The sequence below is a fragment of the Thioalkalivibrio sp. ALE25 genome, from assembly GCF_000377285.1.
In the GTDB taxonomy this organism is placed as follows: Bacteria; Pseudomonadota; Gammaproteobacteria; order Ectothiorhodospirales; family Ectothiorhodospiraceae; genus Thioalkalivibrio.
On sequence record NZ_KB897926.1, the window covers coordinates 1 to 45431 of the forward strand.

45 protein-coding genes are annotated in these 45431 nt (G+C 68.7%); 25 read left to right on the top strand and 20 right to left on the bottom strand.

What is annotated here, in order from left to right:
- Positions 1-735: 735 nt before the first annotated feature.
- Positions 736-3513, top strand: a complete 2778-nt coding sequence (locus tag C996_RS0101675; protein WP_018865741.1) for a valine--tRNA ligase — start codon at positions 736-738, stop codon at positions 3511-3513.
- Between the two features lie 244 nt (positions 3514-3757).
- Here C996_RS0101675 and C996_RS0101680 read toward each other — a convergent pair whose 3' ends face one another.
- Together C996_RS0101680 and C996_RS0101685 are read right to left on the bottom strand one after the other, a co-directional pair.
- Positions 3758-4429: a YdcF family protein gene (locus tag C996_RS0101680; RefSeq protein ID WP_018865742.1), complete on the bottom strand. Its 672-nt coding sequence runs from the start codon at positions 4427-4429 to the stop codon at positions 3758-3760.
- Positions 4430-4439: 10 nt separating this feature from the next.
- Positions 4440-5798, bottom strand: coding sequence for an NAD(P)/FAD-dependent oxidoreductase (locus C996_RS0101685; protein WP_018865743.1), 1359 nt, complete (start codon positions 5796-5798; stop codon positions 4440-4442).
- A gap of 173 nt (positions 5799-5971) precedes the next feature.
- Between C996_RS0101685 and C996_RS0101690 the strand changes: the two genes are divergently transcribed.
- From C996_RS0101690 to C996_RS0101750, 13 genes are all read left to right on the top strand, one after another.
- Positions 5972-6244, top strand: a complete 273-nt coding sequence (locus tag C996_RS0101690; RefSeq protein ID WP_026279160.1) for a phosphopantetheine-binding protein — start codon at positions 5972-5974, stop codon at positions 6242-6244.
- Positions 6241-6855 carry a hypothetical protein gene (locus C996_RS0101695; protein ID WP_018865745.1) on the top strand — a complete coding sequence of 205 codons (615 nt, stop codon included), beginning with the start codon at positions 6241-6243 and terminating at the stop codon, positions 6853-6855. The genes C996_RS0101690 and C996_RS0101695 overlap by 4 nt, the downstream gene beginning before the upstream one ends.
- Before the next feature lie 17 nt (positions 6856-6872).
- Positions 6873-8201, top strand: coding sequence for an AMP-binding protein (locus C996_RS0101700; RefSeq protein ID WP_018865746.1), 1329 nt, complete (start codon positions 6873-6875; stop codon positions 8199-8201).
- A gap of 14 nt (positions 8202-8215) precedes the next feature.
- A complete protein-coding gene (locus tag C996_RS0101705) occupies positions 8216-8551 on the top strand; it encodes a hypothetical protein (RefSeq protein WP_026279161.1) in 336 nt (111 codons plus the stop codon).
- On the top strand, positions 8548-9447 hold the full coding sequence (locus C996_RS0101710; RefSeq protein ID WP_018865748.1) for a lipid A biosynthesis acyltransferase: 900 nt from the start codon (positions 8548-8550) through the stop codon (positions 9445-9447). Before C996_RS0101705 ends, C996_RS0101710 begins: the two co-directional genes overlap by 4 nt.
- A gap of 58 nt (positions 9448-9505) precedes the next feature.
- Positions 9506-10051 (top strand): LolA-related protein, encoded by a 546-nt coding sequence (locus C996_RS0101715; RefSeq protein WP_038035555.1) that lies wholly within the window; start codon positions 9506-9508, stop codon positions 10049-10051.
- Between the two features lie 14 nt (positions 10052-10065).
- Positions 10066-12450, top strand: coding sequence for an MMPL family transporter (locus C996_RS0101720; protein WP_018865750.1), 2385 nt, complete (start codon positions 10066-10068; stop codon positions 12448-12450).
- 69 nt (positions 12451-12519) lie between these two features.
- Positions 12520-13707, top strand: coding sequence for a beta-ketoacyl-ACP synthase (locus C996_RS0101725; protein ID WP_018865751.1), 1188 nt, complete (start codon positions 12520-12522; stop codon positions 13705-13707).
- Positions 13704-14483, top strand: coding sequence for a beta-ketoacyl synthase chain length factor (locus tag C996_RS0101730; RefSeq protein WP_018865752.1), 780 nt, complete (start codon positions 13704-13706; stop codon positions 14481-14483). The genes C996_RS0101725 and C996_RS0101730 overlap by 4 nt, the downstream gene beginning before the upstream one ends.
- Positions 14484-14514: 31 nt before the next feature.
- Complete coding sequence (locus tag C996_RS0101735) at positions 14515-14976, top strand: hypothetical protein (protein ID WP_018865753.1); 462 nt, start codon at positions 14515-14517, stop codon at positions 14974-14976.
- A complete protein-coding gene (gene fabG / locus C996_RS0101740) occupies positions 14973-15695 on the top strand; it encodes a 3-oxoacyl-ACP reductase FabG (RefSeq protein ID WP_018865754.1) in 723 nt (240 codons plus the stop codon). Before C996_RS0101735 ends, fabG begins: the two co-directional genes overlap by 4 nt.
- A gap of 7 nt (positions 15696-15702) precedes the next feature.
- Positions 15703-16431: a glycosyltransferase family 2 protein gene (locus C996_RS0101745; RefSeq protein WP_018865755.1), complete on the top strand. Its 729-nt coding sequence runs from the start codon at positions 15703-15705 to the stop codon at positions 16429-16431.
- A gap of 79 nt (positions 16432-16510) precedes the next feature.
- The gene (locus C996_RS0101750) at positions 16511-16906 is read left to right on the top strand and encodes a hypothetical protein (protein WP_018865756.1); all 396 of its coding nucleotides are present in this window, start codon (positions 16511-16513) and stop codon (positions 16904-16906) included.
- Positions 16907-17180: 274 nt separating this feature from the next.
- On the opposite strand, the gene C996_RS0101755 is transcribed toward C996_RS0101750, so the two are convergent.
- The gene (locus C996_RS0101755) at positions 17181-17654 is read right to left on the bottom strand and encodes a YhcB family protein (protein WP_026279162.1); all 474 of its coding nucleotides are present in this window, start codon (positions 17652-17654) and stop codon (positions 17181-17183) included.
- Between the two features lie 106 nt (positions 17655-17760).
- Here C996_RS0101755 and C996_RS0101760 point away from each other — a divergent pair, with 106 nt between their 5' ends.
- Both C996_RS0101760 and C996_RS0101765 read left to right on the top strand, forming a co-directional pair.
- Positions 17761-18312 (top strand): hypothetical protein, encoded by a 552-nt coding sequence (locus tag C996_RS0101760; RefSeq protein WP_018865758.1) that lies wholly within the window; start codon positions 17761-17763, stop codon positions 18310-18312.
- A 6-nt stretch (positions 18313-18318) separates the two neighbouring features.
- The gene (locus tag C996_RS0101765) at positions 18319-18948 is read left to right on the top strand and encodes a hypothetical protein (protein ID WP_018865759.1); all 630 of its coding nucleotides are present in this window, start codon (positions 18319-18321) and stop codon (positions 18946-18948) included.
- A 223-nt stretch (positions 18949-19171) separates the two neighbouring features.
- On the opposite strand, the gene dacB is transcribed toward C996_RS0101765, so the two are convergent.
- The 3 genes from dacB to efp form a co-directional block, all read right to left on the bottom strand.
- Positions 19172-20581: a D-alanyl-D-alanine carboxypeptidase/D-alanyl-D-alanine-endopeptidase gene (gene dacB / locus C996_RS0101770; protein WP_018865760.1), complete on the bottom strand. Its 1410-nt coding sequence runs from the start codon at positions 20579-20581 to the stop codon at positions 19172-19174.
- 156 nt (positions 20582-20737) lie between these two features.
- Positions 20738-21703 (bottom strand): EF-P lysine aminoacylase EpmA, encoded by a 966-nt coding sequence (gene epmA / locus C996_RS0101775; RefSeq protein WP_018865761.1) that lies wholly within the window; start codon positions 21701-21703, stop codon positions 20738-20740.
- A gap of 24 nt (positions 21704-21727) precedes the next feature.
- On the bottom strand, positions 21728-22291 hold the full coding sequence (efp, locus tag C996_RS0101780; protein WP_026279163.1) for an elongation factor P: 564 nt from the start codon (positions 22289-22291) through the stop codon (positions 21728-21730).
- A 77-nt stretch (positions 22292-22368) separates the two neighbouring features.
- Here efp and epmB point away from each other — a divergent pair, with 77 nt between their 5' ends.
- The 3 genes from epmB to C996_RS0101795 all read left to right on the top strand — a co-directional run bounded on the left by epmB (position 22369) and on the right by C996_RS0101795 (position 27493).
- The gene (gene epmB / locus C996_RS0101785; protein WP_018865763.1) at positions 22369-23397 is read left to right on the top strand and encodes an EF-P beta-lysylation protein EpmB; all 1029 of its coding nucleotides are present in this window, start codon (positions 22369-22371) and stop codon (positions 23395-23397) included.
- 134 nt (positions 23398-23531) lie between these two features.
- Positions 23532-25424, top strand: a complete 1893-nt coding sequence (locus tag C996_RS0101790; protein ID WP_018865764.1) for a hypothetical protein — start codon at positions 23532-23534, stop codon at positions 25422-25424.
- A complete protein-coding gene (locus C996_RS0101795) occupies positions 25421-27493 on the top strand; it encodes an EAL domain-containing protein (protein WP_018865765.1) in 2073 nt (690 codons plus the stop codon). Before C996_RS0101790 ends, C996_RS0101795 begins: the two co-directional genes overlap by 4 nt.
- Before the next feature lie 296 nt (positions 27494-27789).
- Here C996_RS0101795 and dnaJ read toward each other — a convergent pair whose 3' ends face one another.
- The 4 genes from dnaJ to hrcA all read right to left on the bottom strand — a co-directional run bounded on the left by dnaJ (position 27790) and on the right by hrcA (position 32892).
- Entirely contained in the window at positions 27790-28938 is a 1149-nt protein-coding gene (gene dnaJ / locus C996_RS0101800; RefSeq protein ID WP_018876097.1) for a molecular chaperone DnaJ, read from the bottom strand.
- A 121-nt stretch (positions 28939-29059) separates the two neighbouring features.
- Positions 29060-30991, bottom strand: a complete 1932-nt coding sequence (dnaK, locus tag C996_RS0101805; RefSeq protein WP_018865767.1) for a molecular chaperone DnaK — start codon at positions 30989-30991, stop codon at positions 29060-29062.
- Positions 30992-31128: 137 nt separating this feature from the next.
- Positions 31129-31713, bottom strand: coding sequence for a nucleotide exchange factor GrpE (gene grpE, locus C996_RS0101810; protein ID WP_018865768.1), 585 nt, complete (start codon positions 31711-31713; stop codon positions 31129-31131).
- Positions 31714-31833: 120 nt separating this feature from the next.
- Entirely contained in the window at positions 31834-32892 is a 1059-nt protein-coding gene (gene hrcA / locus C996_RS0101815; protein WP_018865769.1) for a heat-inducible transcriptional repressor HrcA, read from the bottom strand.
- Between the two features lie 115 nt (positions 32893-33007).
- Between hrcA and C996_RS0101820 the strand changes: the two genes are divergently transcribed.
- Both C996_RS0101820 and recN read left to right on the top strand, forming a co-directional pair.
- Positions 33008-33886, top strand: coding sequence for an NAD(+) kinase (locus tag C996_RS0101820; RefSeq protein ID WP_018865770.1), 879 nt, complete (start codon positions 33008-33010; stop codon positions 33884-33886).
- Positions 33887-33893: 7 nt separating this feature from the next.
- Positions 33894-35555 (top strand): DNA repair protein RecN, encoded by a 1662-nt coding sequence (gene recN, locus C996_RS0101825; protein WP_018865771.1) that lies wholly within the window; start codon positions 33894-33896, stop codon positions 35553-35555.
- A 98-nt stretch (positions 35556-35653) separates the two neighbouring features.
- Here the strand turns inward: recN and C996_RS0101830 are convergent, their stop codons facing one another.
- Genes C996_RS0101830 through C996_RS0101840 form a run of 3 tightly spaced genes read right to left on the bottom strand, consistent with a single transcriptional unit; the run spans position 35654 to position 37351 of the window.
- On the bottom strand, positions 35654-36136 hold the full coding sequence (locus C996_RS0101830; RefSeq protein ID WP_018865772.1) for a gamma-glutamylcyclotransferase: 483 nt from the start codon (positions 36134-36136) through the stop codon (positions 35654-35656).
- Between the two features lie 8 nt (positions 36137-36144).
- Positions 36145-36657, bottom strand: coding sequence for a YcgN family cysteine cluster protein (locus C996_RS0101835; RefSeq protein WP_018865773.1), 513 nt, complete (start codon positions 36655-36657; stop codon positions 36145-36147).
- A complete protein-coding gene (locus C996_RS0101840; protein ID WP_018865774.1) occupies positions 36650-37351 on the bottom strand; it encodes a hypothetical protein in 702 nt (233 codons plus the stop codon). Before C996_RS0101840 ends, C996_RS0101835 begins: the two co-directional genes overlap by 8 nt.
- A gap of 100 nt (positions 37352-37451) precedes the next feature.
- Here C996_RS0101840 and C996_RS0101845 point away from each other — a divergent pair, with 100 nt between their 5' ends.
- The 3 genes from C996_RS0101845 (at position 37452) to C996_RS0101855 (ending at position 39382) form a co-directional block, all read left to right on the top strand.
- Positions 37452-38585, top strand: coding sequence for a hypothetical protein (locus tag C996_RS0101845; protein ID WP_018865775.1), 1134 nt, complete (start codon positions 37452-37454; stop codon positions 38583-38585).
- A 90-nt stretch (positions 38586-38675) separates the two neighbouring features.
- Positions 38676-38891, top strand: coding sequence for a hypothetical protein (locus C996_RS0101850; RefSeq protein ID WP_018865776.1), 216 nt, complete (start codon positions 38676-38678; stop codon positions 38889-38891).
- Between the two features lie 53 nt (positions 38892-38944).
- On the top strand, positions 38945-39382 hold the full coding sequence (locus C996_RS0101855; RefSeq protein WP_018865777.1) for a hypothetical protein: 438 nt from the start codon (positions 38945-38947) through the stop codon (positions 39380-39382).
- 258 nt (positions 39383-39640) lie between these two features.
- Here the strand turns inward: C996_RS0101855 and C996_RS0101860 are convergent, their stop codons facing one another.
- On the bottom strand, positions 39641-40318 hold the full coding sequence (locus tag C996_RS0101860) for a tetratricopeptide repeat protein (RefSeq protein WP_018865778.1): 678 nt from the start codon (positions 40316-40318) through the stop codon (positions 39641-39643).
- A 206-nt stretch (positions 40319-40524) separates the two neighbouring features.
- Here C996_RS0101860 and C996_RS0101865 point away from each other — a divergent pair, with 206 nt between their 5' ends.
- On the top strand, positions 40525-40779 hold the full coding sequence (locus tag C996_RS0101865; RefSeq protein ID WP_018865779.1) for a hypothetical protein: 255 nt from the start codon (positions 40525-40527) through the stop codon (positions 40777-40779).
- Positions 40780-40875: 96 nt separating this feature from the next.
- On the opposite strand, the gene C996_RS0101870 is transcribed toward C996_RS0101865, so the two are convergent.
- From C996_RS0101870 to C996_RS13700, 6 genes are all read right to left on the bottom strand, one after another.
- A complete protein-coding gene (locus C996_RS0101870) occupies positions 40876-41064 on the bottom strand; it encodes a hypothetical protein (protein ID WP_018865780.1) in 189 nt (62 codons plus the stop codon).
- Between the two features lie 229 nt (positions 41065-41293).
- A complete protein-coding gene (locus C996_RS0101875) occupies positions 41294-43432 on the bottom strand; it encodes a TonB-dependent receptor domain-containing protein (RefSeq protein WP_018865781.1) in 2139 nt (712 codons plus the stop codon).
- 233 nt (positions 43433-43665) lie between these two features.
- On the bottom strand, positions 43666-43839 hold the full coding sequence (gene hemP / locus C996_RS13915; protein WP_018865782.1) for a hemin uptake protein HemP: 174 nt from the start codon (positions 43837-43839) through the stop codon (positions 43666-43668).
- Complete coding sequence (locus tag C996_RS0101885; RefSeq protein ID WP_018865783.1) at positions 43836-44252, bottom strand: biopolymer transporter ExbD; 417 nt, start codon at positions 44250-44252, stop codon at positions 43836-43838. The genes hemP and C996_RS0101885 overlap by 4 nt, the downstream gene beginning before the upstream one ends.
- Before the next feature lie 3 nt (positions 44253-44255).
- Positions 44256-45005 (bottom strand): MotA/TolQ/ExbB proton channel family protein, encoded by a 750-nt coding sequence (locus C996_RS0101890; RefSeq protein WP_018865784.1) that lies wholly within the window; start codon positions 45003-45005, stop codon positions 44256-44258.
- A 42-nt stretch (positions 45006-45047) separates the two neighbouring features.
- On the bottom strand, positions 45048-45299 hold the full coding sequence (locus C996_RS13700) for an energy transducer TonB (RefSeq protein WP_051076889.1): 252 nt from the start codon (positions 45297-45299) through the stop codon (positions 45048-45050).
- Between the last annotated feature and the right edge of the window lie 132 nt (positions 45300-45431).

Sequence of the window (45431 nt, forward strand, 5' to 3'; positions counted from 1 at the left end):
GCGGGCCGGGGTTTCCCTCGCTCCGAGGCTTTTCGCGGGCGGCGCTGAACTCGCTACGCTGCGCTTCGCTCAGACATCCAGCGCCTCTGATCCCGCGAAAACCCTCTCCACTCGGCGCGACGACAACGGGGAGGCAGGTCAAAACAACGGCGGTCCCGACGGTCTAGCCAGTGGATAAAGGCTGGGTCTTCGCACATCTTGGGCACGCTCGGCCTTCGGCCATAGCGTGCCGCGCCCGCATGCGGGCGCCGGGGGGCTGTCGGACGGCTAGGCCGTTGTTGTGTCGTGGGGTCGGAGTGCCTTCTGTCTTGACCTTCCTCCCCCGTATGGAGCCCCTCGCGGAGGGCGTGATGGGCCGGCCCGTTTTCCATAAATTCGGGGCGCTGGATGTCTGAGCGAAGCCGAAGGCGCAGCGAGTTCAGCGCCGCCGGCCCGAGGGCCCTGGAGCAAGGTTCCCAGGCGGAATCCGGGTGCCCTTCTTTGGGTACTTTCTTCGGCAAGCAAGAAAGCCAGTTGTTGATCAAAAACGGGCGCGGCGCGCTGGCGAGTCAGCGCACGGCAGTACGTGGACCGAAGCCACCGTAAACACCAGAGGACGAACCAGGGCCAGCCACTACTAGGCAGGCGGCCAGACATAACCAACGTAAACACGAGAGCCGGCGGCGGGCGGCGCGCGCGCGGCGCCGTTATAATGCGCGGCTTTCCCCACATTCCGACCCGAGCGCGCCCGCGATCATGGACAAGAGCTTCGACCCCAAGAGCATCGAGCAGACCCAGTACGAACGCTGGGAGGCCGCGAACATCTTCGCGCCGCCGGAGTCGGGCGAGGCCGGCTACTGCATCCTGCTGCCGCCGCCGAACGTGACCGGCACGCTGCACATGGGGCACGCGTTCCAGCACACGCTGATGGACACCCTGATCCGCTACCGGCGCATGCACGGCGACCGCACCCTGTGGCAGGGCGGCACCGACCACGCCGGGATCGCCACCCAGATGGTGGTCGAGCGCCAGCTCGCCGCCGACGGCAAGAGCCGTCACGACCTCGGGCGCGAGCAGTTCCTCGAGGCCGTCTGGGACTGGAAGGGCCAGTCCGGCGGCACCATCACCCGCCAGATGCGCCGGCTGGGCGACTCGGTGGACTGGTCGCGCGAGCGCTTCACCATGGACGACGGGCTCTCCGCGGCGGTGCGCGAGGTCTTCGTGCGCCTGCATGAAGAGGGCCTGATCTACCGCGGCAAGCGCCTGGTCAACTGGGACCCGGTGCTACACACCGCGCTGTCCGACCTGGAGGTGCTGTCGGAGGAGGAAAGCGGCCACCTGTGGCACTTCCGCTACCCGCTGGCGGACGGCTCGGGGCACCTGACCGTCGCGACCACGCGCCCCGAGACCATGCTGGGCGATACCGCCGTCGCGGTACACCCGGATGACGAGCGCTACCGCGACCTGATCGGCCAGACGATCAAGCTGCCACTGGTCGGGCGCGAGATCCCGATCATCGCCGATGACTACGTCGAGGCCGAGTTCGGCTCCGGCTGCGTGAAGATCACCCCGGCGCACGACTTCAACGACTACGCGATGGGGCAGCGCCACGATCTGCCGGTGATCAACATCCTGACCATCGACGCCTGCCTGAACGAAAACGTGCCGGAGGCCTACCAGGGCCTCGACCGCTATGAGGCCCGCAAGCGGGTGGTCGCGGATCTCGAAGCCGAAGGCCTGCTGGAGAAGATCGACGACCACAAGCTGATGGTCCCGCGCGGCGACCGCTCCGGCACCGTGGTCGAGCCCTACCTGACCGACCAGTGGTATGTGAAGGCCGGCCCGCTGGCCGAACCGGCGATCAAGGCGGTGGAGGACGGTCGCATCCGCTTCGTGCCGGAGAACTGGTCGAAGACCTACTTCGAGTGGATGCGCAACATTGAGGACTGGTGCATCTCGCGCCAGATCTGGTGGGGCCACCGCATCCCGGCCTGGTACGACGGCGATGGCAACGTGTACGTCGGGCGTTCCGAGGACGAGGTGCGCGAGAAGCACGGCCTGGGCGCCGAAGTGGCGCTGGAACAGGACGAGGACGTGCTGGACACCTGGTTCAGCTCGGCGCTGTGGCCGTTCTCCACCCTCGGCTGGCCGCAGGAGACGCAGGAGCTGAAGGATTTCTACCCGACCAGCGTGCTGGTCACCGGCTTCGACATCATCTTCTTCTGGGTCGCCCGCATGATCATGATGGGCGAGCACTTCATGGGGGATGTACCCTTCCGCGAGGTCTACGTCACCGGCCTGATCCGCGACTCGGAAGGCCAGAAGATGTCCAAGTCCAAGGGCAATGTGATCGACCCGATTGACCTGATCGACGGCATCAGCGCCGACGACCTGGTGGCCAAGCGCACCCAGGGCCTGATGCAGCCGCAGATGGCGAAAAAGATCGAAAAGACCACGCGCAAGGCCTTCCCCGACGGCTTCCCCGCCTTTGGCACCGATGCCCTGCGCTTCACCCTCGCCGCACTCGCCACCACCGGGCGCGACATCAAGTTCGACCTCGGCCGCATCGAAGGCTACCGCAACTTCTGCAACAAGCTGTGGAACGCCTCGCGCTTCGTGCTGATGAACATCGAGGGCCACGACTGCTCGGCGGCTACCGACACGGTCGAACACCGCACCCTGGCCGATCGCTGGATCCTCGACCGCCTGGCCGCCACCGCCGCGACCGCCACGCAGCAGCTCGATGCCTACCGCTTCGACCTCGCCGCGCAGACGCTCTACGAATTCACCTGGCACGACTACTGCGACTGGTACCTGGAGCTGACCAAGCCGGTACTGAACGACGAGGCCACGCCCGATGCGGTCAAGCGCGCCACGCGCCATACGCTCGTCACCGTGCTCGAGGCCCTGCTGCGCCTGCTGCACCCGGTGATCCCGTTCATCACCGAGGCGATCTGGACCAATGCGAAGCCGCACGCCGGGATCGGCGACGACGTCGAGTTCCTGGTGCAGCGCCCCTGGCCCGCGCAGGACGGCTTCCCGCGCGATGCCTCCGCCACCGCCGAACTCGACTGGGTCAAGGACTTCATCACCGGGCTGCGCCGCATCCGCGCGGAGATGGACATCGCTCCGGGCAAGCCGCTGCCCGTGCTGGTGAAGAACTGGACCGACGCCGACCAGGAACGCTACACCCGCCACCGCGGCCTTCTGGAATTCCTGGCCAAGCCGGAAAGCGTCACCTGGCTGGATGCCGCCGACGAGGCCCCGGAATCGGCTATGGCCCTGGTCGACGACATGCAGCTGCTGATTCCGCTGGCCGGCCTGATCGACAAGGACGCCGAGCTGGCACGCCTGGACAAGGAAATCGGCAAGCTCGACAAGAACCTCGAGCAGAGCGAAAAGCGCCTTGCCAACGCGAGCTTCGTCGACCGCGCCCCGGCCGACGTGGTGCAAAAAGAACGCGACCGCGTCGCCGAGATGCACGCCACCCGCGACCAGCTCGCCGCCCAGCGCGAACGCATCCGCGCGATGTAAGGGCCTGTATTCACCACGAAGCACACGAAGGCACGAAGAAGGTCAGGGGCGAAGGGCGTTTAACAGGAAGTCGGGAAGACCGGAAGAACGAACAGGGACTAAAGGCGCTGTCCAGATGCCACCGCCTTGGGCGCAGCCCGCTGCACAGCTAGGCCAACCACCGTAAACCCTTCCCGTCTTCCCATCTTCCTGTAGATGTTTTTCCGGTTTTCTTCGTGCCTTCGTGCGCTTCGTGGTGAACAACTCAGCTAATGCGTTCGAGCATGCCGCGGTGGCGGATGAGGCGGGCAAAGCCGCGGCCCACGTGGTACCAGTGCAGCATCCAGGCCTCCCGTGCCAGCCGGGCCGCGGACACCCGCGAGCCCAGCTCGGCCGGACAGGGGCAGATGCGCAACCCCATGCCACGCGCCATCGCCGCCGACCGGGCAAGATGGAAGCGGCTGGTAATCAGCACCAGCGGCGCGTCGTCATGCGGCTCCCGCGCCAGCAGGTCACGCGCGTTGCGCAGGTTCTCCAGGGTGTGCCGGGAGGCATCCTCCGTCTGGATACGCTCGGCCGCAATGCCGTGGCGGCGCAGAAATGCGGCGCCAGCGGCGGCCTCGGTCGGGCCCTGCGGGGACGTCTGCCCGCCCAGCACGAGGATCCGGGCCTCGGGGTTACGCCGCGCCAGCCGCACCGCGCGCAACAGGCGCAGACGGTACCCCGGACCTGGCGCCCCGGCCTCCAGTTGCTGCCCCAGCACGAGGATGCACCGGCCCCTTCCGGGGCAGCGAAGCTGTCGTGACCAGCGCAGGGCATGGGTCCACAGCAGCAGCCAGGACAGCCCGCCGGTTGCCAGGATGATCAGGTTCGACAGCGCGAAGGTCGCCAGGCCATCCGCGCCGATGCGCCCCAGTCCGACCCGTGCCGCACCCACGCGAGTCCGCTCAGGCCTCGTCTTCGGGGGTCGTGCCGCCGGTGAAACGCAGCCGCGCGTTGCGCCGGCGCCGCGCCCAGAAGTGCAGGGCCCGTGGCAGATTCAGCGCCATCTGGGTGTAGTACACGGCCTTGAAGGCGCGCAGCGACCACTGCACGCGGGTGTTGCGGTAGACATCGCCGGCCAGCAGGGAGATCACCGCCTGTTCCATGCCCAGGGTGTTGCGCGGCCCCATGAACAGCTTGCGCATCACCGGGCTGTTGAAGCGGTAGATCAGCCAGGAGAAGCGGCGCACGCCCCGGCGAACGTCGCGCTCGAACGCCCGCAGGTAGCGTCCGGCGCGCGCCGGACGCGCGAGGCAGCGGTCCACCGCGTCCGCGGCGCGGAAGCCCCCCGACATCGCGATATAGACCCCGCTGGAGAACACCGGGTCGACAAAGGTAAAGGCATCGCCCACCAGCAGGTAGCCCGGCCCGTGGGCCTGACGCGAGCGGTAGGAGAAATTGCCGGTCGCATTCACCGGACCGGCCAGTTCCGCGCCCTGCATGCGCTCGAACGCCGGGGGACACAGCTTCAGCGTCTCCCACAGGAACGCCTCCGGCTTGGTCCTGCGCGTCTTCAGGTATTCCGGAAAGCACACCGCGCCCACGCTCATCGCACCGTCACGCAGCGGGATCATCCAGATCCAGCCATGCTGGAACCAGTAGATACTGATGTTGCCGGCATCCCGCCCGGGACGCCGCGGCACATTATTGAAGTGGCCGAAGATGGCTGCGCTGTTGTGCTCCGCGTTGCGCGTCTTCAGATCGAGGCGGCGCGCCAGGAAGGTATCGCGCCCGGAGGCATCGACCACGAAGTCGGCCTCGAACTCCAGCGTGTTCCCGGCCGCGTCGCGCGCGGTCACCTGCTGGGTCCCGCCGTTCGCCGGGTCGGCCAGGGCCACATCCGAGACCGTCACCTCCTCCAGCACCCGGACCCCCAGGCGCGCGCTGTTCTCCAACAGCAGGTGATCGAACTCCGAACGCCGCACCTCGTAAGCCGAAGCGGGGGTATCGTCGTTCAGGGCACGTTCGAAGTAGTAGGTGCGCGGCGCATCGGGCGCCTCGGGGATGGTGAACTCGGCCCCATGCTTGGGGATGCCGAGGGTCGCGACCGCGTCGGCAATCCCCAGCTCCTCGAACAGCGGCATGTTCATCGGCAGCAGGGATTCGCCGATGTGGAAACGCGGATGCCGGGCCTTCTCCAGCAGCACCACGTCACGACCCTTCTGCGCCAGCCGGGAGGCAACGGTGGAACCGGCCGGACCGCCGCCAATGACCAGTACCTGACAGCGACCGTCCGTTCCCGCGTTCTCTACCGCTTGTTTCAAATGCTGTCTCCACTGGCCATCCGGGCGCCCAAAACGGCGACCCGAACCGGTCGCGAGGGTACCACGACCCCCAAGGTGTGGGTATCATCGGCGCCCAGCAGGGTGACCGCCACGCGAAGTGGAAGTTCGCGGGCGGTCACAAAACCGCACATCACGACACCCCGGGGGAACACGTGGCATCGCAAACAGCGTTCGAACAGGAAGTCGCCCAACTGATCGTCGACAGTCTCAATCTGGAGGACGTGACGGCGGGGGAGATCGAGCCGGAAGACGCCCTGTTCCGCGACGGGCTGGGTCTGGACTCCATCGACGCCCTGGAACTGGCCCTGGCGATCTCGCGCGCCTACGGCGTCCAGATCCGTTCCGACGACGAGAACAACCGCCAGATCTTTGCATCCCTGCGCGCCCTGAGCGCCCACATCGAGGCGAACCGAGCCGCGTCGTGAACACCCCGCTCGCCGCCAGCGTGGCCCTGTGCTATCCGGTCGCGGTCGTGCTCGGCGTGGCCTTCGAGGTCCCCTTGCTGCCGCTGGCGATCCTGGCCGTCCTGATCCTGGTGGCGAGCTGGGGGGCCCTGGGGCCCGCCGGGCGGGCCGCGCTGGTCCTGGCGCAGGCCGCCGCCGTCGCCCTGTTACTGACCCTTGGCGCCGGAACCTGGCTGCTGTACACCATCCCGGTCCTGATCATGGGGCTGCTGGCGTGGCTGTTCGCGCGCTCGCTGCGCCCCGGCTCCACGCCGCTGATCACCCGCTACGCCCTGGCCATGGGCGCCTCCGACACCCCCGCGGTGCATCGCTACACGCGCAATCTGACCATTGCCTGGGCGCTGCTGTGCGGTGTCCTCGCCCTGGTCTCCGCCTGGCTGGCATTGTTCGCCTCCGCAACGACCTGGGCGCTGTTCGCCAACGGAATTAACTACCTGCTGCTGGCCAGCCTGTTCCTGCTGGAGTACCCGCTGCGCCTCTGGCTGCTGCGCGACGAGCCGCGCAGCGGTTTCCTGGCCTACCTGATCGAGCTCGCGCGGGTCGATCACCACCGGATGCTGAGGCACCCGTGACGGACCCGACAACGGACATGCGGCCGCTGATTGCCGAAGCCCCGGAACCGCTGGCCCGGATCGGGGATCGCCGGGTCTCGCGCGCGGCGTTCCTCGCCGACGTGCAGGCGCTGGCCGCGCAACTGCCGCCGGCCCGCGCGGCCTTCAATCTGTGCCAGGACCGCTACCACTTCGCGGTCGCCTTTGCCGCGATCCTGCTGCGGGGTCAGACCAACCTGCTGCCGCCCAACCGCGGCCGCACGACCCTGGCCGAGATCGCCGGCCAGTATCCGGATGCCATCGCCCTGGTGGACGGCCCGGACGCCGAGATCGCCATCCCGGTCCTGCGCGTCGCCGCCCGCGGCGAGGCGGGCGAGGCCATGGGCCCCGTGCCCGCGATCCCTGGCGAGCAGACCGCCGTCCTGGCGTTCTCCTCCGGCAGTACTGGCACGCCCACGGCGCACGCCCGCAGCTGGACGGCCCTGCATGCGGTCACCGCCCAGGCCCTGGAGGCCCTCGACCTGGCGGGCCACCCCGGCCCCACCCTGGTCGGCACGGTACCGCCACAGCATATGTACGGCCTGGAATCGACCGTGCTGTATGCCCTGCTGGGGCACACCACGCTGCTGGCCGGACGCCCGTTCTACCCCGAGGACGTGCGCACGGCGCTGGCCGACAGCGCCCCGGCGGTGCTGGTGACCACGCCCTTCCACCTGAAGGCCTGCCTGCGCGCCGGCCTCGAGTGGCCGTCACCGACCCGCATCCTCTGCGCCACTGCGCCGCTGTCCCCGGATACCGCCGCCCGGGCCGAGCGGGTCTTCGGCTGCCCCCTCGACGAGATCTACGGCTGCACCGAGGCGGGGGCCATCGCCACGCGCCGCACGACCCGCGAGTCCGCCTGGACCACCTATCCCGGGGTAGAGATCCACCCCGGAGACACCGGGCGCGCGTGGGTCCGGGGCCCGCAACACCCCGAGCCGGTGCCGCTTCCGGACCATATCGAGGTGCAGGACACGCGCCTTTTCCGCATGGAGGGCCGTCTCGCCGATCAACTGAATATTGCCGGCAAGCGCGCCTCGCTGGCCGATTTGAACCGGCGCCTGAATGCCATCCCCGGGGTGCTCGACGGCGTCTTCATCCCTCCGGATCCCGAATCGGACACGCACGGCGTCACCCGCCTGGCGGCCCTGGTGGTCGCCCCGAAACGCAGCGAGGCCGAGATCCAGGCGGCACTGGCCGACTGCATGGACCCGCTGTTCCTGCCGCGCCCACTGGTGCGGGTTGACCACCTGCCGCGCTCGGCCACCGGCAAGCTGCCGCGTCAGGTCCTGCTGGACCTGCTCGCCCACCACGGCCAGTGCGCCTGACGGCGCGCCGCCCCATGCAACCGCCGGCCGTCCAGTCCACCATCCGCCGCATCGGGGCCGAGCACCCGTCCCTGCCCGGGCATTTTCCCGGCCACCCGGTGGTCCCCGGCGTGGTAATCCTCGATCAGGTGGCAGCGGTCGCGCGGGCCCACGGTCTCGGACCGGTCGCGGCCCTCCCGCAGGTCAAGTTCCTCGCGCCGCTGACACCGGAGGCCGCGTTTCGCATCGAGATCGACCCGCCCGGTCGTGGCGGGCGGCAGGGGTTTCGCGTCGTGGCCGCCGAGGGCGATCCGCCGGTCACCTTCTGTTCCGGCCAGCTGGTCACGCTCCACGACACCCCGGATCCATGAGCCGCGCCTGGTTCCAGCAGGCGGAACGGGGCTCGCCGCTGGCCCTGCGCATCATCCTGTGGGTGGCCCTCAATCTCGGGCGCCGGGCCAGCCGCGCGCTGCTGTACCCGATCACCGCGTATTTCCTGCTGTTCGCGCCGCAGTCGCGGCGGCACAGTCGCAATTACCTGCGCCGGGCGCTGCAGCGCGAGCCGCGGCTGGCGGACCTGGCGCGCCACCTGCACAGCTTCGCCGCGGTGATCCTCGACCGGGTCTTCCTGCTCGCCGGGCAGGATGCCTGCCTCGATATCCGGGTCCACAACCGCGAGACCTTCCTCGAACACGTGGACAGCGGCCGCGGCGCGATCCTGCTGGGCGCGCACCTCGGCAGCTTCGAGGCCCTGCGCGCCCTGGCGGTGGGCAAGTACGACTTCCCGGTGCGGGTCCTTATGTACAGCGACCACAATCAGAGCATCACCCAGGTCCTGGAGGCGCTGAATCCCGAGGTGGCCGCGTCGGTGATCCCGCTGGGGCGCACCGAGACCCTGATCCAGGCCCGCGAATGCCTGGATCGCGGGGAACTGATCGCCACCCTGGGCGACCGCGTCGCCGAGAGCGACAAGATGGTCGCCTGCGACTTCCTCGGCGACACCGCGCTGTTCCCGCAGGGACCGCTTCTGCTGGCCGCGGTACTCAAGGTCCCGGTGATCCTGTGCTTCGGGCTCTATCGCGGCGGCAACCGCTACGATATCGTCTTCGAACCCTTCGCCGAGACCCTCGACGCCCCGCGCGGGCAGCGTGACGAGATCCTGGCCCAGTGGGTACAGCGCTATGCCGACCGCCTCGCGGCGCGGGTACGCGAGGCCCCCTACAACTGGTTCAATTTCTATGACTTCTGGGACGATGCATCCAAATAGGCGAGGCCACGGCCTTGGCCCGCGTATCCGCCAGTCCGGCATCACGCTGATCCTGGCCTTGGGTCTTCTCGCCCCTGTATCGGCCTTGGCCAACGACACCCTCGGCGCATTGCTGGAAGCCCTGACCACCGAGCGGGAAGCGACCCTCGCGTTCGAGGAGCGCCGCGACGATCCGATGCTGGAATTCCCGGAGACACGTTCGGGCTCGCTTGCCTTCGAGCCCCCCGATACCCTTACCCGCCAGGTCGACGGCCCGCGGGGCGAGACCGTGCACATCGAGGGCGACACCCTCACCCTGGAACGGCGTGGCTCCAGCCGCGAGATCGACCTGAACGAACAGCCCGCCCTGGCCACCCTGACCGGCCTGTTCCGCGCCCTGCTGAACGGCGACCGCGAGCAACTGGGGGCCAATTTCGAGATCGAGCTGACGGGCGACATGGAGGCCTGGACCCTGGAGCTCGTCCCACGGGACCGCGCCCTGCGCCGCATGGTCCCCGAACTGACCCTGACCGGCGCCGGCGACGAACTACGCGAACTGATCACGGTCGAGGCCGGCGGACACCAAAGCCACATGCGCTTCGAGCCGCCACAGTACGCGGACTAGGGAAACACTGATTGATGTGCCCGTCCCGCATCGCCCTGGGCCTGTGGCTGGCCGCGCTCACGCTGGCCACGCTCACGCTGGCCCTGCGCGGCGAACTGGTTACCGACCTGCAGGGCTTTGCCCCGGACCCGGTCAGCGCCGACGGCATCGTGCTGGATCCCGGGGCCGGCCCGGCCGGACGTATGTTGCTGCTGGCGATCGCCGGGGGCGAGGCGCGCGATCGGGCCGCGGCCAGCGATTCCCTGGTCGCCGCTCTGGAGGATGTCCCGGACGTGGCGGGCGTCCACAACGGCCGCCTGGACCCCGACGACCCGGCCCTGGAATTCCTGATCGAACATCGCTACCTGCTGAGCCCGCGAATCCATGCCGATGCCTTCAGCCAGGATGCCCTGCGCGAACACCTGCAGGCGCGCCGCGATGACCTCTCCAGCGCCGTCCCGGAGCTGCCCCGGGAACTGATCCCGCGCGACCCCACCGCCGAGACCCGGGTCGTTCTGGAGCAGCTCGCCACCACCGGCGGCCGGGCAACGACCGGGCCGGACGGGGTCTGGGTGACCCCCGATCGTGAACGGGCGCTGCTGGTGCTGCGCAGCACCGCCGACGGCATGGACCTGGACGCCCAGGCGGCCCTGATCGAACGCACGCGCACCGCCTTCGCCGACCTCGACCCGCCGGAACTGCGCCTGCAGATCGCCGGCCCGGCGGTCATCGCGGTGGAATCGCGGGCCACCATCCGTGGCGAGGTCACCTGGATCACCACCGGCGCCAGTATCGCCCTGGCCCTCCTGCTGCTGGCGGTGTTCCGCCACCCGCATCCGGTCTGGCTGGCGGCCGTACCGCTGGCGAGCGGCATCCTGATCGCGGCGGCCGTGGTCACTACGGTCTTCGGGCACCTGCACGGGATCGCGCTGGCCTTCGGCATCACCGTGCTGGGGATCGCCCTGGACTACCCCTTGCACCTGTTCGCCCATGCGCAGCGGCGCGACAGCCCGCACCTCGGGGACGCACGCCTGGCGCAGGCCGCGCGCGAACTGGGGCCCGTGATCGCCCTGGGCGCTGGCAGCACCGTGCTGGTGTTTGCCCTGATGGCCCTCACCGGCTTCTCCGGCATGGCGCAGCTGGGACTCTTCGTGCTGACCGGAGTGGCCGTGGCCGCCGTGACCACCCGCTGGGTCCTGCCGGTCCTGGTTCCCGCCCGGTTGCAGCGCGAGGGCCTGCCGGCTCCGAGGCTGCCGGTCCCGGTCGCGCTCGCGCACCCCCCGGCGCTGGCCCGCTGGGGCGGCGCCCTGCTGGCCCTGGCCGCGGTCGCCGTGGTGGCGAGCGCCGATCCCTTTCCGTGGGAAGACCGCCTGTCCGCGCTGCACCCAGTGCCGGAGGAGCAGGTCACGCTGGACCAGGAGCTGCGGGGCGCACTGGGGTTACCGGACGTCCGCCACGCCCTGCTGATCACTGCCGACTCCGCGGAACGAGCCCTGCGCGCCAGCGAGGCCCTGGTCCCGGAGCTGGAAGCCCTGCGCGCATCCGGGCTCGTGGACGGCTTCGGCCACCCCGCCGAGGTACTGCCAAGCCGGCAGCGCCAGCAACAACGCCAGGCCGCGCTGCCGCACCCCGATGACCTGCGCGAACGCCTGGCAGCGGCGAGCGCGGATCTCGGGTTCCGCGAGGGGGCCTTCGCACCCTTTGTGGAGGACATCTCGGCGGCTCGCGAGCAGGCACTTCTGGCCCCGGAGACCCTGCCGGACGGCCCCCTGCGCAACGCGCTCGACCCCCTGCTTCAGCCACACGAGGAGGGCCAGGGCTGGACCGCCTGGGTCCGCCTGCAAGGGGTCCGGGATGACGAGGCCCTGGCGCGCTGGGCCGCAGACATCCCGCGGGCCGACCTGTCGGAACGGGAGGGGACCGGCGCAGGCGTGCACCACATCGATTTCTTCCGGGCCTCCGAGGAACTGGTCATCGGCTTCCGCGACGAGGCCCTGCAGCGCCTGGCGCTGGGTCTTGTGGCCGTCGCGCTCCTGCTGCTGGTCGCCACTCGGGCCCCGGGGCGCAGCCTGCGCATCCTGACGGCCGTCGGCACCGGCTTGCTGCTGACCCTGGCCGCGCTGATCCTGCTGGGCGTCCGGCTGTCGCTGTTCCACCTGATCGCGCTGCTGCTGATCGCCGGGCTGTGTCTGGACTACGCGGTGTTCTTCAGCCGCCCCCTGCGGGATGCCGCGGCGCGCCTGCGCAACCTGCGCTCGGTCGGCGTCTGCGCGCTGTCGACCCTGGTGGTGTTCGGGCTGCTGGCCCTTTCCAGCCTTCCGGTCCTGCAGGCCTTGGGCCTCACCGTGGTGCTGGGCGTGGTATTTTCCTTCCTCGCGGCGGCCCTGCTGGCGCCCGAGGTCAACCCAGGAAAACACTGATCCAGGCGATGCCGCCTGACACCCATCCACCCGGAATCGCCTCCGGCCACTATCCACAGAACACGCCCCATGGACCCACTGGTCATCACCGCCCACACCCTGACAAGCGCTGCCGGAACCGGGATCGCCGCCAACGCCGAGTCCCTGCGCAACGGGGTCAGCGGGCTGCGCCCCTGCGATCTGGAAAGCGTGAGTCTGGACACCCACATCGGCCGCGTGCCCGGCGTGGAGGCCATCACCCTGGAAGGCGAGCTCGCCCCGTTTCAGTGCCGCAACAACCAGCTCGCCGAACTGGGCCTGCGCCAGGATGGCTTCGCCGACGCGGTGGCGGCCGCCGTTGCGCGCTACGGCGCCGACCGGGTGGCCGTGCTGCTGGGCACCAGCACCTCGGGCATCGCCGCCACCGAGGCCGCCTACCACCGGCGCGACCCGCAGACCAGGGCCCTGCCCCCGGATTACGACTACCAGCACACCCAGAACATGTTCTCGCTGGCCGATTTCGTCGCCACCCGCTTCGGCCTGTCGGGGCCGGCCCTGGTGGTCTCCACCGCCTGCTCGTCCAGCGCCAAGGTCTTCGCCGATGCCCGTCGCTACATGGCCGCGGGGCTTTGCGACGCGGCCGTGGTCGGCGGTGTCGACAGCCTGTGCGGCATGACGCTGTATGGCTTCAATGCCCTGCAACTGGTGGCCGCGCAGCCCTGCACCCCGCTGGACCGCGACCGCGCCGGGATCTCGATTGGCGAGGCCGCCGGCTTCTTCCTGCTGGAACGCCCCTCGCCGGATACCACGGGACCACGGCTGACCGGTCACGGCGAATCCAGCGACGCCCACCACATGTCCGCCCCGCACCCCGAGGGCCTGGGGGCCGCGACCGCCTTGCAACAGGCGCTGGAGCGCGGCGGACGGCGGGGCGACGAGATCGACTACGTGCTGATGCATGCCACCGCAACCCCGGCCAACGATGGCGCCGAGGCCCGCGCCCTGGTGCGCAGCCTGGGGCCGCGCCCGCGCGCCGTGGGCACCAAGGGTCTGACCGGACACACCCTGGGCGCCGCCGGGGCGGTGGGCGTGGCCCAGGCCCTGGCCAGTCTGGACGGCGGCTTTGTGCCACCCACGGCCGGCCTGAAGATGCTGGATCCGCAACTGGACCTCGAGGCCCGCGGCGAGGCGGAACCGCGCCCGGTACAACGGGTACTGGTGAATGCCTTCGGCTTTGGCGGCAACAACTGCAGCCTGCTGCTGGAGGCCGCGCCATGAAGGCCATTGGACTCCATGCCGTGGGGCTGCTGGGCCCGGGACTGGACGACTTCGACAGTGCCCGCCCCGTGCTGGCCGGCGAGACCCCACTGGCGAGCCGCGAGGTCCACGTCCCTCCGCCCGGGCTGCTTCCGGCCAACGAGCGCCGACGCACCACCGCCACCATCCGCCTCGCCCTGAAGGTCGCGGAAGAGGCCACCGAAGGGGCCGATCGCAGCCGGCTGCGCAGCGTGTTCGCGTCATCCTCCGGCGACATGGACATCATAGACCGCATCTGCGATGCCCTGACCCAGCCGGAGCCGGTAGTGTCGCCGGTGCAGTTTCACAACTCGGTGCACAATGCCCCGGCCGGCAACTGGTCGATCGCGACCCGCAACCCGGCGCCGGCCACGGCGCTGTCCGGCTACAACGCCAGCCTGGCCGCGGGGCTGCTGGAGGCCGCGACACTGCAGCTGGACGAGGGCGGCGACGTGCTGCTGGCCTGCTACGACGTGCCGTCCATGGACAGCTTCATCCACGTGCGGCCCATCCATCACCCCTTTGCCGTGGCCCTGCGCCTGGGCCCGGTGGACGGCGCACCCTGGCAGCTGCAGCTCGACCTCGGAGGGCCGGCCGCGGCCGACCCCTGCCACAGTGATGACCTGGAGGCGCTGCGCGGGAGCAATCCGGCCGCGCGCGCCCTGCCCCTGCTGGAACGGCTGGTCCGGGGCACGCCCGGAAATGTTACGCTTGAGGCGCCGCTGGGCCGGTCCCTGAACATCCGGGTCGGGCCCTGAACCATCCGCCCGGATCAGGAAGATCCCGCGCATGTCATCCCGACCCGAGACCCTGGATCACGAGGCCATCTGCCGGCTGCTGCCGCATGCCGGCGCGATGTGTCTGCTGGATACGGTGGAGGCCTGGTCCGACACCACCATCCATTGCCGTGCCGAAAGCCACCGCGACCCGGCCAACCCGCTGCGCGGCGAGGCCGGGCTGCATGCCCTGGCGGCGCTGGAATACGGCGCCCAGGGCATGGCCGTGCACGGCGCCCTGCTGGCCGATGCCGGGCCGGCGCGCGCCGGCTATCTGGCGGCGGTGCGGGATCTGCAGCTGCAGACCCGTCGCCTCGACAGCCTGGGAGCGGCACTGGAGATCCACGCGGACTGCATCCTGTCGGACCGCAACAGCTCCATCTACGACCTGCGCGTAAGCGCGGGCGCACAGCCGGTGCTGAGCGCCCGCGCGACCGTCATCCTGCAACCCGCCGACGACGAGGACAGCCCGTGACTGCACGCGCCCTGATTACCGGCGGCAGTGGCGCCATCGGCGCCGCCATCGGCCACGCCCTGGCCATGGCCGGCCACGAGGTCATCCTGCATGCCCATCGCAACGCCGCCGCGGCCGAGGCGACCGCCGATGCCATCCGGGCCGATGGCGGCCAGGCCCGGGTGCTGGTATTCGACATCACCGACGAGGGGGCCTGCCGCGAGACGCTGGACCCCCTCGCGGCCGAGCAGCCGGTACAGATCCTCGTCCACAACGCCGGCATCCACGACGACGCGCCACTGGCCGGGATGCGCCGCGAACAATGGGACCGCCCGATCGATGTCGGCCTCAACGGCTTCTACAACGTGACCCAGCCGCTGCTGCTGCCGATGATCACCACCCGCTGGGGCCGGGTGATCGCGATCTCCTCGGTAGCCGGGCAGATCGGCAATCGCGGCCAGACCAATTACGCGGCGGCCAAGGCCGGCCTGCACGGCGCCATTCGCTCGCTGGCCCAGGAGGTCGCCTCGCGCGGCATTACCGCCAACGCGGTCGCCCCCGGCATCATCGAGAGCCCCATGAGCGAGGGCAGCTTTGATGCCGAACATATCCGCAATCTGGTGCCGATGCGCCGCGCCGGCCGGCCCGAGGAGGTCGCGGGCGTGGTCGGCTTCCTGGCCAGCGACGCGGCCAGTTACGTCTCCGGCCAGGTGATCGGTGTCAACGGCGCCCTCGCCTGATGCGCCCATGAGCACGGTCGTCGCGCTGATCCCCGCCCACAACGAGGCGGCCACCATCGAAGCGGTGGTGGCCGGCGCCCGCGCGCAGGTGGACCGGGTGATCGTGGTGGACGACGGCTCCGAGGACGCCACCGCCCGCCTGATCGAGGATCAGGCCGAAGTCCTGCGCATGGACGAGAACAGTGGCAAGGCCAGCGCCCTGTGGGCCGGGATGCAGCATGCCCTGGCCACCGGCGCCGAGGCGGTGGTGACCCTGGATGCCGACGGCCAGCACGACACTACCGAGATCCCCGCGCTGGTCGCCGCGTGGCACGAGACGCCGAACCGGCTGGTCCTGGGCGCACGCCTCAAGGGCCGCGAGCACACCCCGCCGCTGCGCCTGTTCGGCAACCGCATGGCCGACTTCTGGATTGCCTGGGCCTCCGGGCAGCCGCTGCGGGACTCCCAATCCGGCTTCCGCCTCTACCCGGCCGCCCTGCTGCGGCGCCTGGACCTGGCCCACCACCGGGCCCGCGGCTTCGTGTTCGAGAGCGAGGCCCTGATCGTCGCCGAACGGCTGGGATTCCCGGCACGGGTGGTCCCGGTACGCTGCATCTACCCGGAAAACCACCGCCCCAGCCACTACCGGCCGACCGCGGATACCCTGCGGATCATCGCCATGGTTGCCGGCCACCTGCTGCGCCGTGGAATGCGCCCGCTGGGGCTGCTGCGTTCGCTGGGCGTGATCCGCCGTTAGGGAGACGCACGCCCCGGTGCCCTTGGAAACGACGCTTCCGCAGGTCTACACTCCCCGCGCATCCATTAAGGGAAACACTATGAATACCAAGACGTTGCTGGTGATCATCTTCGCCGCCCTGATCGCGCTGGCGGGCTGCCGCGGCACGGTTCCCGTGCAGGACATCAGCGATACCACGGTCACGAATGTCGACGGCGACCGTCCGAGCGCCGAGCAGATGGAACGCGCGATCCGCACCGCCGGGGCTTCGCTGGGCTGGCGCATGGAAGAGGCCGAGCCCGGGCTGCTGGAAGGCCGGCTCAGCCTGCGCGACCACGTCGCCGTGGTGGAGATCCCGTTCGCTGCGGGCGAATACAGCATCCGCTACAAGGACAGCGCCAACCTGAACTACGAAGACGGCAACATCCACCCGAACTACAACAACTGGATCCAGAACCTGGACAACCAGATCCGCGCCCAGATCTCCGCCCTCTGATCCCGCCCCGCGTCGGGCACACCCCGGCGCGGAGGGCTCCAAGGGCAAGGGCCTTTGTTCACCACGAAGCCCACGAAGGCACGAAGAACACCCGCTCTGAAGAACCGCTACAGGAAGGGGAGAAGGTCGGAAGGACTGCGAGGGCACGCAACCCATGTGTACGTTGCCTTGCGAGCCACCTTCCCGTCTTCGCGTCTTCCTGTGAGCGCTACTCGGCTTTTCTTCGTGCCTTCGTGGGCTTCGTGGTGATAACAGGTTTTTTCAGTAGCGGCGGTCAGTCGGGGCGCGGGCGGTCGTCCGGCTTGCGGGGCTCTTCCCCCGAACCCTTGGCGGCGGGCTCGTCGTCCTGGGCGTCCGATTCGTTGGCGCCGCCGGCGGCCTCGCCCGGGCCGGTCCCGTAGTCGCGGCGCGTCATGTGCGACAGCAGCTGTCCGGCGCGGTCCTCGAGGCGATCCCGGGTCGGCTTGTCCGCCAGCTCCTCGGCGCTCTGGGCCAGGTGGTGATAGAGGTCGCGGTAGGACCCGGCCATGGTCGCGAACAACGTGGCCGTGCGGTCGAAGTGGTCGTTGACCTGGCTGCGGTAGCGCGTCAGTTCCTGCATGCGCCGATCCAGTTCCTCTTCCAGCTCGCGGATCAGCTTGCGTTCGTCACTGGTCACGCGGCCCACCCAGAAACCCACCAGGGCGGCGATCACGATGGCCAGGATCCCGAGGGCCACCCACAGCCCCACTGCTGTCTGCTCTTCCACCACGACATCCTCTGCAAATGGAGGGGCCATTGTGCCGCAGGCCCCGGTCGAACGCACTTCCGGGCATGCTAACCTCGCCACACAGCCAGGAACCCGGAAGACCCGCATGATCGATCCACAACACGCGCAACAGATCCGCCAGGCCCAGGCCGGCCTGATCAACCTGGTGGTCCAGGCCACCCAGAACCCGGAAACCCGCCGCGAGCTGGAGCCGGTCCTGAACCAGGCCCACGAGGCCGGCTGGGGCGAACTGATCCAGCGCATCCGCCGGGTACTCGACGGCGAGCGCGACGCGGCCCTGCTGCAGGGTCTGGACGACGAGGACACGGTGATCCTGACGGCCATCCTGAACGGGCTGCAGGACCCCTCCACCCTGCCCGACCCGGAGCAAAGCGGCGACCCGGCCCAGGCGGCCCCGGGACTGGCGCAGATGATCCACGGGGCCGCCCGCGGCGATGCCCAGTCGCTGCACTGGCTGTCCCAGATGGCCGAACAGATGAGCCGCGCCGGGGGCGACATGGCCCGCCTCGGCGGCATTACCAAGCGCCTGGTGGACGGCGAGCGCGACCCCGACGTGCTGTGTCGCGGCATGGGCTCGCAAGGCGAATCGCTGGTGCTGTCCATCCTGTCGGAACTGGGCAAGCTCGAACGCCACTGACCCGACATGCGCCGTCGCAGCGACAACGCGGCCCCGCTACGGCGCCGCTTCCGTCTTCCGCCCTGGCTCCTTGCGGTACTCAGTCTGTGGCTGCTGCAGGGCTGCGCGGCCGTGACGCTGCAACCACCGGACGACCCGGAAGGCCCGGTTACCGTGGCCCTGCTGGACCATGGACGACACTCCAGCCTGATCCTGCCAGCCGGGAAACCGGGGGCCTGGCTGCGCTACTCCTACGGCGACTGGGTCTTCTATGTCGAACGCCGGACCGGGCCGCTCCAGGGGATCTCCGGGTTGCTCGTACCGACCCGCGCCGCGCTCGGACGCCAGGTACTGACCGGCCACGAGCTCGGGCCATCCACGCTGGGGCAACTTCGGGTACCACTGGCGGACTTTTACCTGCTGACGGTTCCGGGGGCACGGGTCGAGGTCCTGCGCGACGAGCTGGAAGGCATCTGGCAAGCGGGATACGAGGAACGCAAGACCTCGCCGGAATGGGACATGGCCTTCGTCGAGCATCCGGAGGCCTACACCCTGCGCAACAACTCCAACCGCATGGTCGCGCGCTGGCTGACGGCGCTGGACGTCGAAGTCTCCCGCGCGCCGATCCTGTCCAACTGGAAGACCGAGTCCCCCTGAGTCCGCGAGGCACTTTTCACCACGAAGCACACGAAGGCACGAAGAAAATTCAGAAAGCGCCAACAGGAAGACGCGAAGATCGGAAGACTCCTGAAAGGCTGCGCAAGCCACAAGGATTGCGCACCCTCTCGCCCCCTGCTGACCTTCGCATCTTCCTGTAAATGCTCTTGCGGGTTTCTTCGTGCCTTCGTGTGCTTCGTGGTGAACAAACGGGGTGCACCCGTCAGAGGTCGTGGACCCACTCGAGGACGGCGTCCTGCAGATTGTGCCCCATGCCGCGGTGGGCGCGTGGATCGTTGACCAGCACGACCACCGCCAGGTCATCGCCACCCCGCGTCCGTACATAGCCGGCCACCGCGGACACCTCGTTGAGATGCCCGGTCTTCAGATGCATCCGCCCGCGCAGATCGCGCTGGCTGCCGTTACGGAAGCGGTTGCGCAGGGTCCCGTCCAGCCCGGCCAGGGCCAGCGAGGACTGGAACTCGGGCCGGTGCGGGTGCTGCCAGCCCGCCTCCAGGATGCGGCCCAGCTGGCGTGAGGTCATCCGCGAGTCGCGGCTCAGGCCCGAACCGTTGTCGACCACCATGCCCGCAACATCGACGTCCAGCCCGCGCAGGGACTCCAGCAGGGCCTGCTGCCCCTTTTCCAGCGTCGCCGGCGGGGTGAAGTGACGCGCCCCCAGGGTCAGCAGCAGATGCCGGGTCATCACGTTGGAGCTCCACTTGTTGGAGACCCGGATCAGATCCGACAACGGGCGCGAGGTGTGGCGCAGGATCGGTTCGTCGTACAGCACCGGCAGCACGCCGGGGCGGATGTCCCCGGTCAGCTCGCCGCCCCACTGCGACCAGTGCAGGCGGAACATCTCGGCATGGTTGGCCTCCGGCGCGAGCACCGAGCGCAGCAGTTCATAGTCGCCACAATTCACCGGGTATTCGCCGGCCAGGGTCACGCGCTGCGCCTCGGGATCGGCATCGAAACGGATCCCGCGCTGCCAGGCGCCGCAGCTGCCCCGCGTCGGCTGCAGGCGATTGACGACATCCAGCCCCGGCAGGGGCGGGTCCACCGTCACGTCGATCCCGTTCCCGTGCCGCTCCGGTCGCACGCGAAAGCGCTGCGCGTTGGCGTTCACATGCAGGGCATAGGGCAGCTGGTTGTAGGCCCGCAGCGGCTGGTCATTGAAGGCGGCAGGGTCCCCGGATGGCAGTTCGAAATGCGAGGCGTCGAGGATCACGTTGCCCTCGATACGACGCAAGCCGGTCTGGCGCAGCTGCCCCAGCATGCGCCAGTGTTCCTCGCTGACCATGCCGGGATCGCCCGTGCCGCGGATCACCAGGTCCCCCGCCAACACCCCGTCGCGCACCGGGCGCGTCGCCCAGACCTCGGTGGTCCAGGTGTAGTCCGGGCCCAGCTCGTTCAGGGCCGCCAGCGAGGTGGCCAGTTTCATGGTCGACGCCGGGTTGTACGGCTGATCGGCGTTCAGGCGCGCGAGCACCGCCCCGTCCGACATCCGCTGGACCCAGAGACCGACATTTTCCGGCGGCAGGCGCTGACTTTCGATCGCCCGCTGCAGCGGCTGCGGGAGGTGTTCGAACTGTGCCTGCGCCGTCAGCGGCGCAAGCCAGAGTGACAGCATCAGACAGAGGGCAATAGCCCACCCGGAACGAACCGGAAGGGGGCCTGGGCGGCGCGCAAAAAGGCGAGGGGGCATAGGGGTCCGACCATCCTGCAAACGTGCGGGGCAACAGTCCCTATAGTGTGCCGGCACCCCGGCCGGGACAAGCCCTTCGCGTCACGCTCTCGACCAGGGAAAATCGAGTACCTGATCGAGGCTGGAAACCCCCAGCAACCGCATCAGCAGCCGGTCCACGCCCAGGGCCACCCCGGCGCAGTCGGGCAGTCCGGCGTCCAGCGCCGCCTCCAGGTAGTCATCGGGGGGCGGCAGGGGCTGTCCGCGCGCACGCCGGATGGCGATGTCGCGTTCGCGGCGGCGGCGAAACAGCTCGGGATCGATCAGTTCGTGATAGCCGTTGGCCAGCTCCAGGTCGCCCCAGTACAACTCGAAGCGCGCGGCGTACCCCGGGGATTCCGGACAGGGACGCGCCAGCACGGCCTGGCTCTCCGGATAGTCGACCACGACGGTCAGGCGGTCCGGCGGGAAGCCCGGGGCAATCACCAGGCTGATCAGCGCATCCAGCCAGCCATCCCGGTCAAGCTCGCCCGCCACCGCGAGCCCGCGGGCCGCCGCGGCCCGTTCCAGCTCCTTGGCCTCCGCGGCGGCCGGGTCCAGCCCGAGGGTCGACCGGAACAGCTCGGCATAGGGGATCACCACGCAGCCGCGGGGCGCGTGCCACTCGCGGGATTGCGCGGCCTGATCCGCGATCAGGGCCACCACCTCGCGCGCCAGGTCCCGATGGTCCAGCCCGTGGCGATACCACTCCAGCAGGGTAAATTCCGGGTTGTGGCGCGGCCCGGACTCGCCGCCCCGGAAGACCCGGGCGATCTGGTAGATATCCGGGGCCCCATCCGCGAGCAGGCGCTTCATCGGGTACTCCGGAGAGGTCTGCAGGTAGCCCTGCTCGCCGCCGGGCGCGCGTGCCTCCCAGCTTTCCAGCATCGGATCCTGCGGGGCACCCCGGCCCAGGATCGGGGTCTCGACCTCGAGCACCCCGCGATCCGCGAAGAAGGCCCGCAGACCCGCCAGCAGACGGGCCCGCGCCGCGCGGGCCGGCGCCGCGCCCGGCCGCCAGTCACTCACCTCCGAACCCGGGGGCAGATGCGATCAGACGCGGGAGACGTATTCGCCGTTGCGGGTGTCGACCTTCACGGTCTCGCCTTCCTCGACGAACAGCGGGACCTTGACCACCGCACCGGTCTCCAGGGTCGCCGGCTTGGTACCGCCCTGAGCGGTATCGCCGCGCACGCCCGGATCGCACTGGGTAATCTTCAGCTCGGTGAAGGCCGGCGACACCACCGACAGCGGCTCGCCGTTCCACAGGGTCACGGTGCAGATATCCTGCTCCTTCAGCCACTGCCCGGAATCGCCCAGCGCGGCCTCGCTCACGGCATACTGCTCGAAGGTGTCCGGCACCATGAAGTGCCAGAACTCGCCATCGTTGTAGAGATACTGCATCTCGGTGTCCATCACGTCGGCCGCCTCCACCGACTCGCCGGACTTGAAGGTCTTCTCCAGCACCCGGCCCGTACGCAGATTGCGCAGCTTGACCCGGTTGAAGGCCTGGCCCTTGCCCGGCTTGACGAACTCGTTTTCCACGATGGCCTGCGGATCGCCGTCCAGCAGCAGCTTGAGACCGGCCTTGAATTCGTTGGTACTGTAGGTTGCCATTGCGTGCTGTTCCTCGATGATGCGTGGCGCGGGCATACCGCCCCGTCCGGAAACGATTCATGCCCACAAAGCCCGTCATGATAACGCGCGAGCCGCGCGGAACCCAGCCACCCGCGCCGCGTGCCACGCCGGCCTGGCAGCAGGCGCTGGCGCGTGCGGTCGCCGATCCCGAGGCCCTCGCCGCACGCCTCGGGTTGCCGCTCGACGACCTGCCGGGCATGCAGACCGGGCACCGACTGTTTCGCACCCGCATCCCGGAGAGCTACCTGGCGCGCGTGCGCCCGGGGGACCCGCGCGACCCGCTGCTGCTGCAGGCCCTCCCGGATGCCCGCGAGGCCCTGGAGGCCCCGGGCTTCGTCAGCGACCCGGTCGGCGATCACGACGCCCTGGCCGCACCCGGCGTGGTGCACAAGTACCACGGCCGCGTGCTGCTGCTGACCACCGGGGCCTGCGCCATCCACTGCCGGTACTGCTTTCGCCGCGAATTCGACTATTCCGAGCACAATCCGGCCCGGGATGACTGGGCGCCCGCGCTGGAGTACATCGCGGCGCATCCGGACATCCGCGAGGTCATCCTCAGCGGCGGCGATCCGCTGAGCCTCTCCGATACCCGCCTGGCCCGACTGGCCCAGCGGCTGGACGCCATCCCGCACCTGGAACGCCTGCGCATCCACTCGCGCCTGCCGGTCGTCCTGCCGGAGCGGGTCGACGACCGCCTGCTGGATTGGCTCGGTCAGGGGCGGCTGCAGCACATCCTGGTGCTGCACGCGAACCACCCGCGCGAATTCGCCGCCCCGGCCGACGCGGCACTCGTCCGCCTGCGCGCCGCCGGCGTTATGCTGCTCAACCAGGCGGTCCTGCTGGCCGGGATCAACGACGATGCCGAGACCCTGAGCGAACTGCAGGAGGCCGGCTTCCGCCTGGGCGTCCTGCCCTACTACCTGCACCAGCTCGACCGCACCCGCGGCACGGCCCATTTCGAGGTTTCGGATCGCCGCGCACAAGAACTCCACCGGGCCCTCCATGCGCGGCTGCCAGGCTACCTGGTTCCACGCCTGGCGCGCGAGATCCCGGGTGCATCCGGGAAGACCCTGCAAGCCCCGTAGGCCGGGCGTGAGCAAAGGCCGACGCCTCCCACACCAAAAACACGGTTTGCTGCTACAGTAGCGCCAGACCCGGGGCGTGAACGCGTTCTCCGGAGAGTCCCACGCAACCGGCCCAGCGACCACTGGACACGCCCATGCTGCACGCCCTGCCCGAGCTGCCCGCCCAACCGGCCGGCCCTGCCAGCTTCCCGCACCGGACGCCGCAGGCTCTGCGGGCCTGGTGCGCGGAACTGCCCGGCAGCGAGCCCGAGCTCGGCATGCAGCAACTCGGCAAGGCCCTCGAAGGGCTCAACCAGATCGCGCTGCGGCCCGGGGTTCGCGCCAGCCTGGTGCGCATACTGGAAGACCACCTCCTGCCCCTGTTCCCCGTGCTGGAGCGCCTGCTGCGCCAGCGCCCCCTGCCACTGGGGCGCCGCAGCCGCGATCGTGCCGAGGTCCTCGGCAGCGCCCTGCGCGCTCTGCTCAGGGCCGAACTGCTGGTGGTCCGGGAGCGCATCGACGCCGACGACACCCGGCACGCGGAACGCCTGACCGCGCCCCTGCAGGCCGCCGTCGCGCTGCTGGGCGCGCTCGCCGTGCACCACTGGCGGCTGTATCAGAACCTGCCCTCCGGTCACTGGCAGCAACTCTACGACCTGCTGCGCCTGGCACGGGCCCAGCACATCGCCGACCACGGCCCCGCCACCGACCAGCGCTTCGGGCCGCTGCATACGGATCGTATCGAGACCATGAGCGCGCGCCTCATGGTGCTGGGGAGCACCGACCCGAACGCCCTGAAGATGGGCGAGATGGACTTGCTGGTTCGCTGGATCAACGCGATCGCGCTGACCTGCACCGCCGCTCCCGACCCGGACCAGCATCCCGACCTGCCGGTGCTGCGCTGCGAGCTCGAGCGCGACCATGCGCCGGGACTGGTCCTGCGCGACCAGCCCGCCGGCGACCTGGCCTGCTTCGTGGAGCTGGGCCCGGCCCTGGCCGCACTGCGCGACGCCCCGGAAAACCTCGAGCCGGTGCAAACCGGCAATGCACAGGCCCTGGCCGAGCATCTCCTGCGCCTGTGGTCGCACCTGCCCACCCGGCGGCACAGTCGCGAGCGAGCGGGCGACCTGCAGCAGGTCTGCGTCATGGGACTGGAACGCATCCATGACTTTCTGCTGGCGGAGATGGAGCGTCGCCGTGACGCCGGCGCCCGGGAACTCGACACGGACGAGAACGGCGAGGCCGGCCTGAAGTCCGTGCAGCAGCGTGATCGCGGCGTCAGCGTCTTCGAGATGTCGCCCGCGGCACTGCGGGGGTCGGATCTCGCTCTGGTCGACAGCCCGCCCGCCGCCGGTCGCGACAGCGATCTCCGGCCGCTCGCGGACGACACCCCCGGCCCCGCCGCGACCGCCTGGGAAGACGTCGGGCGCGGCCTCGAGATCGCCGGCCACGACGAACCGACAGGGCCCATCACCAAGCGCCATCCGCCGGAACACTGGCAGGTGGACGACATCGGCGCCGGGGGCGTCCGCCTGTGCCTGGACGCACCGCAGCAGCCTCTGTTGATCGGCGACCTGGTCGGGCTGCGCGCCGTGGACGGCCACCGCTGGACGGTCGGGGTGCTGCGCTGGATTCGCTTCGACGATCAGGTCGGCGAACGCATCAGCATCGGCGTGGAGTTTCTTGCCAATCGCTGCCTCCCCATGCAGATCCAGGATTTTCGCAACGGGGTCGCCGCCGGGGTCCCGCAGCCGGGGCTGTTTGCGCCACAACGAACGGATGCCGACGGGGCCGCCCTGTTCCTGCCGGCCCAGGTCTTCGACCACGAAAAACGGGTGGTCTGCTGGCTGAACGACCGCGCCCGCGTTCTGGAACTGGACAGCGAGCGCACGGGGACTACCCTGTTCACCGAGGTGGGCTGCCGCATGACTGCGCTCGAGGTCGGCAGCCCGACCGCGGAATCCCCCGGCACGGAGGCGGACCCCGGCCTCGCGAATGACAACGGACTGTCCCTCACCACCCGCAACCGCGACGACCAGGCCCCATGAACGAGACCATTCGTACCCTCTTCGTTACCAGTAATCCGAACCGGGCGGAAGAGGTCATCAGCAGCATCCGAACCCGCGGCAGTGCGATCCGCCCGGAGCAGGTTTCGACCACCGACGCCCTCTCCGAGGCGCTGGAGAACCGGCGCTTCGACGTGATCGTACTGATCGAACCCGGCCTGAGCCTGGCCCGCGAGCACGTGGACGAGGCCCAGCATGCCTCCGGCCGGCGGATCCCGGTCGTGATCCTGACCGAACGCCCGGAAGCGGAACGCGTGGACGACTACGAGGCCGGTGCGTACGCGGTGGTGGATCACGAACTGCACGAACTGGCCAGCCTCCTCACCATTCGCGCCGCCGAACAGTTCCAGCTGCGCCAGCGACTGGGTCGCATGGACGCGTCGCTGCAGGAGTCCGAGCGCCGCTGCCAGCTGTTGCTGGACAACTCGCGCGACGCCATCGCCTACGTCCACGAGGGCATGCACATCTACGCCAACGCCTCCTGGCGCGAACGCTTCGGCATCGGCGACCCGGAGGACGTCGATGGCCTGCCGCTGATGGATCTGGTCGCGCCGGAGAGCCGCGACGAACTGAAGGGGCTGCTGCGACGCTTCCAGAACGGCGAGGAGGGCGACCAGACCCATCAGGCCTTCCAGCTGCAGGCCTTCGACGGCACCCCGTTCGAGGCCAACCTGCGCCTCTCCACCGCCAGCGTCGAGGGCGAGGCCTGTACCCAGGTCCTGCTGGATTCGGCCCAGGAGGACCCGGAACTGGCGGAGAAGATCGATTACCTGTCGCAGCGCGATCTGGTCACTGGCCTCTACAACCGCCAGCACTTCACCGGCATGATCGAGACCGCGCAGGGCCAGGCCGCGCAGTCGGAGAAGCCCTTCGCCCTGATCACGCTGGCGGTGGACCGCTTCGCGGAAATTCGCGCCAACGTCGGGATGTCCGCCAGCGACCTGCTGCTGGCCGACATCGGCAAGCTAATCGAGGACCAGTTCCCCGAGCCGGCCATCACCGCGCGCCTGGAGGCCGAGCACTTCGGCATCCTGGTGCCGGATACCCGCCGCAACGAGGTGGAGAGCCGCGTCCACGGTCTGATGGAGGCGGTCACCGGGCGCGTGTTCGAGCTCGGCAACGCCTCCACCAACTGCACCCTGTCCGCCGGCATCGTGATCGCCGACGAGACTGCGGTGGATACCGAGGAGCTACTGTCGCAGGCCGACCGCGCACTGCAGGAAGCGGTGGAAGCCGGCGGCGGGACCCACTGCTTCTTCCGCCCGGCCGAGGGCGAGATGACCCAGGCACAGGCCGACCAGCAATGGCGGCTACGCATCCAGGACGCCCTCGATCACGACCGTCTGGAGCTGCTGTACCAACCGATCGTGAACCTGCACGGGGCCGACCGGGCGCGCTATTCGGTGTTCGTGCGGCTGCGCGATGCCGAGGGTCATATCCACGAACCGGAGGCCTTCCTGCCCAGCGCCGAGCGCACGGAGATGGCCCAGCCCATCGACCGCTGGATCCTGAAGACCGCCCTGGGCGTCCTCGCGGAACAGCTGAAGAAGGACCCCGGTACCCAGTTCTTCCTCAAGCTGACCAATGGCTCGCTCGGCGATCCCTCGGTGGTCAGCTGGCTGCACGACGACCTGCACGCCCTGCGCATCCCCGCCGACAACGTGGTGGTGGAGCTGAAGGAACCCACCGTGGTAACCCACCTGAAGCCGGCGATCCACGTGGCCCGGGGCCTGCAGGAGATGCACGGCCACCTGTGCATCGACGACTTCGGCAACGGCCTGAACCCGTTCCAGTTGCTGCAGCACCTGGAGGCGGACCACATCAAGCTGGACCCGTCGTATGTGAAGAACCTGGCCGAGAGCGAGGAGAATCAGCAGCTGATCCGCGAGCATACCGAGGCCGCGCACGCCAAGGGCAAGCAGGTGATCGTGCCGTATGTCGAGGACGCCAGTGTGCTCGCCGTGCTCTACAGCCTGAACGTCAACCTCGTGCAGGGCTACTTCCTGCAGGCGCCGATGCCGGCCCCCACCTTCGACTTCGCCTCAACCTGAGCCCCGCGCGCCCTCACTCCATTTTTCACCACAGAGCGCACAGAGAACACGGAGAAAAGCGGTCTACAGGAAGACGGGAAGATCGGAAGAGGGATGATGTGGGCGGTTGCGTGGGCACTATCGGTGCCGTGCCACGCGGCGGTCAACGGTCCATCCCTTCACCCAAAAAATCTGTCTGTCTTCCAAACTTCCTGTAAATCGCCCTTGCCCTTGCCCTTGCCCGTTTTTTCTCCGTGGCCTCTGTGCACTCTGTGGTGCAATAAACACGAGTGGTCCCCGGCACGACTATGGCCGGGTTACTTGGACCAGAAGTTCAGGTCCTCGAAGAAGCCCTTCACCCCGTCCACCCAGGACTGCGCCTGCGGACTGTGCTTGGTCCCACCGGCCTGAGTGGATTCCTCGAACTGGCGCAGGAGCTGCTTCTGCTCCTTGGTCAGGTTGATCGGCGTCTCCACCACCACGCGGCAGATCAGGTCGCCGACGGCACCGCCGTGCACCGACTTCACGCCCTTGCCGCTGACCCGGAACTGCTTGCCGGTCTGCGTCTCCGCGGGGACCTTCAGCTTGACCCGGCCGTCCAGCGACGGGACCTCCAGCTCGCCGCCAAGGGCGGCGGTCGCGAACGACACCGGCACCTCGCAGTGCAGGTCCGAGCCCTCGCGCCGGAACAGCTTGTGCGGCTTCACCCGCACCTGCACGTAGAGATCACCCGGCGGACCGCCATTCATGCCGGCCTCGCCCTGGCCGGCCAGACGGATGCGATCGCCCGAGTCCACACCGGCCGGGATCTTCACGTCCAGCGTGTTCTGCTCCTGCACCCGACCCTTGCCGTGGCAGGACTTGCAGGGGCTGGAGACGATCTTGCCGGAGCCCTCGCAGCGCGGGCAGGTCTGCTGCACCGAGAAGAAGCCCTGCTGGATGCGTACCTGCCCGACCCCGTTGCAGGTCGGGCAGGTCTCCGGCGAAGTCCCCGGTTCGGCGCCGGAGCCGTCGCAGGCCTCGCAGGACACCGTGGTCGGGATGCGAATCTTGACCTCGGTGCCGAACACGGCTTCCTCGAGCGTCAGGTCCAGGTTGTACTGCAGGTCGGAGCCCCGGTAGGCGCGCTGACCGCGGCCGCCTCCACCACCCCCGAAGATATCGCCAAAGATATCCTCGAAGATGTCGCTGAAGTTGGAGGCCCCGGCCCCGCCGCCGAAGCCGCCGGCCGAACCGTCCACGCCGGCATGGCCATAGCGGTCGTAGGCCGCACGCTTCTGATCGTCGCTGAGGACGTCGTAGGCGGCGCGCGCCTCCTTGAACTTGGCCTCGGCCTCCTCGTCCCCCGGGTTGCGGTCGGGGTGGTACTTCATTGCCAGGCGGCGAAAGGCCTTCTTGATATCGGCGGCCGAGGCGTCCTTGGCGACGCCCAGCACCTCGTAATAGTCGCGTTGTGACATGGTCATTTCCAGGTAGATCGTTCGCGCGAACGCGGAGTGCCTTCACGCAAACGCCCGGAGGTACCGTGTACCCCGGGCGTGGCGTGTGGTCGAAGTCCGGCGGCGCCAAGGCGCCGCCGGACGGGCATCAGCCCTGCTTCTTCTGGTCGTCGTCGACTTCCTCGAACTCGGCGTCCACGACATCGTCGCCCTGCTGGCCGCTGTCGGCCTGCTCGGCACCGGCCTCGCCCGCGGCGTCCGCGTTCTGGGCATAGGCCTTCTCGGCCAGCTTGCCGGAGGCCTCGGCCAGCTTCTGCGTGGCCTGTTCGATGGCGTCGGCGTCCTCGCCTTCCATCGCGGTCTTGACCTCGGCCACGGCCGACTCGATCGCGGAGCGCTCGTCGTCGGAGACCTGGTCGCCCAGATCCTTCAGCGACTTCTCGGCGGAGTGCACCAGGGCATCGGCCTGGTTGCGTGCCTGGACCAGCTGCTGGAACTTCTTGTCTTCCTCGGCATGCGCCTCGGCGTCCTTGACCATCTGTTCGACTTCCTCGTCGGACAGGCCGGAGGAGGCCTTGATCACGATCTTGTTCTCCTTGCCGGTCGCCTTGTCCTTGGCCGAGACGTTCAGGATGCCGTTGGAGTCGATGTCGAAGGTGACCTCGATCTGCGGCACACCGCGCGGCGCGGCCGGGATGTCCTGCAGGTCGAAGCGACCCAGCGACTTGTTGGCGCTGGCCATGTCGCGCTCGCCCTGCAGCACGTGCACGGTCACCGCGGTCTGGTTGTCCTCGGCGGTGGAGAACACCTGGTTGGCCCGGGTCGGGATGGTGGTGTTCTTCTCGATCAGCTTGGTCATCACACCGCCCATCGTCTCGATCCCGAGCGACAGCGGGGTCACGTCCAGCAGCAGCACATCCTTGACGTCGCCACCCAGCACACCGGCCTGCACCGCGGCGCCGACCGCAACGGCCTCGTCCGGGTTCACGTCCTTGCGCGGCTCCTTGCCGAAGAACTCCTGCACCGCTTCCTGCACCTTGGGCATGCGGGTCTGGCCGCCGACGAGAATCACGTCGTCCACCTCGGAGGCGGACAGGCCGGCGTCCTTCAGCGCGACCTTGCACGGCTCGATGGAGCGCTTGACCAGGTCCTCGACCAGGCTCTCCAGCTTGGCGCGGGTGATCTTCAGCGCCAGGTGCTTCGGCCCGGTGTTGTCGGCCGTGATGTACGGCAGGTTGACCTCGGTCTGCTGGCTGGAGGACAGCTCGATCTTGGCCTTCTCGGCGGCCTCCTTCACGCGCTGCATCGCCAGCGGATCGCCCTTGATGTCGATGCCCTGGTCCTTCTTGAACTCGTCGACCAGGTAGTCGATCAGGCGATTGTCGAAGTCCTCGCCACCCAGGAAGGTGTCGCCGTTGGTCGCCAGCACCTCGAACTGGTGCTCGCCGTCCACCTCGGCGATCTCGATGATCGAGACGTCGAAGGTACCGCCACCCAGGTCATACACGGCGATCTTGCGATCCCCGCGCTGCTTGTCCATGCCGTAGGCCAGCGCGGCCGCGGTCGGCTCGTTGATGATGCGCTTGACCTCGAGCCCGGCGATCTTGCCGGCGTCCTTGGTCGCCTGACGCTGGGAGTCGTTGAAGTAGGCCGGGACGGTGATCACCGCTTCGGTGACCTCCTCCCCGAGGTAGTCCTCGGCGGTCTTCTTCATCTTCTGCAGCACGCGCGCGGAGATCTCCGGCGGGGCCATCTTCTTGCCCTGCACCTCGATCCACGCGTCGCCGTTGTCGGCCTTCACGATGCTGTAGGAGACGAGCTTGATGTCCTTCTGGACCTCGCCTTCGTCGAACTTGCGGCCGATCAGTCGCTTGGCCGCAAACACGGTGTTCTGCGGGTTGGTGACCGCCTGGCGTTTGGCGGACTGGCCGACCAGCACCTCGCCGTCGTCACTGAACGCGACGATGGACGGGGTGGTGCGGGTGCCTTCCGCGTTCTCGATGACCTTGGCCTGGTCGCCTTCCATCACGGCGACGCAGGAGTTGGTGGTCCCGAGGTCGATACCGATGATCTTGCCCATGATTGAAATCTCCTGATGCGAAAAAGTGGCGCTGCAGAGCGTCGTTCTCTGCCAACTTGTACGGAAATCTGGGGGCCCGGGCCGGGTTTTCAAGGGGCGATATCCGAGCCGCCCCCTGATCCGCCCGGGTAGCCGGGTCAGGCGCTTTCGTCGATGTTCGGCGAGGTCGGTGCCTTGGAGACCACCACCATGGCCGGGCGCAGTACGCGGTCCTGCAGCATGTAGCCCTTCTGCATGGTCGCCACCACCGTGTTCGGCGGGTGCTCCGGGTCTTCCTGCATGGACATCGCCTGATGGCGCTCCGGGTCGAAGCGCTGGCCGGTCGGGTCCTCGGCCTGGATGCCGAACTTGTCGAAGACCTTGGTCAGGTTCTTCAGGGTCAGCTCGGCCCCCTCGATGATGCGCTCGACATCCTGGGTCTCGCGGGCCGCCTTCAGCCCCATCTCCAGCGAGTCGCCGACCTCCAGCATCTCGGAGGCGAACTTTTCCATCGCGTATTTGTGCGCGTTCTCCAGCTCGCGCTCGAAGCGCCGGCGCTGGTTCTCCAGTTCCGCCTGCGCGCGCAGGGCCTGGTCACGCCGTTCCTCGGCCAGGGCCTCGAGCTCCTGCAGCCGTGCCTCGGTATCGCCCTCGCCGGGGTGGTCGCCATCGGCCTCGGGGGCCGCCTCGTTCCCGGTCTCGAGCTCTTCCGGTTGTTCCTGGGGTTCCCGCTGTTCCGACATGCTGGCCTCGCGAATCAATGAAAAGTGAAACCGCCCGCCGGGTCGCCAGCCGGCAGGCGGGGTATTCGGGTTGACTACGGGGACTGTGGGGGCATCCGTCCGGGTTTCAAGGGCGGCCCGCTACTTCGGGTCGCCCGGCGGCTGATCGCCCAGGGCCGAGCCGAGCAGACGCGCGGTCACGTCCACGATCGGGATTACCCGGTCGTAGGACATGCGCGTGGGTCCGATGACCCCCAACACGCCGACCACCTCGCCATCCACACTGTAGGGCGCAGTCACCACCGAGCAGTTCTCGAACCAGTCCAGCCCGGACTCGCGGCCGATGAAGATCTGCACGCGGTCGCTGCGAATGCACTGGTCGAGAATCCCGAGGATCTCCTGCTTTTCGTTGAAGGCCTCGAGCAGCTGGCGCAGGCGCTCCATGTCCGCCAGCTCCTCGTAGCCGAGAAGGTGAGTCTGGCCGGCCACGACCACGTCGTCCGGGTCCTCGTCACCGACCGCCTTCTCGCCCAGGTCGATCGCGGCCAGCATCATCGCGTCCAGGTCGTCGCGCACGTCGCGCATCTCGCGCAGAAGCTCGGCTCGCACGGCGTGCAGGCTCTTGCCCGCCAGATGGGCGTTCAGGTAGTTGGCCATGCGCTGCAGCTCGTCCTGGCCGAAGTCGCGCTCCAGCTCCAGCACGCGGTTCTGCACTTCCTTGCCGTCGATGACCAGGATCGCGAGGATGCGTCCCTCGCCCAGGCGCAGAAACTCGATCTGGCTCAGCGCGACGTTGCGATGCCGCGGCAGGCGCACCATCCCGGCCATGCGCGTAACCCGCGACAGCAGGTTGCTGGTGGTATCCATCAGATCCTGGGTACTGGCATTCGGGTCGAAGCCGGACTGGATCGCGCGCACCTCCTCCGGCGAGGGGTTGCGCACCTCCAGCAGGCTGTCCACGAACAGCCGGTAGCCGGCCGGCGTCGGGATGCGCCCGGCCGAGGTGTGCGGCGAATGGATCAGGCCCATGTCCTCGAGATCCGCCATCACGTTGCGTACAGTGGCCGCACTGACACTGAGTCCCGAGGTGCGCGCAAGGGTACGCGAGCCCACCGGCTGGCCATCCCGGATATAGCTCTCGATCAGGGTCCGCAGCAGGGTTCGGGCCCTGGCGTCCAGATTGATCGTTGCGTTGTCCATGGATCGTCAGCGCTCCACTCGGTCGAGTGCCAGGAAACTACAGTCTTCGGTTGCACCCGATTCAGGTCAAGAAACCCCGGGTGCAGTCGCGGTCCCTTTTCCGGATAATGCCGGCATGATGCCAGACTTCAACAAGGTCGGACTGGTCGGCAAGACCAGCGACTCGCGCACCGCACCGCTGGTCGCCACGCTGGTCGGTCTGCTGCAGGAGCGCGGCCGCCAGGTCTTCATGGAACAGGAGATCGACGGCTTCGAGCGTCCGGAGCGGGTCGGGCTCCTGCCGCTGGAGGAGCTGGCCAGCGCGGTCGATCTGCTGATCGTCATCGGCGGCGACGGAACCCTGCTGGCCACCGCCCGCAAGGTCGCCGATGCCGACACGCCGCTGCTGGGGATCAACCTGGGTCGCCTGGGATTTCTCGTGGATGTCTCCCCGGACACCGCCCCGGAGGAACTGGGCGAGGTCCTGGACGGGGCCTTCGAGCGCGAGCCGCGGGCGATGCTGGAGGCCGAGCTGATCCGCGACGGGGTCACCATCCACCACGGGATCGCGCTGAACGACGTCGTGGTCCATGTACTGAGCGTGGTGCGCATCATCGAGTTCGACACCGCGATCGACGGCATGGACGTCGGCCGGCTGCGCGCCGATGGCCTGGTGGTGGCCACGCCCACGGGTTCCACCGCCTACGCCCTGTCCGCCGGCGGGCCGATCCTGACCCCGCAGCTGGACGCGATGGTCATGGTCCCGGTCTGCCCGCACAGCCTGAACCACCGCCCGCTGGTGGTCAGCGGCCGCTCCACGGTGGAGATCCGCCTGTCCAGTGGCAGCCGTTCCCCGGCCCAGGTCGCGCTGGATGGCCAGGAGAACGTGGACTTCGCCCCGGGCGACCTGCTCCGCATCCACCGTCGCGAACAGGCCCTGACCCTGATCCATCCCCGCGAACACCACTTCCTGCGCGTGCTGCGAACCAAGCTGCGCTGGGGCGAGCAGCCCTGATCCCGCCATGCTGCGACTGATCAGCATCCGCGACTTCGCGATCATCGACCAGCTGGAACTGGAGCTGGACACGGGCCTGAGCGCCCTGACCGGCGAGACCGGGGCCGGCAAGTCCATCCTGATCGACGTGATCGGCCAGCTGCTGGGCGACCGCGCCGACGCCGGCATGGTGCGCGAGGGGGCCGAACAGGCCGACCTGTCCGCGGAGTTCGCCCTGACCGACACGAGCCCGGCTGGCACGTGGCTGGCGGAACAGGACCTCGCGGACCCCGACGACGACGCGGTGCTGCTGCGGCGGGTCCTGACCCGTCAGGGCAAGAGCCGTGCCTGGATCAACGGCCGACCGGTCGCGGTCGGCCAGCTGCGCACATTGGGCGAGTGGCTGGTGGACATCCACGGCCAGCACGCCCATCAGCAGCTATTGCAGCGCGACACCCAGCGCCTCTGGCTGGACGGCTTCCTCGAAGGCGACCGGGTCTCCCACGTGCGCGAGGCCCACACGGCCTGGCGCGAGGCCGCCCGCGCGCTGGAGCAGGCCCGCGAGAGCCAGGCCGACACCTCCGACCGCCTCGACCTGCTGCGTTTCCAGACCACCGAGCTGGCCGAACTGGCCCCGGTCCAGGACGAATACCCGCAACTGCTGGCCGAGCAGAACCAGCTCGCCCACGGCACCGAGGTGCTGAGCGCGCTGCAGACCGCCAGCCAGCAGATCGAGGACGACGCCGGCGTCGATGCCCAGATCGGCCATGTGCTGCACGCGCTGCAAGACGCCGCGCAGCACGACGAACGGGTGAACCCGACGCTGGAGCTGCTGGAGTCCGCGCGCATCCAGATCACTGAGGCCGGCGACACCCTGCGTCGGCTGGCCGACGGCATCGAACTGGACCCGGAACGCCTGGCCGAGCTGGACCAGCGCGTCGGCGAGTACCTGCGCCTGGCGCGCAAGCACCGGGTCGATCCCGAGGCCCTCCCGGGCCTGCACGACGAACTGCAGACCGAGCGGGACGCCCTGGAGAACGGCGACCAGACCCTCGAGGCCCTGGAGGTGCGCGAACAGGAGACCCGTACCGCCTTCGACTCGGCTGCCAAGGCGCTGAGCAAGGCCCGCCAGCAGACCGCCAAACGCATCGGCCAGGCGGTCACCGACACCATGCAGGAGCTGGGCATGGCCGGCGGCCACTTCGAGATCGCGATCGAGCCCGCCGACAAACCGCAGGCGCACGGCGTGGATCACATCGAGTTCCGCGTCGCCGCGAACCCCGGCTCCGCCCCGCAGCCGATGGCGAAGGTTGCCTCCGGCGGCGAGCTCTCGCGTATCGGGCTCGCGCTACAGGTGCTGGCCAGCCAGCAGCAGACCGTACCCACGCTGATCTTCGACGAGGTCGACAGCGGCATCAGCGGCGCGGTCGCCGAGGTCGTCGGGCGCAAGCTGCGCACCCTGGGCGAGCGCCATCAGGTCCTGTGCGTGACCCATCTGGCCCAGGTCGCCGCCCAGGCCCACCAGCAGCTGGAGGTGCAGAAATCGCACGGCAAGGACGGCACCCGCACTGCCATCCAGCCGCTGGACGACGAGCGCCGCGTCGAGGCCCTGGCCCGCCTGATCGGCGGCACCCAGCTCACCGAGACCACCCGCACCCACGCCCGCGAACTCCTGTCCTCCGCCGGTTAGTCCAGCACGAAGGCCACAAAGGACAACACGCAGGATGCGATGAGCGCAGCGGATCGTGGAGCGGGCGCTACAGGATCACCACCGCTGAACCATGCGGTTCAGGACCGCGCCGGCCAGATGCCGTCCGCCAGATGGCGCGCACCGGGTGGCAGACGCGGCATCCAGTAGACCCAGAGGGCCGTGGGACCATCCTCGGTCCAGACGGGCACCAGGGCCCGGCGATACTCCCCGCGGCCGTCCGGGCGCACACCCTCCAGGGCGTCGACGCGCGGCAGGGCCCGCGGCGGATCGGGCAGGCGAATCCACTCGCCGTGCACAAGCTCCTGCGCCGCATCCGGGGCTGATGGCGCGAGCCCCCGGAAGCGGCGCTGACGCCCCGCGTCACGGGCCGGGTCCTGCCCGGCTTTCAGCAGAATGCTGTCGGCGGCAATCTGCACGGCGGGGTAGCCCACGGGTAAGTCATATAGCGACCCGACAATGGTCGCGGTGCGAATCCGGAGGGCGCTGGAGCAGAACGCCCGGTGGTTGGCGAAGCCCCGCTTCAGCGTCCCGTACACGAACAGGTCGACGAATCCCGCCATACCGATGGCTACTCCTGCGGGAAACGCACCACCGGGCGCCACAGGCGCGCGGACTCCGGCACCTGGCCGGGCCAGTCGACCACGTAGTCGATCAGGGGGAGGTCGGGGGCATCACACTCGCGGATGACCCGGCCGGCCACCGAGACGCGGGCGCGCTTGACCGTCTCCGGATCGCCCGTCAGCAGAGGGTGCCAGGTCGGCAGCGGGTGGCCCTCGAAACGCAGGCGATAGGCACAGGTGGGCGGCAACCAGTGATAGTGGGGCAGGTCCTTTCGGGTCAGCTGGATGCAGTCCGGCACGAAGTCCCGGCGGTTGGCGTAGTCCGAGCAGAAACCGGTCTCGCAGTCGAGCAGGTCGCAGGCCAGCCAGGTAAAGGCCAGCTCGCCCGAGTCCTCGTCTTCCAGCTTGTGCAGGCAGCAGCGCCCGCAGCCGTCGCACAGGGCCTCCCACTCTTCGTGGCTCAGGGTCTCGAGCGGGCGCTCCCAGAACGGGCGGGCATCCGGCGCGGCCGATTCACTCATGATCCCCGTAGTCCTCGCCCAGGCGGCGGCGCCCTTCGTCGCGCAGGCGTTCCACGGTCTGTCCCCAGCGCTCCTGGGTCACGTAGTGCATCAGCACACGCCCGCGGCGCGGGACCAGAATGGCCAGCCCGTCCTCGGGGTAGAGCCAGTAGCTGTGATCGGAGTCCATGCGCAGGCGCTCGCGCGGCTCGCCAAAACGCTGGGTAATCAGGTCCTCGGTCCAGTGGGCGCGCGGGATGTAGCTCATCTCGACGATCGGGACGTTGCCCAGCGATGTCAGGGCGTCGTCGCTCAGTCCGTAGCGCCGGGCCCCGCTGGGCATGGGCCGCTCGGACGTCGTCTCGGCCTCGATCCGGTCCAGCGCCGCCTCATCCAAATCCGGGCGCAGGATCAGGTTGGCCTCGAACGGGGGGATGCGCGCGTTCACGTAGTAGGCCTCCACCGAACGCGAACCGTCGGCATCCACGAACAGGCGGATGTCCGGCACCGGCAGGCGGCCCATCAGGTCGGCCATGGTGGTCTCGCCCAGCACGATGCCCAGCACCCGCGTGCGCTGGCGATCCCCTACCTCGATCTGCCACGGAAGGTCGGAGAACTGCTGACTGCGCATGCCACCCGGGTTGGAGTAGACCCACATGGCCAGCGCCAGGATGACTCCCATCGCCACCAGCCCGATGATCCAGCGTACATGCATCGCGCAATTCCCCTTGAAGACACAAAGCCCGGCCGTGGCGGGCGCGCCATGCCGCCTCGTATAATGCGACGCTCGCCCGACCACCGGATACCAGCCCGCCATGTTCGCACGTTTGTCTGCCTGGATCACCGCCCGCTCCGTCCCCGGCGACAGCGGCGGGCGCATCCTGATCCTCGCCCCGCGGGCCACCCTCGAGACGGCCGCCGACTGGCTCGCGGAGCTGGCCGACGCCGTCGGGCCGATCACGCTGGGGGTCACCGACTGCGGCCATGACCGCGAGGCGGCCGGCTTGATGGATGCCACCCCGGCGCTGGCGATGCGCCCGGACCTGGCGGCCCCGCGTCTGGCGCGGCTGCGGCCGCGCGCCGTCGTGGTCATCGGGCCCCTGCGGGCCGGCGAGCACGACCTGGGCCCCGCACTGGCCTCGCTCCATGCACCGCGCATCTGGGTGAATGCCGAGGGCGACACCGGGGGCGTCGAGTGGGATGCCGTGTTCGCGGCGCGCGAAGACGCCCCGGCCCCCGGGATCGCCGAAGTGATCGGCGACCCGATCGCCGGGGCGGTGGAACTGCCGGCCCCGCCGTCCGACTCCAGCGCATTCTGCGAACGCTTTCGCGAATACCACGAAAAGGGCCATCCGATCCTGCTGGCACCCAACACCGGCCCGGGCGAGGAGGCCTTCGCGTTTGCCGTGCTGTTCGCGGTTCTGCGCAAGAGCGCGGCCATCCTGCTACTGGCCCCCGCGGACCCGGCTCGTCACGAGCCGGTCTATCGCGACGCCATCAAGTACTCGCTGCCGATCATCCGCCACAACCGCTTTATGACCTCCTTCGTGCCGCGCAAGAACCGGGTCTACTACATCGAGGATCCGGAGACGCTGCACGCCGCCTACACCTGCGCCCAGGTGACCCTGCCGGGCGGCACCCTGGCCGCCAGCGAGACCCCGCCCGACCTGGGCCTGCCGCTGGCCTGTGGCAGCGCGGTCATCTGCGGCCCGGCGGAGCATGAACGCCACCCGGATGCCGCCACGCGACTGCGTATCGCCGCCGAGCACACCGGCCTCGTCGCTCGCGGCGAGGACCCCGAGCAGGTGGCCGACGAGGTGCTCGCGCGCCTCGCGGAGGGGATCGACCCGGCGGCACGGCGCGCACGCCTCGCTGAATGGCAGTCCCGCCAGTCCGGCGCACGCGCCGCGGTGCACGCCCGCCTGCAGGCCCTGCTCGGGCCCGCCTGACCCGGCGCGGAGCCGCCGGGCGGTGAAATGCAACTAACTGATCTATAATCGGGTCAACGAGTTACAGGATTGCCGGACAGGTTCACGCACATGATCGACGCCAGCCACTCCCTCGCGGGCATCCAGAAGGGCATGACCAGCATGCGCCAGCAGGCCCACACGGTGGCCACCGAGAACGCGGGCAGTCGCGAGAGTATGGGTGCCCAGGTGGGCATGATCGCCAGCCAGAATCAGGTCGAGGCCTCGGTGAAGACCCTGCAGGCCGAGGACCGGATGATCGGCTCGTTGCTGGACGTACGCGCCTGAATCCGGGCAACGCCTGAGAACACGCCTTACCAGGAGGCTCGCCGAGTTACGCGATGGAAGTCCCGGTCACCAACCCGTCTGCTGCGGTACCGGTCGGCACACGCCCGACCGGCAGCGACCGGCTGGGCCTGGGGCAGCTCTCCACCCCGGCCGATTTCGATCGCCCGCTGAACGACCCCGAGGCCGGCGAGGCCCGCCGCCCGATCGAGGATCGCGCGGAACAGGACGAGAACCGCCGCGGCGATGCCGAACAGGACCAGGGCCTGGCCTTCCCCCCGCGCTCGGAACAGGAGATGGCCTCGCGGGCCCGGGTCGCGGCCCAGATCGAGGCCTTCCGCAGCAGCGGCAATGACGCCGAAGGGGCCGCGGCGCCGGATGGTGGCGTGCTGGGCGGCGTCGGTGTCGAGGCCCTGCGCCGCCGCGTGGAACTCGCGGTCAGCCTGGCCGGGCCGGCCGAGGAGCCACGCCGCGAACTGAACGTGGTGGTCTAGCCCTCCGCGGAGCGCACGAAGAAGGTCCACAGCGCTTCACAGGAAGGCCCGGAAGATCGGAAGAAGCGCGTTGGGGTCACGACGCATTGCCCTCAGTCCCTGGCAATGCCCTCGGTCCCTGCGTGACACGCCACCCCACGCTCTCGTCATCCCGAACACCCAACAGCCGTCATCGCGAGGTGCGCAGCACCGTGGCGATCGGCTCGCGAGATCCCGGCGCTTCCTTCAGGTTGCACCCCTGACAGGCGGCCGTGCCGGCTACTGCAGGCGCGGCGCTGCCTTGGCCTGTGCCTGGTTCTGCAGCCACTCCTGGGCGCGTTCGCCCGCGTGCAGGCGCTCGTCGGGGCTCAGCTCGCGCGCCACGCGCTCGCGGTAACGCGCCGCGCTCGCGATCCCCATCTCCGCCGCGATCGCATACCACTTGAACGCCGACACATCGGAGCGTTCCACGCCCTCGCCCATCGCGAACAGCCGCGCGAGATTGGCGGCACCGCGCCCCTCGCCGGCCTCGGCCGCCAGCAGATACCACTGGGCCGCCTGTTCCGCATCCTGCGGCAGGCCCCGGCCCTCGTCGAACTTGAGCCCCAGGTTGAACATCGCCTGGGCGTTCCCGCGCTCCGCGGCAATATGGAACCAGCGGGCCGCCTCGTTGGGGTTCGCCTCCAGGCCGTCCCCCTGCTCGAACAGGACGGCCAGGTTGAAGGCGGCATCCGGGAACCCGGCCTCGGCCGAACGCTGATACCACTGCGCGGCCTCGAGGGGATCCCGCGGCAGGTGCTGCCCCTCATCCAGCAGGACCCCCAGGTTGAAGGCGCACTGCGGGTCCCCGGCCTCGGCCCCCTGCCGCCAGAGGGTCATCGCGACGGCGTGTTCGCCGCGGGCCCAGGCATTGCGAGCCTGCTCCAGGAGAGATTCTTGCGAAGAGGATTGCGCCATCACTGCCGTCCGGAATTGCCTTTGTCTCACTCTAGCGACCCCGCGAAGGGCCGTCGACAAACCGCACGAGGATGCGTGACAGAAACCACGCCCCGGGCGAAACGCAAAGCTGTGATGAATTTCCCGAAACACCGGAGGGGGCTCAAGGGTCGAGAGGTGAGAACGCAGTTGCGCGTTTACATCCACATCAATGGACAGGAGTTTCCATGAAGCATTCAACCAGGATCCTGGCCGCCGCGGCCATCGCACCCTTTGTACTTCTGATGGGCTGCTCCGACGGCGACATGGGCATGGACGAGTTCGAGGAACAACAGATGCAGGAACAGCCCGAGGGCGGTGAAGGCGGCATGCAGAGCGCCCCGCCACCCGAAGGGAGCATGCAGGAGCCGCCGCAGGAGGGCGAGATGCAGCAACCCCCGTCCGATGGCGGCATGGAACCGGAGGGTGACGGCAACTTCTGACCCCCGGACGCCCTGCAGGGGCGTCCAATCCGGATGAAGCAAAAAAGCCCCGGCACGCCGCGCGTGCCGGGGCTTCTTGTTTCGGCTCAGCCGGGATCAGTCGCTGAAGGTATCCTCCATCTCGTCCCCGGCATCCTCCATCGCGTCGCCAGCATCGTCCATGGCGTCATCGATGTTCTCACCGGCCTCTTCCGCCGGGCCCTGATTGTCACACCCCGCGAGGGTCGCGCTGCCCAGCGCCATCATCAGGGCAAGCATCAGAATCGTCAGTCGTGATTTCCACATGGTGTTCTCCTTTACCGTTGCAGTCCGTTCCGGATCATTCCCTACGCACGAGCGGGTCACCCGCCGCCGGGGCACTCGGCATTAAGGCCCGACTGAACTCCGTTGGTTCGATTCGTTCGGGCCCTGGGCCTGCAAACTGTGATGCACACCCACGGAAACCGATCCATAAAAAAGGCCGCGGACAAGGCCGCGGCCAATCGGAGGCACATGCAAACCCCGTTCGGGGGTCTCAGAAGCGGTGCTTCAGGCCCACCGAGAAGGTGCGCGGTTCGTTGGGCCGGGCCCCGTCCGGATACCGCGAGATGATGCTCTGCTCGTCCAGCACATTGGTGGCGCGCACGAACAAGTCAGTGTCCTTACCCAACGGATAGCGGCTTACCAGGTCCAGCGTGGTCAGCGACTCGGTGCGATTGAAGCCGCCCGACGCACGATTGCAGCCATCACTGCTGCAAGTCTCGTCGATGTACTTCAGGATGGCGTAGTTGTTCCAGCCACTGCCATGCTCGAGCCCCGCGCGCAGACTGAACTGGTGACGCGGGATCGCCTGCAGGCGGTCTCCCTTCTGCACACCGGAAACCGCGTTGTCCGCGCTGTATTCGGCGCTGGTGTAGGTATAGCTAGCCTCCAGCGGGGCCCGGAAGCTGCCGAGATCCATGCTTGTGGACGTACGCAGTTCCAGACCGGAAATCACCGCCTCGCCGGTGGTGAAGGTCCCGGAGGTGGATCCGTCCGAGCAGGGCGTGGCGATCGAGCAGTTCTGCACGAAGTCGGAGAAATCGCTGTAGAAGCCGATGGCCTCGACGAAGGCGTTATCACCCTGATAACGGGCACCCAGTTCCCAGTTGGTGCTGGTTTCCGGATCCTGTTCCTCGGTCGCACCGCCGCCCAGGGGGGCAAATCCCCGGTGTACGCCGGCAAGGACCTGCCAGCGATCCGTCACGTCATAGGTAAGCGAGGCCCCGGGCAACCAGATGCTGCTCGAATTGGAACGCCGGGAGTCCACAACCGTGCGCTGCGCGTCGCCGTATTGAGTACGCGAGGTCTCGACGTCCTCGTAGCGCAGCAGGAGGTTGGCGGTCAGCCGATCGTTCACGTACCACTCGTCGGCCACCCAGAAACTCCAGGCCTTGGCATCCTCGAACCGGTTGTTGCTGCCCGTCGGCTGGATCGTATCCTGGTAGACCAGCGAGCCGTTCACCTGGTCATAGATATCATCCGGCTGGAACCGATCCATCTCGTCCTGATGATAGCGAGCACCCGCGCGCAGCCAGTGGTCCCCGAAGTCCATGCTCAACTCGGTCTGGACACCCTCGGAGACATACTCGCGGTTGTTGTTGCGATACGTCAGGTCCGCAACATCCTCCTCGCCCCGGAGGATCCGCTGCGCGGTGGCATCCCCCTGGTTGGCGTCGTCGATAAACGCACTGCCGCCACCAAGTTTGAACCAGTTACGCGCGAATTCGTTGCGGTACAGGGTGGTGGTCATGCGTACGCGATCCGACCAGTCGATGTCGTGCGTCAGGCTCAGCCCGAGGTGATCGTTATTCATCTGGTCGATCTCGGAAAGGCCGTATCGCCGGTTGGGGTCCCGCGCGAAATCCTCGTCGGTCAGACCGAGGTAGGTCTCGTTCGAGGTCTCCTCCGAATACTGGATCTTGGTCTCGATGCTCTGGCGCTCACCCTCCCAGCGCAGCTTGCCGACATAGTCCTGGATGTCGTACCCGGTATCCCGGTCGCTGCGATCGATGTCCTTGAAACCGGCCCCGTCCCGCTGGACCGTCTCGATCATGTAGCTCCAGTCGCCGGAACGGTCGCCAAACATGGCATGCACATCGGTGCCGCCGCGATCGTTCACCACCGCCTCGATGGACCCTTCACGTTCGCGGGGGAGTGGCGTGGACACCAGGTTGATCACCCCCCCGGTCGTCTGGGGGCCATGGCGCAGCAATGGCGCTCCCTTCAGTACCTCGATCTCGTGGATCCGCTTGGCGGTCGGGAAATAGTAGGCCGCCGGGTTGGAATACGGGGCCGGGGCGATCAATACGTTGTCCTCCATCAGCGTCACCTTGCTGCTGCGCCCCGGCGGCGCCGCCCGGATACCGATGTTCGGCCGCAGGCCCGCGCCATCCTCCTCCCGCACATAGACACCGGGCACCGTCTTGAGCGCCTGATGGATATCGGTGGTCCCTTCGGTTTCCAGTTGGTCACGCCCGACAACGGCCGCTGAACCGGGCAGCCGCTGCGTCGCGGTCACATCCCCGAGAATCTGGACCGGTGCAAGCCGGGCCTCGGGTTCGGGGGCTGTCGCCGGGTCGGCTTCCTGGGCATGGAGCGCGGGAATGCCCGCGACCCCGGCGATCGCGAGCACGATCGCCCGCCGTTTCCAGGCGCCGTGGATGGGCGAACGCGTTGCTCGCGGTTCGGTTCGGTGGGTCGGCTGGTGGTTTCGAGCCATGGTGGTCTCCCTTGAATAGCCAGTATCAATACCGCCCGGACGTCGAGACGCCGCGGATCGGTGACGGATTGGAGGCTGGCTGAGGGAGGGGCTCCCCTGGCTGGCAGGTGTCACGGTACGGACCGTGACGGGTGTTTCGTGTGGTTCTACTTGGTCAGGATCAGCTTGTCGTTCGCGGTGCGGCGCAAGGTGTACCACTCGCCACGGTGGCAGATGCGGATCTGCCGCGCGGGTCCCAGCAACTGTTCGCTGGCGATCTCGCGCGGGCCCGTCTGCTCGCGGGCGGCGGGCTTGACCGATTCAGAAGAGCCGGAATTCATCGTTCCCCCTCCGGTTCGGAGACGAAGGCCATGCGGCCCACCCCGGACTGGCGCACCTCGGCCATCACCCGGGCCAGCCGCTCGTAGCGGGTGTCGCGGTCCGCGCGCAGGTAGATCGCGACGTCCGGTTGTGTCTCGAGCACATCGCGCAGGCGCGTCGGGAGCTGCTCCAGCGCAATCGGCTCGTTGTTCCAGTAGAGATCGCCACCCCCGTCCAGCGCCAGGGTGACGCTTTCGGGCAGTTCATCCACCGGCTCGCTGGTGGCCTGGGGAAGATCCAGATCCACCGAGTGTGTGATCACCGGCGCGGTGATGATGAAGATCACCAGCAGCACCAGCATCACATCCACCAGCGGGATCACGTTCATGTCCGACATCGGCTCGTTGGAATCACCCATGCGTCCGAAGGCCATCGCTCATACCCCCTGATGCAGGCCGTCGTCCGGCAGCGCATGCGGATCGGTACGGCGGTCGCGGGCCTGGCGTGCATTGCCCGGCATCAGGTCGGAGTGCATCAGCAGGGCATGCACATCATGCGCGAAGGCCTCGAAATCCTGGTGCAGCAGACGCTGGGAACGATTGAAGATATTGAAGAATGCGACCGCCGGAATGGCCGCGGCCAGACCGGCGGCCGTCGCCACCAGGGCCTCACCGAGCGGCCCGGCGACCAGGTCCATGGATACCGACGACTCCTGCGAGATGTCGATCAGCGCGCCGTGGATCCCCCAGACCGTACCCAGAAGCCCGACGAACGGTGCCAGCGCCCCGACCGAGGCGAACACGATGTTGCCGGCCTGCATGCGCAACAGCTGGCGGTCCATCGCCTGGCGGATTCGGCGCACCACGTGGTCGTCCAGACGCTGCTCGGCCTTGTCCGAGCCATCCCGCACACCGCGATAGTCGTCGAACGCCGCGAACGCCTCCTGGCCGATCGCCGCCAGCGGACCGCGCTGATCACGGATCGCATCGTGAAAGGCCGGCGCCGTCTGGCTCGCATCGAAGGCCTCCAGCGTCGCGCGGTTGTCGCGGCGCACACCGAACAGCGTGAACAGCTTGCTCGCGGCAATCGCCCAGGTCGCCACCGACATCACCAGCAGGACCAGGAAGACCGCGATCAGCACCGGGTCGCCATGGCGAAACACGTAGAAAACATCGAACTCGTTCATGCAGTCATCCTCGACGGCGCCCCTGCGGCGGGGCTCACGCGTTTATCGAATCGAAAATTCCATTGGCACCAGGACCACGCCCTCCACCGCGCGGCCGCCACGGCGCGCCGGCTCGAACTCCCAGTGCTCGATCGCTGCCTGAGCGGCCTCGTCCAGACGCCGGTGGCCACTGCTCTCCTCCACCGACCAGTCCAGCGGCTGCCCCTGCGCGGAAACCCGGACCCGCAGGAGCACGGTCCCCTCCTCGCCACGACGCAGCGAGATCCGCGGATAGTCGGGCGGCGGATTGCTCAGGTAATCCGCCCCGAAACCCGGCTCCTCGAAGGGCTCGTCCTCCTGCCCCGCCGGCCCACTGGCGGTCGCGCCCGTCTCCGCCTCCTCGACCCGCTCCGGGGTGAATCCGGCCGGCTCTGGTTCCGGCTCTGG

Bases quoted from the DNA above. Each gene is read 5' to 3' on its own strand.
- C996_RS0101675 (WP_018865741.1), top strand. From the start codon at position 736: ATGGACAAGAGCTTCGACCCCAAGAGCATCGAGCAGACCCAGTACGAA.
- C996_RS0101700 (WP_018865746.1), top strand. From the start codon at position 6,873: ATGCGGCCGCTGATTGCCGAAGCCCCGGAACCGCTGGCCCGGATCGGG.
- C996_RS0101705 (WP_026279161.1), top strand. From the start codon at position 8,216: ATGCAACCGCCGGCCGTCCAGTCCACCATCCGCCGCATCGGGGCCGAG.
- C996_RS0101710 (WP_018865748.1), top strand. From the start codon at position 8,548: ATGAGCCGCGCCTGGTTCCAGCAGGCGGAACGGGGCTCGCCGCTGGCC.
- C996_RS0101720 (WP_018865750.1), top strand. From the start codon at position 10,066: ATGTGCCCGTCCCGCATCGCCCTGGGCCTGTGGCTGGCCGCGCTCACG.
- C996_RS0101725 (WP_018865751.1), top strand. From the start codon at position 12,520: ATGGACCCACTGGTCATCACCGCCCACACCCTGACAAGCGCTGCCGGA.
- C996_RS0101730 (WP_018865752.1), top strand. From the start codon at position 13,704: ATGAAGGCCATTGGACTCCATGCCGTGGGGCTGCTGGGCCCGGGACTG.
- C996_RS0101735 (WP_018865753.1), top strand. From the start codon at position 14,515: ATGTCATCCCGACCCGAGACCCTGGATCACGAGGCCATCTGCCGGCTG.
- C996_RS0101745 (WP_018865755.1), top strand. From the start codon at position 15,703: ATGAGCACGGTCGTCGCGCTGATCCCCGCCCACAACGAGGCGGCCACC.
- C996_RS0101750 (WP_018865756.1), top strand. From the start codon at position 16,511: ATGAATACCAAGACGTTGCTGGTGATCATCTTCGCCGCCCTGATCGCG.
- C996_RS0101760 (WP_018865758.1), top strand. From the start codon at position 17,761: ATGATCGATCCACAACACGCGCAACAGATCCGCCAGGCCCAGGCCGGC.
- C996_RS0101765 (WP_018865759.1), top strand. From the start codon at position 18,319: ATGCGCCGTCGCAGCGACAACGCGGCCCCGCTACGGCGCCGCTTCCGT.
- dacB (WP_018865760.1), bottom strand. From the start codon at position 20,581: ATGCTGTCACTCTGGCTTGCGCCGCTGACGGCGCAGGCACAGTTCGAA.
- efp (WP_026279163.1), bottom strand. From the start codon at position 22,291: ATGGCAACCTACAGTACCAACGAATTCAAGGCCGGTCTCAAGCTGCTG.
- epmB (WP_018865763.1), top strand. From the start codon at position 22,369: ATGATAACGCGCGAGCCGCGCGGAACCCAGCCACCCGCGCCGCGTGCC.
- C996_RS0101790 (WP_018865764.1), top strand. From the start codon at position 23,532: ATGCTGCACGCCCTGCCCGAGCTGCCCGCCCAACCGGCCGGCCCTGCC.
- C996_RS0101795 (WP_018865765.1), top strand. From the start codon at position 25,421: ATGAACGAGACCATTCGTACCCTCTTCGTTACCAGTAATCCGAACCGG.
- dnaJ (WP_018876097.1), bottom strand. From the start codon at position 28,938: ATGACCATGTCACAACGCGACTATTACGAGGTGCTGGGCGTCGCCAAG.
- dnaK (WP_018865767.1), bottom strand. From the start codon at position 30,991: ATGGGCAAGATCATCGGTATCGACCTCGGGACCACCAACTCCTGCGTC.
- grpE (WP_018865768.1), bottom strand. From the start codon at position 31,713: ATGTCGGAACAGCGGGAACCCCAGGAACAACCGGAAGAGCTCGAGACC.
- hrcA (WP_018865769.1), bottom strand. From the start codon at position 32,892: ATGGACAACGCAACGATCAATCTGGACGCCAGGGCCCGAACCCTGCTG.
- C996_RS0101820 (WP_018865770.1), top strand. From the start codon at position 33,008: ATGATGCCAGACTTCAACAAGGTCGGACTGGTCGGCAAGACCAGCGAC.
- recN (WP_018865771.1), top strand. From the start codon at position 33,894: ATGCTGCGACTGATCAGCATCCGCGACTTCGCGATCATCGACCAGCTG.
- C996_RS0101830 (WP_018865772.1), bottom strand. From the start codon at position 36,136: ATGGCGGGATTCGTCGACCTGTTCGTGTACGGGACGCTGAAGCGGGGC.
- C996_RS0101835 (WP_018865773.1), bottom strand. From the start codon at position 36,657: ATGAGTGAATCGGCCGCGCCGGATGCCCGCCCGTTCTGGGAGCGCCCG.
- C996_RS0101840 (WP_018865774.1), bottom strand. From the start codon at position 37,351: ATGCATGTACGCTGGATCATCGGGCTGGTGGCGATGGGAGTCATCCTG.
- C996_RS0101845 (WP_018865775.1), top strand. From the start codon at position 37,452: ATGTTCGCACGTTTGTCTGCCTGGATCACCGCCCGCTCCGTCCCCGGC.
- C996_RS0101850 (WP_018865776.1), top strand. From the start codon at position 38,676: ATGATCGACGCCAGCCACTCCCTCGCGGGCATCCAGAAGGGCATGACC.
- C996_RS0101855 (WP_018865777.1), top strand. From the start codon at position 38,945: ATGGAAGTCCCGGTCACCAACCCGTCTGCTGCGGTACCGGTCGGCACA.
- C996_RS0101860 (WP_018865778.1), bottom strand. From the start codon at position 40,318: ATGGCGCAATCCTCTTCGCAAGAATCTCTCCTGGAGCAGGCTCGCAAT.
- C996_RS0101865 (WP_018865779.1), top strand. From the start codon at position 40,525: ATGAAGCATTCAACCAGGATCCTGGCCGCCGCGGCCATCGCACCCTTT.
- C996_RS0101870 (WP_018865780.1), bottom strand. From the start codon at position 41,064: ATGTGGAAATCACGACTGACGATTCTGATGCTTGCCCTGATGATGGCG.
- hemP (WP_018865782.1), bottom strand. From the start codon at position 43,839: ATGAATTCCGGCTCTTCTGAATCGGTCAAGCCCGCCGCCCGCGAGCAG.
- C996_RS0101885 (WP_018865783.1), bottom strand. From the start codon at position 44,252: ATGGCCTTCGGACGCATGGGTGATTCCAACGAGCCGATGTCGGACATG.
- C996_RS0101890 (WP_018865784.1), bottom strand. From the start codon at position 45,005: ATGAACGAGTTCGATGTTTTCTACGTGTTTCGCCATGGCGACCCGGTG.